Below are 54727 nucleotides of genomic sequence, written 5' to 3' on the forward strand. Positions count from 1 at the left end.
AAGCCGCCGTAAGCAGGCTTGCCCATTTGAAGATGCTACCCTTAGCCGCTTGCTTGCCCCGCATCGAAGATCCCCTCCTGCCTAAGCCTATGAGGGGTTGTCCGGCATTAGAACCGCTTGTCTTGAGACAAGCGGTTCAGCTTGTTCAACGGCAGGTTGAATCTCACCGCCGCGGCGACGAGGACGCTGAACGCCGTTAGCAGGAAAGTACACCATGCGACGACGGTCACGTCATCCTTCAATTCGAAAGGAAGATAAGGGTAGACGTCGAAGCCGTAGTCGATCGAATCGTTCAGGAAGGTCCACGCAGCCGCGATCGTCAGGGTGACCCCTCCATAGTGGAAAAATCGGCCGTAGAGCACCGCGCATACCGCCATCGCTCCATGAGAAGCGACCAGCATCCAGCTGGAAGGCTCGATCGTGTCCCCTTGAGCCGCTCCCGCGAAGATAATGGCGCAAGCCCAGATGCCGTACTTCACGCTCGTCACGACGGCCAGCGCTTCCAGCGTTCCCCGTATTCCGCGAACCCAGCCGCGTTCGGAACGTCCGGGCTGAATCCATAGCCATAGCAGCGCCAGCGCAAATAACAGCGATGCGGTCGGACTGTCCGGAACGAACGGAAGCTGCCAATGCGGATTGTTGCTCCACGTCTCCCTCAGCTGGTTCTCGTACCAGTAGTAGCCGTAGATCGTGCCCGGTATGTAGAAAATCATGAGAAGCGACATCAGCGCCCGATGCGTCAGCGTCTCTCGAGAGAGCAGCTCTCTCCAAGTCATTCCCGTATCCCCCAATGCTCCGTATCTGTAACTCGCTAGAAAGAGCCTGACCGCATTCGGCCAGGCTCTCTCATTATAACCTATTTATTCGGCTGCCGCCGCTTTCTGTTCGGACAGCCACGTTGCGATCTGATCGATCTCGGCTTCGGTCAGCTGGCCTTTGAAGGCAGGCATTCCCTCGTTCTTGCCGTTCGTGATCGTATCGACAAGCTGTTCCTTGCTCAGCGCGTCTCCGATTCCGCGAAGCGAAGGTCCGTTCGCGCCCTCGAGCTCCGCGCCGTGACAAGCGATACACTGGGCTTGTTGCATGATGGAGAACGCGGGATCGTCCGCCTTCACCAGCGCGACGACGTCTTCCTTGCCCGCGATGTACCGACCCTTGCCCGCCTTGATCGATTCCTCGGACTTGATCTCGCGCTCGATATGCTCCGGAATGACTCCGTTCTTCTCGAGCTCTTCGGTGTAGTGATGCCAAGACACCCAAGTCAGGTAGATCGAAGCCACGAGCGAGACGATCATCATCGACGAAGCGATCGGACGGCGGTAGAAGCGGCGCTCCTTGCCCGTATCCAGGAACGGCGCCAGCAGCAGCGCTCCGAAAGCCAAGCCCGGAATCCCGATCGTACCGAGGATGATGTAATCCTCGGAAGCGTACGGATACTTCAGCAATTGGTAGATAAACAAGAAGTACCAGTCCGGCATCGGGATGAACGAACCGTTGAGCGGATCCGCCGGATACCCCAGCGGCGCCGGTTCCGCGATCGTGAGAACGAGGAAGCCGACCAGGATGACGACGCCCGCCATCCATTCCTTCAGCAGGAAGTTCGGGATAAACGCTTCCGACTTGCCCGGGAAGGAAGTATAGTCCGGAGGCGTAGGCTTGTCTGCGCTTCTTTGGCGAATTCGAGAATCTCCGACATAGACGATCTTCTCGTCCGATTTATGACCGTGTGCCATTACTTGCCACTCCCCTCTCTGTTACAGCGGCCCGGATATGCCCTGTTTACGAATCATGAAGAAGTGTGCGGCAAGGAGCGTAAGCAGCACGCCCGGCAGGAAGAATACGTGAATCGCGAAGAATCGCGTCAGCGTCTGTGCTCCTACGATGGTGCCTCCCGCCAGTAACTCCTTAATGTAGCCTCCGATCCAAGGAACGGAGCCGGCGATTTCCATGCCGACCTTGGTTGCGAAGTACGCTTTGTTATCCCATGGAAGAAGATAACCGGTGAAGCCCAGACCGAGCATGACGAAGAAAATCAGCATGCCTACGACCCAGTTCATCTCGCGCGGCGCTTTGTAAGAGCCCGTAAAGAAGACGCGCAGGGTATGTAAGAACATCATTACGATTACCAAGCTCGCGCCCCAGTGGTGCATGCCGCGAACGATGACTCCGAAAGCAACTTGGTGCTGGAGGTAATCGACGCTGTAATAAGCATTGGTAATGTCGGGAACGTAGTACATCGTCAGGAACATCCCCGAGAGGATCTGAATGACGGTGATGAAGAACGTCAGGCCGCCGAAGCAATAGACGAACGCGGAGAAGTGATGAGCCGGATTGACGTGCTCGGGAACTTCGTGATCCGCGATGTCTCTCCACATCGGTGTGACATCCAGACGTTCGTCGATCCAGTTGTACATTGATTTGAACATTTGACGAAACGCCCTCCTTCTAAACCCGTGTGTTCGCTTGCAACGGTCCGAGGTAAACCCAGCCGTTCTCGATCTTCACTTCGTATTCGTCCAACGGCTTCGGAGCTACCTTCAGGTTCTTGCCGTCTTTGGTGTACCGTGCCCCGTGACAAGGACAATGGTATTCGTTAGGCGACTCCCCGCCCCAGCCGATCGTGCAGCCAAGGTGCTTACAAACCGGAGACAGGGCGAATACTTTGCCATCCTCGCCTTTAGCGATATATGCTTCCATCTTCGGATCGCTCTCGTACCATCCGTCTACCTGATGAACCTTGAAGCCGACCTGCTGCGGTTCAGCGGTAACCTTGGACTCCTCGATTACTTTAACGAAACCGCCTTCTTCCTTCTTAACCAGAATGGGATCGACGGCGAATCGAAGCATCGGCAAAACGACTCCACCTGCCATGAAAGCCGTTGCACCGCCAAGCGTGTATGACAAAAATTGTCTTCTAGACATCTCTTTGCGCTTGACAGGCTTGTGCGCGGATTCTTGCTGTTCGTTGTGGCTCATTTTCTCAACCCCCTCTGCCCACCATGTCGCGTCCGTTACGGACTTCATTCACTTTTTGTTCACAAAGACATTAATAATAATAGCCCAGGCACTAAGGACAGTCAACAATTGCCATCGTCTATTCACTTGTTGACACGAATCGCAGGTCTAAATTGTTCTCAAATTGTCACAATTACCCTTCGTTGCCTCCCGCTTATTGTTTGCAGGAATACGTATCGATTATGCGCGATATGGAAACTTCTCCAAGGAACGCTACCGGGAGCGCCCCTCTTGCTTCCATAGCTCCGTTATCGCCTGGCGAAGCTTGTTCGTATCCGGCTGCATGCCGCTCTCCTCGGGTTTAAGGATCAGATCCGCCCCAGCCGGAGCTTCCGCCCAATCGGCTCTCCCCGACACGACGACGATATATTTGAAGCCCAATTGCTTCACTCGGCCGCAGATCGCGCCGATTCGCTCGATTTCCGCTTTCTCGGCTACATTAATGTAATGATAGGCAGGCATCGTGACGGTCCTCCCCCGGAAGGCCGTCTCGAGCGGCTGCAGCCAATCTCCCGTCTCCGCGATCCGTTCCGCGGCCTCGTGCGGCGGCTCGTCGCCGACCAGTCCCGATACGGGGATCAGGCAGGTGTCGAGATAAGGCAATAGATCGTACCACTGGTCTGAGGTCAATTCGCTGAATTTCATTCGAACAACTTCCTTTGCTGCCGGAATTCTCGCTTGCGCTTGCAACCGGTATGATTCTTATAATTTCTCCTGGAAAAAGCTGATCGTCTTGTCGTCGTTCCCCGGCAAATGCTCGTGTCCGAAATCCGGGTACACGACCAACCGCTTCTTGGCGACGATTTTATTGTACGCCGCGAATTGGGTCGACGGCGGCGTGACCGTATCCATCAGCCCGACGGCCATCATGACTTCGCCTTGAATTCTCGGAGCCAAATACTGGACGTCGATGTAACCCAGCTTGCGGAAAATCTCGTCTTCGCGCTCATGAGTCGGATCGAACGAACGGAAGTAGAGTCTCAATTCCTCATAGGCATCCTTAGCCAGGTCCATCTCCCAAACTCTCCGATAATCGGACAAGAAGGGAAAGACGGGCGCGAGCAGCTTGATTCTCGGCTCCAGCGCCGCGCAGGCTAACGTCAGGCCGCCGCCTTGCGAGCCTCCCATCGCCGCGACCCGAGCCGGATCGACCTCGGGCAGGCTCATGACGATTCCCGCCAGCTGCGCCGTGTCCAGGAAGACGTGCCGGAAGAGAAGGTTGTCCGGATGGTCGCTAAGCCCGCGAATGATTTGACCGCGAAGGGTATTACCCTTCACTCCGCCGGTGTCTTCGGATCGCCCTCCTTGGCCCCGCACGTCCATCGCGATGACGGAATACCCGAGCGCCGCCCAGCCGAGCTTGGAGGTCCAATCCCCGGAATGGCCGGAGTATCCGTGGAATTGAAGCACGGCCGGATGGGGCCCGGGAACGTTCTTCGGCTTGACGTATTTCGCATAGATGCGGGCGCCGCGCACTCCCGTGAAGGTTAGGTCGTAGCATTCCGCGAACGGAACTTGGAAGGAAGAAGGCGTGATCTCCAGCTCGGGGTCCACCGCCTTCATCTCTTTGAGCGCGCGCTCCCAATAGTCGTCGAAATCGTCCGGTCTCGGATTGATTCCTCGGTATTCCTTAAGCTTCTCCATAGGCATATCCACTAATGGCATAGCTAGGTTTCCCTCCCAAAGAAATGATAATCAGGATTGGAGATGATTGCCGATCATTCTTCCATGTCCCATCCTACTCCAAAAATCCGTTCCGGAAAAGCGTTTTCTTTTGCTAACAAAAAATACCGCATGGCGCCGGAAAGCTCGGGCTCTCCGTTCCGCCATACGGTCAGTCGGTACGAGACGATCGAACGGCATGCCGTTCTCTCGATCATTGAATCGTCTTCAATTCGTCGGTCAGACGACGGAAGCTTTCCGCGTCCCCTTTCGCCAGCGCAACGTCGATAGCTTCGTAAATCTTTTCCGTCCGGTGTTTGCGCAGCGCGTCGTCGAGAACCATTTCGGCCGCCAAACCCAGCATGGTCTCATAGGCGACTTTCATGTCCATCCGTTGCACCTCCAAATATCCGGCGTAAAGGGTTCCTTGGGGTTGGCGTCCGTTCGATTACGAGCGCGCCTGCTCCCACTAAAGCATATTCACCGATGTCGGCCCCGTTCGGGACACTGGCCCCCATGCCGATCAATGTATTCTTGCCTATCGTTCCAACGCAGGCCGGTATCAACCGAAGTCGAACGAGCCCCCTATCCAACTCAAATGATCCTCCGACCCGACCTCGACCCCGGCGATCAGCTGCCTTCCTTGCGGAGTCATCCGGATGACGGCTTCCCTCGATTCGGTTTCCCCTATTCGAAGCAGGCCTAAATGCATCATGTTGCCGATGACCCGTTTGCGAAGCACGTCCGAGGCGCTGTCATAGTAGTACTCCTTCACGAAGGGCAGCAGGATTCGCTCGACGGAGTCCACGGTCGTCCATTCCGCGGACAGCAAGGAGATCCATTGAACCAGGATGTTGAGATTGGGAATCGGGCTCTTGTACAGCCTAAGCCAGAACCGGTACAGGTCCGCCGGATCGATCGTTTTCTCTCCCGAGGCATATGCGAAGCCTTCCTCGCTCAGCTCCAACCGATCCAGCTGCTCCTGAAGCCAACCTTTGAAGCAGCCGTAGTCGTAAAGGAGCGAGAAGCGGTCCGGATAATCCCGGAATCTCCGGCCGTAACCGAACCTCCATCCGCTTTTGCCCGGTATCTCCTCGGACACGGACAAGACATCCAGCAGCTGCTGCAGCTGCCTCTTATAGAGAACGCTGTCCGTCGTGAGCGGCGTGTCGTTATCTCTAATAAAACGCAGCACCTGGCTCATGTCGGCAACGGCCAATCCTCTCTCGTCCCGGTATACGGACGGTTCTCCCCGGAGCTCCAGCTTGCCTCGGAACTGTCTGGCCAGCGCGTCCTTAAGCCTGCTTCTTACGTCCTCGGGAACATGATAGAGGAATCGGGTCTGGTGGGAAAAACCGTTAAATAACCACCCGAATCGCTTGAACCTAGCGATCGCGCTTCTCGCGGCCGAATCGGGATCGGGCGGCGCTTCGATAGAAGCGGACGCCTTCGATTTCTTGCGATTCTTGACCGGCGGAGGCGGCGCTTCCTCCCGTTCCCGCTGGCCCGGATCCGCCGGTTCGGCGGTTCTTGCCCTGGCCGTCAGCTCTTCCAAACTGTAGGAGGCTCGCTGATCGAAAAGAAGAGAGTTGAGGAAACGAATATCGCCCACGCTCATGTCTTCTACCCGAGACTCCAGGACATCGCGCCGCTGAACGGCGATCAGGATCGATTGAATCAAGTCGTTCTTCGAATGGCTGCTGCACTCGCATCGATACGTATCGGCGATTCGGGTCAACTGTTCGATATCGGCGTAGCAGAGCATTTCCGCCAAGTTCATCGGCATTCCCCGTTTCCGGACGATTTACATGTCATTATCGGTGCATGTTCGTCCGTTTAAACGTTGCCCCTGCCTCCAAAACGCAAAAAAAAACGCCGGCAAAAGCTGCGGGCGTTCCGTTGGATGCTAGAATTCGATTCTAATATTACGTTTAGGGTTAAGGAAGATTAAGATGCTCGGTGCAGTTATGAAGGATAGGAACCCACCTATCGCCTTCCCGATCCAGAATCGTCAGCGACAGATTGGAGATATGATGGTCGTCCACTCCGGTCTCAAGTGCCTGAAGCATCTGACCGATGAAGCTTCCGTGGGTTACGACCAGCCAGCTCTCTCCGGCATGCTTGTCCGAGAATTCTTCGACGAAGGCGAGGCCGCGCGAACGCACCTGTTCATCCGACTCCTGGCCGGGAACCTTGCCTCGCCACCCGCTTCCCCACCTGGCGACGCGTTCCGCTTCCGTCGTTCCTTCCGCTTCGCCGAAGCCCCGCTCCCGAAGGCGGACATCCGTCAGCAGCGGAATATTCAGCCTCTCCGCAACGATTCTGGCGGTCGTCTCCGCTCGCTGGAGATCGCTGCATACGACGCCATGCCAGACTCTGCTCTCGATAGACAGCCGATGAGCGAGGCGATGGGCTTGCATCTTCCCTTCCGCGCTAAGGGGAATATCGGTCGTCCCTTGAATCTTGCCGGCCTTGTTCCATGAGGTAAGTCCGTGCCTGACCCAGCCCATTCTCATGTATCCGCTCATGCCCGCACCCTCGCGAACCAATTCATCGTCAGCAAGGACATCAGTACCCCAAGAAGCGCGAAGGCAATCCAATATTCCGGCACGGCGGGATCCACGCGAAGCACGATAGGATCGCTTAGACTGGCCACGGGGACATCGACGATCATCCCGCTGGGCACCGAATCTCCCGGGTTGAACGCGCTGGCCGTATCCATCACGCCCGTGTAAGGGGTATCCGGGCTATGCGTTTTCTCATAAATGGCATATACCAACCTGCAGAAAAAAATCGCCAATAGCGCCGCGATCAAGCTTCCCATCCTTCTCCGGAAGCCGCTGCCGAAAGCGTACAACCGTCTCGACGCGGGCAGGAACCAATCCTGTTCGGCATAGATTCGGTTCATGACGTTCCGGTTGATCTCCTCTACCGTCGCCGTATCGATATCGAGAGCGTCGCTCTGCCCGATTTCCCGAATCAGCGCGGAGCTTTCTTCCCAGAATCGATACTCTTCCTTGCAGGCGGGACAGGAAGCGAGATGCAATTCGAATTTGATTCTCTCGTGAGAGGGCAACGCTTCGTCCCAATAATCGCTGAATTTCTCCTGCTGCAGGTCGCAGTCGCTTCTCATCGATACTTCAACTCCTCGTACTCCTGAATGATGGCTGGTTCGTTGTAGTAAGCTTCCATCTGCGTCTTCACGCTGGCCCTGGCCCGGAACAGCAGCGACTTCACGGCGCTGACGGTCTGTCCTAGAATATTAGCAATTTCCTGGTAGTCCATTCCGTCGTATTCCCGCAGGATCAAGGCGGAGCGCTGCTTCTCCGGAAGGTTGTTGATCGCCGCCCTCACCAAGGATACCTTCTCGCTGCGAAGCAAGGTCTGTTCGGGAGCCGCTTCGGCCGGAGCGGCAGGTATGTAGGTTGAATCATCCAAGGATAGATGAGTCGCCTTGTTCTTGCGAAGCTCGCTCAGCACCGTATTGCGAGCGATCGTGTACAGCCAGGTCGAGAAGGAAGCGTCGACCTCTCGGAAGGAGTGCAGGCTTCGGTACGCTTTGTAGAAGGTCTCGGAGCAAAGATCCTCCGCCATGAGCTCCAGCTTGGCGCTTCTTAGCATTTGATATATAAAGGACAGAATTTTCTTCTGATATCTCGACATTAAGGTAGAATATAAATCCACATTGCCGTCTTTGATTTCCCGAATCAATTGGGAATCGGTCATCGGTTCCGCGATCCTCCCCCCTGGACAGGGTGATCGTTTGAGGCCGGATAATGGTTATACCGACCATAAACGCAAAAGTTGCGCACGAAGGCGCATTCGAATAAGATGTCCCCAGTATTTTACATAACTAATCGTATTGTAACATAGGACAGGTTGCCCATATCTTAAAAAATTTTAAAATTATGCAGGCAATGATATCCATTACGCCGCTGCATGGGGCAAAAAGAACAATTCATAATGAAAAAAATAAATCGTAAACGCTCTCATTTTTTTGTAAGCGCTTATTGACAAAGTGGAAGCGGATACATATAATAAAAGTACAGTATGGTTTCTCTCCACTCCTATCCAATACTTGCACTTTGTGCGACCGCCCTTCGGGCGGTTTTTTTTGCTCATTTAAGAAAATAACGTTACTCTCTGCCCCCTCCTCCGTTTTCGGGTTCGTGCGCGTAGTTTGGTTGCCCTCTTTGACGCGCTGCCGCGTAATCGCCTGCAAAGTACAAAGGGCTTCTTCTTTCCCGATCGCAACGCGATGAGGAAGGAAGAAGCCCCGGCTAAACGACCCTTCAAAAATAGACCTCGTACTTCATTCCGCGGATAAGCTCGACGGCTTTCTCCAGATCGTCCGCTTCCTTGAACGACAGGCGCAGCGTTCCCGGCACGTCCTCTCGGCTCTCCACGATGTGAAGGTTGCTGAGATTGATGCGAGCCTGCCCGAGCTCCGTCGCGATCCGGCCGATAATGCCCGGATGGTCGGGAACGTCGACATAGCATTCGTGAAGCGATTGGATCATGCCTTTGCGGCGTTCCGGCAGCTGGTTGCGGAACCCGTTCGCCAGGCGGAACTGCTCGGAGATGCCCTCTCCGTCTTCTTGCTTCAACAGCTCGGCGAACCGGTCCATCTCCGCCTTCCAATCGTCCAGAAGCGTCAGCAGCACGTCCTTGTTGTTCACAAGAATATCCCGCCAGACGATAGGGTCGCTCGAAGCGATCCGCGTAATGTCGCGGAAGCCGCCGGCCGCCAGGCTGCGGTACAGATCGTTCGTCTCGTTGTACCGGGCGATCTGGTTGACGAGACCGACCGCGATCAGATGCGGCAGATGGCTGATCGCCCCGACGATGCTGTCGTGAAGGACCGAATCGGTCAGCACGACCTTGGCTCTCGTCCAACGCAGAAGCTCCTGCATCCTCTCGACCGCATCTAGCGGCGTGTCGTCCGTCGGGGTCAGCACGTAGTAGGCGTTCTCGAACAGATCGATGGTCGCCGCTTCGACTCCGGAGCGCTCCGAGCCGGCCATCGGATGGCCGCCGAGGAAGACGGCTCCGTTCAGATCGAGGCCTCTCGCGTGAGCGACGACCGACGCCTTCGTGCTTCCGACGTCGGTGATGATGCAGCCCGGCTTCAGAGGAAGCTTGGCGAGCTCATCCAGATAGTCGTTCAGTCGGCCTACCGGCACGCACAGGAAAATAAAGTCGGCATCCCTTGCCGCTTCCTCGAGGGAAGTCGTGCCTTCGTCCACCACGCCGAGCGAGACGTACTTGCCGACGGAGGACGGATTGACCGAGTGCCCGACGATTCGATAGCCCGGCTTGCCCTTCCAGCAGAGCGCGAGCGAGCCCCCGATAAGGCCGACTCCGAAGATCGCGATCTTCACGGAGGGCGCCGGAACGGGGGAGGTTGGCTTAAAGTCGCTGTTGTCTACGGTCATCCCTCACACCTGTACCGGAATTTCTTGAAGTACGGCTTCCAGAGCGGAGATAACCTTCGCGTTCTGCTCGGCGCTGCCGACGGTGATGCGAATATGCGTCGGGTAGTACTTATGCCCGCCGCGCACGATAATCCCTTTGCGCAGAAGCGCGTCGAACACTTCTCCGGCCGGTCTCTTCACGTCGACCATGATGAAGTTGCCGTAAGCGGGGAAGGCCGGGAGACCGAGACGGTCGAAGGCGGCGCGGAGCGTCTTCAGCCCTTCCGCGTTCGCCTTGCGGCAGTAATCGATGAAGTCCTGGTCCTTAATAGCGGCAAGAGCGGCCGCTTGCCCCATTCGCGACGTGTTGAACGGCTCGCGGACTTGATTGATGGAACGGATCAGCTCCGGACGGCCGATGCCGTAGCCGATTCGCATGGAGGCTAAGCCGTAAATCTTCGAGAACGTGCGCAGCAGCACCAGGTTCGGGTACTTCTTCAGCAGGGCCAGACCATCCGGGAATGCCGGATCGTCGATGTATTCGCAATAAGCTTCGTCCAGCACGACCATAACGCTCGAAGGCACCTTGGCCAGGAAGCTCTCGACCTGTTCGTGCGTGACGATCGTTCCGGTCGGATTGTTCGGATTGCAGATCCATACGATCTTCGTCTTCGGGCCGACCTTCGCCAGCATTCCGTCCAAGTCGTGGGTGCCGTCCTTCAGAGGCACCTCGATGACGACTCCGTTCTCGATCTCGATGTTATGGCGATACTGCGGGAACGTCTGGTCGGCGGTAATGTTCTCGTCGCCCGGCAGCAAGAACGCGCGGGCGATCATCAGAATGACCTCGTCCGACCCCGCTCCGAAAATGATCTGGTCCGGTTCGACGCCGAGATGCTCGGCGAGCGCGTTCGTCAGATCGACCGCGGCTCCGTCCGGATAGATGCTGATATTCTCGAGCTCCTGCTTGGCCGCTTCGATCGCCTTCGGCGAGCTGCCGAACGGATTCTCGTTGGAAGCAAGCTTGATGACTTCGGTAAGTCCCAGCTCGCGCTTGACGTCGGAGACGGGCTTGCCCGGTTGGTAAACCGGAAGATGAACAATATTCGGTTTCGGTTGCATGGAATAACCTCCTGAATAGACGCGAAGCGGTTGCTTTCGGCGAATGCAAACGGAGCGCAGGACACACGCTCCGTTTGAACTGTTATGTTCTATTGTGACATAAGGACAGGAACCTGTACAGATAAAATGTCGGCAAACCGAAAGCTTCGACAGCGGCAAATTCGGCTCAAGACCGAACCGCGCGGGGTTTCAGCTCCGTTATGAACGTCTTAACTTCCTCGACGCCTTGGCGGCGCTTGTCGGCATCCCCGTCCTGAAGCAGCGGGAGCGATTCTTCGACCTTGCGGACGATCGCGCTTCCCACGATAACGCCGTCGCACTTGTCCGCAAGCGACTCGGCCTGCTCCCTCGAGGAGACGCCGAAGCCGACGCAGATCGGCACGCTCGCCGCCTTGCGAACCGTCGCCAGGAACTGGTCCAGCCCGGAATGGAAGCTGCTGCGCACGCCCGTGACTCCGAGCGAAGAGACGCAGTAGACGAAGCCGCGAGCCCGGGCGGCGATTCTCTCCACGCGGGCTTCCGAAGTCGGCGCGACGAGAGGAATGAGATGAACGCCCGTCTTCTCGGCAAGCCCGCGCACCTCTTCGTCTTCCTCGAGAGGCAGATCGGGAATGATCGCTCCGCTGAAATCATGCTCCCGCATGAGATCGAAGAATTTTTCCAATCCCATCTGAAGTACCGGATTAAAGTAAGTAAACAGGATAAACGGCATCTTCACTCCTTGCCTGCGAGCTTCGGAGGCGACCTTCATGCAGTCCAGCAAGGAGATCCGATTCTTCAGAGCCCGCTCGGAAGCCCGTTGAATGACTGGCCCGTCCGCCAGCGGATCGGAATAAGGAACGCCAAGCTCGATCATGCTCGCTCCCGCGGCTTCCGCCGCTTTAATGAGCTCCACGGAAGTGCCTAAATCCGGGTCGCCCATCGTCATGAAAGGAATAAGGGCGGTTTCGCCCTTCTCCTTCAACTCCGCGAATGCCGCATCGATAAGATTCGTCTGGTTCAGGCTCATTTCGTTTCTCCTTCGAAGTACGGCATGATGGCCTCCACGTCCTTGTCCCCGCGTCCCGACAGGCAGACGACGAGCAGCGAATCCTTAGGCAGCGTCGGCGCGAGCTTGATCGCATGCGCGATCGCGTGGGAGGATTCCAGCGCCGGGATGATTCCCTCCTGCACGGACAGGAGCTTAAGCGCGTCCAGAGCTTCGCGGTCCGTAGCCGGAACGTATTCGGCCCGCGCGGAATCCTTCAGATAAGAGTGTTCCGGCCCGATTCCGGGATAGTCCAAACCGGCCGAGATCGAATGGGCTTCCTGCACTTGTCCGCCTTCGTCCTGCAGCACGTAGCTCATCGAGCCTTGGAACACGCCCGGACGTCCCTTAGTCATCGTCGCGGCATGCTGCTCCGTATCGACTCCGCGGCCGGCGGCTTCGACGCCGATAAGGCGCACCGAGGCGTCAGGAATGAAATCGTGGAAAATGCCCATCGCATTGCTTCCCCCGCCGACGGCGGCGACGATGACGTCCGGCAAGCGGCCTTCCGCCTCCAGGATCTGCTCCTTCGTCTCCACGCCGATAATGCGCTGGAAGTCGCGAACCATCATCGGATAAGGATGCGGTCCCGTAACCGATCCGAGAATGTAATACGTATCGTCCACGTGGCTGACCCAGTACCGAAGCGTCTCGTTGCACGCGTCCTTGAGCGTTCTCGAGCCGGAGGTGACCGGAATGACTTCCGAGCCCAATAGCTTCATGCGGAACACGTTCAGCTGCTGGCGCTTCGTATCCTCTTCTCCCATAAATACCTTGCATTCCAGTCCGAGCAATGCCGCGACCGTCGCGCTGGCGACTCCGTGCTGCCCCGCGCCGGTCTCCGCGATCACCTTCGTCTTGCCCATTCTTTTGGCCAGCACGGCCTGCCCGATCGCGTTGTTGATCTTGTGCGAGCCGGTATGGTTCAGGTCTTCGCGCTTCAGATAGATCTTGGCGCCGCCCAGATGCTGCGTAAGCCGCTCCGCATAATAGAGCGGGGATGGTCTTCCCGCATACTGCTTCAGCAGATAGCGGATCTCCGCCAGGAATTCCGGATCGTTCTTGTAACGGTTATATGCTTCTTCGAGCTCAAGAAGAGCGTTCATCAGCGTCTCGGGAACGTAGCGTCCCCCGAACGCGCCGAACCGGCCGTACGAATCGGGAACCTGTGTCTGTGTCATGATTTGCTCCTCACCTTCTGCGCGAACGCGGCGATCTTGGCGTTGTCCTTCACGCCGTCGGTCTCCACTCCGCTTGAAATATCGACGCCTTCCGGCGAATACTGCTCTACGAGGCCGTCCACGTTGTCGGGGCTGAGTCCGCCGGCGACGAACAGCTTGAGGCCGTTCGCGGCGGCAGCCTCCTGATAGCCGGGAATGAGATCCCAGCGGAACGTCTTCCCGGTGCCGCCGCCCGCCGTATCGATCAGAATCGCTTCGGCTATTCCCCGGTATGCCTCCAGCCTGGCCGGTCCGGCGCCTTCCGGCTCGACGGCTCCTACCGGGTCTCCCGCGCTCTCGACAATGGGCAGCGCTCTCCAGACCTTGACTCCGAACCGGTCCGCTACCTGGCGAGCGAACGCGGGAGTCTCCTCCCCGTGAAGCTGGACGACATCCAGCTTCGCGACGGACAGCGCCCGCTCCAATTCCTCCAGAGTCGGATTGACGAACACGCCAACCGTTTGAGGCGGCGCTTCTCCCGCCATCTGAGTCCTGGACGCCGCCGAGATCAACTCGGCCGCCCGCTCCGGAGTCACTTGCCGCTTGCTCTTAGCGAAGACGAATCCGATATAGTCTACCGGGAGCCCCTTCATTCCGTCAATCGTCGTTTCTTCCTTGATTCCGCAAATTTTGACTAGCGTCGCCGCTTTCTTCGCCGCTTCGGCCGTCGTCCCGTTCATCGGCCAACGCCTTCTCTCCCGGGGATGACGGGGCCGAGCAGCGTATGAACCGCGTCGCCGACGTCCTTCTGGCGCATGAATTGCTCTCCGACGAGCACGGCCTGCGCTCCCGCGCGGCGAACGAAGTCGATGTCCGCCGGAGTCGAGATCGCGCTCTCGCTGACCGTCGTCACTCCCGCCGGCAGCAGGGAGATCAGCTCCTCCGTTACCTTCAGGTCGGTCTCGAACGTATGCAGGTTCCGGTTGTTGACTCCGATCAGCGTCGCCTTGCCGATATCGAGCACCGTATCCAGCTCTTCGCGATTGTGCACTTCGACCAATACGTCCAAGCCAAGGCTGCGCGCAAGATCGTGGTAGCCAGACAGCTGCTGCTTGCTAAGAATAGCCGCGATAAGGAGAATCGCGTCCGCGCCGATAAGGCGCGCCTCGTAAATCTGGGATTCGTCGACGGTAAAGTCTTTGCGCAGCAAAGGCACGTCTACCGCGGCTCTGATCGCCGTTAAGTATTCATTGCTTCCTTGGAAATAATCCTTATCCGTCAGAACGGAGATGCAATCGGTGCCCGCCGCTTCATAAGCTTGCGCTAGCGCCACCGGGTCGAAGTCCGGGCGAATCAGCCCTTTGGACGGACTCGCCTTCTTCACCTCCGCGATCAGGCCGACCGGGCGACGGCGATTCCCGTCCTTCAGCGCTTGCTCGAAGCCGCGGCACTCCGGCATCGCCGAGATCGTTCTCTCCGCGTCCGCGATGACCAGAGTCTCTTTTAACCGTTCTACTTCTATCTTCTTGGTGGCAACTATCCGATCAAGAAACATGGCTCATTTCTCCTGTCGTCGCAATCCATTGCTTTAGTTTGTCCAATGCCTTGCCCGAGTCTATCGTTCCGGCGGCAAGCTCGACCCCTTCGCGAAGCGATCCGGCGCGGTCGGCAACGTAGAGGCAGGCTCCCGCGTTCGCGAGAACGATATCCCGGTACGCGCTGCGTTCCCCCCCGAGCACCCGGTGAATGATCGCCGCGTTCTCGGCGGCGTTTCCTCCCTTGACCTCGCCGAGCGGAAGCGTCGTTAGGCCCAAGTCCTCCGGCGCGATGTCGTAGGTCGAGACAACGCCGTCCTTAAGCTCCGATATCCGCGTCGGAGCGGAGATGCTGATCTCGTCGAGTCCGTCGTGGCTGCCGACAACGAGCGCGCGCTTCAGCCCCAGATTCCCCAGAACCTTGGCTACCGTCTCGGTTCTCGAGCGGTCGTAGAGACCCATCATCTGCCGATCGGCATTGGCGGGATTCGCGAGAGGGCCCAGCAGGTTAAAAATCGTACGGACCCCGAGCTCCTTCCGGGGAACGGCCGCGTGCTTCAGAGCCGGGTGATAGAGCTGAGCGAACATGAAGCAGATGCCGGTGCGCGTCAAGCATTCCGCCGCTTGCTCCGCCGTCAGCCCGATTCCTACCCCGAGCGCCTCCAGCACGTCCGCGCTGCCGGACTTGCCGGACATCGCCCGGTTGCCGTGCTTCGCCACGCGGGCTCCGGCCGCCGCCGCGATGATGGCCGACGTCGTGGAGATGTTGAACTTGTGGATTCCGGAGCCGCCCGTTCCGCACGTATCGAGCAAATCGCGGTTTTCCGTCTTCACCTGGCCCGCGAAGGAGCGCATGGCTTCCGCGAATCCGGTAATCTCCTCTACCGTCTCCCCCTTCATCCGCAGGCCGATCAGCAGTCCCGAGATTTGAGAAGGAGTCGCCTCGCCCGACATGATCAGCCTCATGACGGAACGGGCTTGCTCGACCGTCAGATTCTGCCCGCCCGATACGGTCGAGATCGCCTGGGGCATCGTCAATTCCGCGTTCATAATCGTCATCTCTATCACCTCTCTAAGCTTAATAATCCAGATTCGTGCGTCGGTCTCCCGCCAGCGAATGCGCGGGCTTGTGAGCCGGGAATACCGCTTCGGCGGCGCGAATCGATTTGAGCAGGGCCTTCGCCTTGTTGACGGTCTCTTCGTATTCCATCTCCGGAACGGAATCGGCCACGATTCCCGCTCCGGCCTGAACGAACGCGCGGCCGTTCTTGAAGATGATCGTGCGGATCGTGATGCACGTATCCAGGTTGCCCGAGAAGCCCAGGTATCCGATCGCTCCCGCGTACGCTCCCCGCGCTTCCTTTTCCAACTCGGCGATGATCTCCATGGCCCGCAGCTTCGGCGCTCCGGACACCGTGCCGGCCGGCAGGCAAGAGAGGAAGGCATCGTAGAAATCCTTATCCTCGCGAAGCTTGCCCGAAACGTTGGAGACGATATGCATGACATGGGAATATCTTTCGATCTCCATGTAGGAATCGCACTTGACCGAACCGAATTCCGAGACGCGACCCAGGTCGTTGCGGCCGAGGTCGACGAGCATGACGTGCTCCGCCCTCTCCTTCTTGTCGGCCAGCAGCTCTTGCTCCAGCTTAAGGTCGTCTTCCGGAGTCTTCCCGCGCGGGCGAGTGCCGGCGATCGGCCTCGTCTCCACTCGGTCTCCGTCCACCTTGACAAGCAGCTCGGGCGAGGTGCCGACGATCACTTCTTCATCGAACTTAAGCACGTACATATACGGCGAAGGATTCATCGTACGGAGCACCCGATACACGAGCAGAGGATCGACCTCCGTCTCGATGTGGAAGCGTTGGGACAGCACCACCTGGAAAATATCGCCGGCGCGAATGTATTCCTTCGCTTGCTCCACATTGGCGATAAACTGCTCCTTCGTCACGTTGGACTCGATGCGTCCGAGATCCGGGTCCTGGGGAGGAGCTCCCTTGGCGACGGCCGCCGGCTGGCTTGCAGGCTGCTGGAGGCGGCGGATCAGCTTCTCGATCCGGCTGCAAGCCTCGAAGTAGGCTTGCTCGATGTCCTGCTCTTCCGCGCCTTCCTTCACGTGAACGTTCCCGATGACCAATACTTGCTGCTTCAAATGGTCGAAGACGATTACTTGGTCGCAGAACATGAATTGCATGTCGTCCATCACCAGATCGTCTACCGGGTGAGCCGGCAGCTTGCGCTCGTAATATTGGAGCAGATCGTAGCCGAAGAAACCGATGGCTCCGCCCGTAAAAGGCGGCAGCTCCGCCAGCTGCGGGCTTCGGTAGCCGCTCAGCTTCTCGCGCAGCAGCTTCAAGGGATCGTTGGTCGAATACGAACGGGTAACTCCGCCTTCTTCGAGCGTCACTTTGTTCTTCTTAAGCTTCAGCAGCAAGAAAGGATCGGTGCCGATGAACGAATATCTCGCCCATTTGATGCCGCCCTCTACGCTCTCCAGCAAAAATGCCCGGCCGTCCAGGCTTAATTGCTGAAACACTCGAATCGGGGTCTCCGTGTCCGCCATCAGCTTGCGGACGACCGGGATGACGTTGTAGCTCCCCGCCAGACGAATAACCTCTTGAAGTTCCTGCTTACGATTCTGCTCCATGTTCTCCTTCTCGCTCCCCTCCGAGCCGCCTCTCGTGCGGCTCGCCGATCCGCTCTCCGTTCCTTGACGGAGATGCGGCATTGCCCTTGCCGTATTGCCTCTTGCCCCGAGCCGATCTCTTAAGAGACAACAAAAAAAGCATCCCTGAGAAAATCAGAGATGCTTGCGCGATCAAAAGGTAAGGTTCGGCCATGGCGCGAGGAACTAGTTCCCGCGAATAAGCCTTCCCGCCGCCGACTGCCGCCCCGGTTCTTCGTAAAGCCTAAGGGTGGTTCGACGCCTCTTCTCGACTCGACTCATCTCTTCTCCGCTCGTCGACTCTCGCGTAAGTTGCCGTCCCTCCGGACGACCGTTCCGCTCCAAGTCATGACATCACTATATCATTCTATCGCGCCGCGCGTCAACGGGCCGCCGACAAATCCGGACGAAGCTTGACCGCTTCGCCAAGGTACACATGCCTCATATCCGACTGCTTCAGGTCCGTATTCGCGAGAACCATGAAGCGGATGCAGCGCTCCAGGCTTCCCTCGACCGCAATCTCCAAGGAACACATGAGCGGCACGAATTCCCAGCCCTCGAGCTGGCGAATGGACTTCGCCGGGAAAGCCGCGTCGAGGTCTTGCGTTACCGTAATCATGATTCCGGCGATATCCTCCGGCAAGATGCCGTTCACTTCCACGATCGCGTTCAGAAGCGTAACCGACGCGTCCAGAATTTGTTTGCTGTCATTGGCCTCCACCGTAATGGCGCCGCGGATCCCTCTTACGCTCATTTCCCGCTCTCCTCCTTAAGCCCTTCGACGATGCCTCGCACCCATTCGACGGGAACGTCGCCGCGAATCTCCACTTCCCCGATCGCCTTCGGAACGACGAACACCATCTTGCCTTCCGCGAATTTCTTGTCGTGCATCATCGCTTCCATGATCGAATCGGTCGCATAATGAGCCGGAATGCGAACCGGCAAGCCGAACTTGCGGAACAGCCTCTCCGTTTCTTCGGCGATTCCCGGATCGTAGCCGAACTTCTCCGCCAGTCTCGCGGAACCGACCATGCCGATCGAGATCGCTTCCCCGTGAAGGAGCTCGTTATACCCGGCAACGGCTTCCAGAGCGTGTCCGATCGTATGGCCGAGATTCAAGATCGCTCTCAGATCGTTCTCTCTCTCGTCCCGGGATACGACGATAGACTTCACCTTGCAGCCTTCGTACAAAGCATGTCCAAGGGAATCCGAATCGAGGGCGAGCAGCTGCTCGGCCCGTTCGTCGCACCAATTCACGAACTCTTCGTTCCAGATCAGGCCGTGCTTGATCACTTCCGCGTAACCGGCTCTCACTTCGCGCATCGGCAGGCTCTTCAGCGTATCGAGGTCGTAGAGCACGAACTCCGGCTGGTGGAACGCGCCGATAATGTTCTTGGCGAGGCGGTGGTTCACCGCCACCTTGCCGCCGACGCTGCTGTCGTGCGCCAGAATCGTGGTCGGGATCTGCACGAAGCGGATGCCTCTCATGTAGGCAGCCGCGACGAAGCCGGCGAGATCGCCCACGACGCCGCCGCCGAGCGCGATAACCGTCGACTTCCGATCCAGCCCCGCCTCGAGGGCGGCCGTGATCAGATCGTCGAAGACGCCGAGCGACTTCGACTTCTCTCCGGACGAGACGACGGCTCTCGTCACGTTGTAGCCCGCTTGCCGCAGCGACTCCTCGACCGTCGAGGCGTACAGATGCTCGACGGCGGAGTCGGTCACGAGCAGAACCGGTGCCTTGACCGGGAACCCCCGCTTCAAGAACAGGTCCCCGGTCCGCTTCAGCAAGTCCGTCCCGATGAGAATCGGATAGGATCTCTCCCCGAGCTCCACCGTCAGTTCGCGCAGTTCGGTAGAAGCAGCCATCAGTATTCCGCCACCTGTCTCAGGTAGTTGTCGTAATTCCGCTTGATCTCTTCCATCGAATCCCCGCCGAACTTCTCGAGGAACGCCTTGGCGACTTCCCATGCCACGACGCTCTCCATGACGACGCTTGCCGCCGGAACGGCGCAGGCGTCCGAACGCTCGACTTGAGCCGTGAACGCTTCCTTCGTATCGATATCCACGCTGCGCAGAGGCTTATACAGCGTCGGAATCGGCTTCATGACGCCGCGGACGATAATCGGTTCCCCGTTCGTCATGCCGCCTTCGAAGCCGCCGAGGCGATTGCTCGCGCGATGGTAGCCCTTCTCCGGCGTGTACAGAATCTCGTCATGGACCTGCGATCCCGGCAGATCGGCCGCTTCGAAGCCGATTCCGAATTCGACGCCCTTGAACGCGTTGATCGAGACGACCGCTTGGGCGATGCGTCCGTCCAGCTTGCGGTCCCATTGGACGTGGCTTCCGAGACCGATCGGCAGTCCGGTCACGATGCATTCCACCACGCCGCCGATCGAATCGCCGTCGGCCTTCGTCTGATCGATGAGAGCCGTCATCGCGGCTTCCGTCTCGGGATCCGTCACGCGAACCGGCGATTCCTCCGTTCTGGCGATAAGCTCGTCGATCGGCAGGTTCGGAGCCGGCGCCTTGATGCCGCCGATCTTGACGACATGACCCGCGACGCGAATGCCGAAGGCGGCAAGCAGCTGCCGCGCGACCGCGCCGACCGCGACGCGGGCCGCCGTCTCGCGGGCGCTTGAACGCTCAAGCACGTTGCGCAGGTCCGTGTGGTTGTATTTAATCCCGCCGTTCAGGTCCGCATGGCCCGGACGCGGGCGATGGATGCGGCGCTTCGACTCGTCGCTGCCTTCGATCGGCTCGATGTTCATGACCGAAGTCCAATGCTTCCAGTCGTTATTCGCGACGATGAGCGCAACGGGCGCTCCCGTCGTGCGGCCATGGCGGACTCCGCCGGCGATCTGAGCCGTATCCTTCTCGATCTGCATGCGGCGGCCGCGGCCATGCCCCTTCTGGCGGCGCAGAAGCTGGAAGTTCAATGCCTCGAAATCAAGCTCGAGGTTGCTTGGCAATCCTTCGATAATAGCGGTAAGCTGTGGCCCGTGAGTCTCCCCGGCGGTCAAATAACGTAAACTCAAGTGATGGTCCTCCCTTATCTCATTCCGAACGCTTTAAACGCTTTATTGCTTCAACCCGATAACGTATTTCTCATTATAGCTCAGGCCTCGAGATTTTGACAAGAAAACAGCCCGTCAGCTTCTGACGGACTGTTTCGAGAGGGCTAGCTTGGAATCGATGGCCGTATCGCGTACGAAGCCTAGCAGATCGACGTTGTCGAGTCCAAGGATCTGTGCGCATTCTCGCGATGAGATCAGGCCGCGCTTGTAGGCGGCAATCACTTTGCGCTTGTCCATGGAGATCCTCCGTAATATGGATGGGTATCTCTAGTATCGCGCGGCATCGCTCAACTCATACGGTGCGGCGATAGAAAAAAGTATCCGCCGTCTCAAGCCCGTACTGTCCGGGCGAGAAAATTTGCTCCGTGCTCCCAACGAATAGCAATCCGCCCGGCTTCAGCGCCCGCGCGAACTTGGCGTACAGCAGCTGCTTCGCTTCCTCGGTAAAATAGATCATCACGTTGCGGCACACGATCAGATCGTACTTCTCGCCGAACGGATCGGTCAGAAGATTTTGCTTTTGGAAACGAATCGCCCTCTTCAGCTTGTCCGACACGAGATAAGCCCCGTCCGACTGCGCGAAATAGTCCGCCTGGAAGCCGCGCGGCACATCGCGAAGGGATCTCTCGAGATAAGAGCCGACCTTCGCCTTCGCGAGCACCCCTTCGTCGATGTCGGTGGCTAGAATCTTGGAGGAATTCAAAACCCCCAGCTTGTCCAAAATCATCGCGATCGTATAAGGCTCTTCGCCCGTCGAACAAGCCGCGCTCCAGACGTTCAGGGAGGTGGATTGCTTGATCATCGCGGGGAAAAACTTGTCCATCAGCAGCTGCCAACGGTTCGGGTTGCGCCAGAATTCGGATACGTTGATCGTCATCCGGTCCAGAAATTCATTCTTCAGCCTCGGATCCGACGTCATGGCTTCGAAATACTTCGCGAACGTCGGAAATCCGTGTTTCATGCGAAGCGTCGTCAGCCGACGCCGCATCTGCGTCTCCTTGTATTGGGACAGGTCGATAGCCGTAGCCCGGCGGATGTCCGCGACGAACTTGGCGAAATCCTCGTCCTCCGATCGTCCCGCCGTACGGCTTGCACCAAGATCCGTCATTCCGATTCCCTCTCCCCCATGCTGCCTTGCGTTTCGTTATGTTTTTAAATCCACGCTTGAATCGTTTTATCGTAGCCGACCAATTCCGACTCTTGGAAAAAGATCCCGAGCTCCCGCTCGGCGCTCTCCGCGGAATCGGAGCCGTGAATCAGATTGTAGTTCGTATGTAGCGCGTAATCGCCGCGAATCGTTCCGGGCGCGGCTTCCAGCCCGTTCGTCTTGCCGATGATCTGCCTGGCGGCCGCGACGGCCTGGTCTCCTTGCCATGCCATGGCGAATACGGGCCCGGAGGTGATGAAGGTCATCAAACGGTCATAGAAGTCCTTGCCCTCATGTTCCGCGTAATGCCGCTTGGCTTGCTCTTCGGTCACCAGCATCAGCTTCGCGCCGATGAGCGTAAGTCCTTTGCGTTCCAGCCTGCCGACGATTTCTCCGATCAGCCCCCGCTGAACCCCGTCCGGCTTGACCATTAAGTATGTCCGTTCCATAATTAGACCTCCTTCTATTCCCGTAATGCTCTTATCTTAACATAATTAATAGCTTCTCTGCGCCACAAACTTGGCGATTTCCGCCAGATTCTTCTTGGCCGGGATGTCCGGCAGATTATCCAGCTCCCGCAGAGCCTTGGCGATGTAGCGGTCCGCCAGCTTCTCCGCTTCCGCGATGCCCGCGCTGGAGCGAACGAGCTTGACCGCCGGCGCCGATACCGCCGTGCCGTCCGCTTCGCGAATGGCGGCGATCTCCGCCAGAAGCGGCTCCCGCAGCTTCTCCTCGCGAAGCGCGAACAGGACCGGCAGCGTGATATTGCCTTGGCGAAGATCGCTTCCCGGCGGCTTGCCGATCGCCTTCTCGGTGCCGCACAGATCAAGCAGGTCGTCGGTGATCTGGAAAGCCATCCCGACCTGGTAGCCGAACCGGTACAGGGCGCTGCTCACCCGGTCCGGCGCTCCGGCGGCGATCGCGCCGAGCTGGCAGCTGATCGCGATCAGCAAGGCCGTCTTCCGGCGAATCCGGAGCAAGTAGTTGCGGGTGGTCTGCTCGGTATTGAAGAAATCTCGGATCTGTTCCATCTCGCCGATGCACATCTGTACGATCGCGCCGGATAGGATCCGATGGATGCGAGGGTCCTCCAGCTGTCCGGCCACGACGAGCGCCTTGCCGTGGATATAATCCCCGGTGAACATGGCGATCCGGTTGTCCCACTTCGCCTTGACCGTCGGCTGGCCCCGTCTCGTATTCGCGTCGTCGATGACGTCGTCGTGAACGAGCGATGCCATATGGATCAGCTCGAGCGGAACCGCCACCTTCTTCAGGCGCTCCAGGTCGTAATGGCCGAACTTGCCCGCCAGCAGCACGAATACGGGACGAAGCCGCTTGCCCCCGGCTTTAAGCAGATGCTTGGCCGAATCGTCGAGCAGCTCGAGCTCCGAGGAGACGCTGTCGGCAAGGGAGTCTTCAATGGATTGGAGCTCCGGCTTCAAGGATGCGTACAGCTTCAATAATTTCATAGGTTCACCTTCGGTAACAAGGATAACGTGCTAGGCGTGAACGGATTCGGGCCAACGCTCCAGACCGACCGGCCCGTCCAGCAGGCCCAGCTCTCGCGCATATTGGAAGTAGAGGTTCAAGCCCGCTTGCTCCGAGGGGCCGAAATCGTGGCTCAAGCCATCGAAATACCCGTTCCAATAATCCGGGGTGCCGCCGATCCGGCGAACGGCTTCGCGGACGATAGGTTCCCTGTCCGCCAGGTTGCGCCGCTTGCAGGAGGCAAGCTCCCGGTAGATCGAAGCGATCGCATCCGGATGCCGCTTGGCGGCGTCGCGGCGGACGGCCCATACGGCGAAGGTCATGCCAAGGCCCGTCCACAATCTCCAAATCTCCCCCAGATCGAGAACGCGGTAACCATGGTTCTCCCAGGAAGCGCGGATCGCATGGTCCCCGATCAGAAGTGCGGCGTCCGCCGACTCCAGCATCGCGTGAAGGTTCGGCTCGGCCGCCTCGTATTCGGGCTTGCCTCCGTAGAACCTCTCCATCACGATCTTAAGCAGATTCACCGTCGTTGCCGAAGTGGACGACATCATGATTTTGCCGAATCTGACTTTCTCGAGCGGCGACTTCAAGAACAGCAGCAGCGATTGGACCGCGCCCGCCGCGCTGACCGACAGGTCCGGCAGAAGCAGGTAGTCGTCGCTATTCATTCCGTAAGCGAAAGAAGAGATGGCCGCGACGTCGATCTCTCCCTCTCTCAGCTTGCGGTTAAGCTCCGCCGGCATGCCATAGACGACCTCCGCATCGCAGTCGAGCTTCTTCTCGTCGAAGCCGTGGAAGACGGGCCACACGTTCGCGTAATCGATTCTCCCGATACGGATAAGACGGGAATTCTCTTCAAGTGTTGTCATCGGTCTCTCCCCATCTTCTGAATAATCGGTGAGGAACGTTCATTCCGTCCAGGACCTTGCCGACGACGAAATTCACCGCATCCTCGAGCGTCTGAGGCCCGTGATAGAACGCGGGCATCGCCGGAATCATCCTGACGCCGAGACGCGCAAGCTTAAGCATGTTCTCCAGATGTATCGCGTTAAGCGGCGTCTCGCGGGGCACGAGCAGCAGCGGACGCCCTTCCTTCAGCGTCACGTCGGCCGCCCGCGTCAGCAGATTGTCGGCCGTTCCGTGAGCGATAGCCGCCAGCGTTCCCATCGAACACGGAACGACGGCCATTCCTTCGCAGCGGAACGAACCGCTGGCGATGGCGGCGCCGATATCCCCGTTCGGATAATATCGAAGACGGGATTCCTCGGCCAGTCCCAAACCCGCGGCCAGGGAATCCTGCCGCCTCGCGGCGTCCCACCCCAGCTCTTCCTTCAGCACGCGCCATCCGGCATCGCTGACGACCAGATGGACCTCGATGCCGGCGGCGAGCAATTCCTTGCACAGTTTGACCCCGTATACGGCACCGCTGGCTCCCGTCCAGCCCACGACCCAGCGCCTGATCCCGGTTCCGCCCCCGTTCACCACGATCTCACCAGAACCAAATCAATGAACGTAAAGACGAAGACGACCGAGCTTAACACCCCGTTCATCGTGAAGAAGGCGGCTTGCAGCTTGCTCAGATCCTCCGGCGTCACCAAGCGGTGCTCGTAGAAGAGCAGACCGGCCGCGATTACGGTGCCGACCAGATACCACCAGCTTAGATCGGTTAGGGCAAGCAGCACGACGAATCCGACGATCGTAAGGAAATGGAAAGCGCGGGCGATTCTAAGCGCTCCTTTGATTCCGAAACGCGCGGGAATGGAGTTCAGCCCTTCCTTGCGGTCGATCTCGATATCCTGGCAGGCATAGATCACGTCGAAGCCGGCGGTCCACAAAGCGACGGTAGCGAACAGGACAAGCGCCGGAAGGGAGATCGTTCCCGTTACCGCAACCCAGCCTCCGAGCGGAGCGAGCCCCAGCGTGATTCCGAGGAAGATATGGCACAGCCAAGTAAATCGTTTGGTATAAGAATAGAAGACCGTAAAAAACACCGCGATGGGAAGAAGCTTGACAGCCAGGCCGTTCAATTGAGAGGCGGCCCAGAACAAGATGGCGAAGGAGATAACAATGAAGAGAACGACTTCTCCCGCCTTCAACAAGCCGGCGGGAATCGCTCTCTTCTCCGTGCGAGGGTTTCGGGCGTCGATCGCCCGGTCGATGACGCGGTTAAGTCCCATGGCGGCGCTTCTGGCGCCGACCATCGCCAGCAGGATCCATCCGCATTGGGCCCAGGAAGGCAAAGCGTGATTCTCGGTGACGGCCCCAAGGATCGTCCCGACGTAGGCGAACGGCAAAGCGAAGATCGTATGTTCGAACTTGATCATTTCCAGGAAAATTTTAATTTTGCGAATCATGAGTCCATTGTCCCTTTCGTCCCGACGTGCAGCGCCGCTACTCCGCCCGTAAGCGGATAAGCTCTAACGTTGCGCATGCCCGCTTCCCGGAACATCTCCGCGAGCTGCTGAAGATCGGGGAAGCTCGCTAGCGATTCCGGAAGCCACCGGTACTGTTCATAGCTTTTGACGAACCATTTGCCCATCAGGGGCATGATTCTCTGGAAGTAGAGATTAAAGAAAAACTTGAAGGGCTGCCAGCTCGGCTTGGAGCATTCCAGGCAGACCACCTTCCCGCCCGGCTTCACGACCCGCCTCATCTCGCTCAGCACCTGATGGATGTCCGGCACGTTGCGCAATCCGAATCCGATCGTGACGTAATCGAACGAGTTATCCGCGAACGGGAGCGCCATCGCGTTGCCCTGAACGAGCTCGATCCGATTCTCGAGGCCGAGCTTCTTCACCTTGCTTCTGCCGATCTCGAGCATGTTGTGGCTGAAATCGAGTCCGACGGTACGGCCGTCCCCGTTCGCCCGGGCGATATCGATCGTCCAGTCGCAGGTGCCGCAGCACAGATCCAGCGCGCTGTCTCCCGGCTTCATGTCCATCTTCTTCATGGTGAACTTGCGCCACGCTTTGTGCCTTCGAAAGCTGATAATGTCGTTCATCATGTCGTACTTGGGCGCGATGCTCTCGAATACGGAATGAACGTGGCTCTTATCGGAATTGGTTGTCATCTGTTCGGCTTCACCCCGGTTCTTTGATCCCGGCGGCGGGAATGGGTCCCAACCGGCTCAGGAACGGCTCGAGAAGCTGTTGCAGCTCCTTGATCAACTTGTCCGAGGGCAGACGCTGGATCAGTTGCTGCAGCTGGCTTATCGCTTGCAGCAGCAGGTCTCCCAGCTTCTCCACCACGGAGTACTTGCTCATCAGCTGCGCTTTCGAACTCGGATCCGCGCGGTCGTCCATGATCGCGCGCCTGTCCTCTTCGTTGCCCTCCTGAAGGATGTGCCAGACGCCCCATCCTCTCGGGGACGGGCTCGGCTTCTCCGCCCGGGCGATCTCCTGGACGAGCAGCTCGCATCTTGTGAAACGCTCGATCATCTCCGGCCATACGCGTTCGTAGAGTCCGGTCATGAGATGGGTGAAGGAGAGGAAGAGGCCGGATTTGATCTCCGAGCCGTGGTGCAGATACTCCTCCGCGTTCAGCTTCATCTGCTTCATCTTCGAGTAGAACAGAACCTTCACGCGGTTCAAGTCGCAGATCGCTTCCCCCATGCGCCGGATCATATCGATCTGCCCCGCTTGAGCCAGAAGATGATAGAAGCGCCCGCTGAAATAATCTCCGGCCAGCACCTTGAGCTGGCGGGAGCGCATGCCTTTCATACCGCCGCCGGATGCGCCGGTTTCATTGTCTACCTGGTCGTGAATATCAAGACCCATTTGGACGAGGGAGGTGACGACGGCGAGAAGATCCTTATGGGTAACTGCCGAAGGCTGATGCGAGAGCATGGCGTGCAGCAGGCGAATCCGTCCTTCCGGCATCTCCGGAACGTCCGTGTGAAGGGTAATCATATCGTAGTCCATGTACTTCTGGGCCATTTGAGCTAAATGGTTACGTGTCATTATTCAGCCTCCGAGCAATAAACGAGAGCGGCAGGGTCCGTTTGCATGGCAACAATTATACCATATCCATACGTCGTCCGCATAAATGTCTGCTTGATTTCATGAATTCGCAAAATTTCTTCTCCAGGCGGCTCCGGCCCTCGTCCAATCGGGTCTTATTTTGGGCGCCCAGACGGGCTCGGAGCCCGCGATCGGATCCTGCAGGGCGGCGAGACCCGAGGATCTCCAGTCGGCCGCCCGAGAGTCCGCGGAGAATAGCAAGAGCCTTTTGCCCTGCTCCTCGGAGAACACCCGGATCAAGAGCTGCCGAACGTTGTGCACCTTGCCGAAAGAGAGCTCGACCAGGGCCGCCGCGTCCTTCCATACGCCGGCGGCGCCGCCCCGTTCCCGGGAAGCCGCCAAGTCGACCGTCAGAATGCCCTGCTCCCAGGTGAGCCTTCGGATGGACGACTCCAGCCTCATTCCGGCGAACGCGTCCACCATGTTCTCCTCGGACAGCGTCTGCACGGACATCGGCGCGAACACGGAAGGAGCCGCGCGCGTCCCGTTCATTCGTTCGTTCAGATTCGGCAGCTGGCCGAACGCGACGACCGCCACCGCGCCGGCGACCGCCAGCGCCAACCCCGCCTTAGCGAAGGACATCGTTATCCCGCCTTTATCCCCTTTGTACCTTCCTTATCATTGTACAAAGAAAAAAGGCAGGCTATGCCATCGCCTGTCCTTCCTCGTCCGCTTCTTCGACGCGCAACCGCGTCACCGGTCAATCGTCCGTTTCGATCGTGCCGTACTTCGTTAAAATAGTAGCCTTGCCTCTGATTTTGATAGCCGAGGTGTGATCGGTGAACTGGGCGATCATCACTTCGCCGCGATCCAGCTTCTCCGTATGATGAAAGCGAGTATCGTGGCCGCGGGTGAGTCCGATCACGTTCACTCCGTTGTCCTTCGCTTTGATGACGATATATTCCCCGCCAGACGGCATGGTATCCATTGCTCGTCCACCTCCTCTGTAATCTCCACTATGAAGGAAGATGCCGCGTCATGTCAATCGAAAGGGCTGCCCCAAAGGTTCTATAACCTTAATGGAACAGCCCCTTCTCTCGGGAACGGCCTGCGAACAGGTCCGCTATGCTTATGTAATGGTCGGAGTAGCGGGATTCGAACCCACGGCCTCATCCACCCCAAGGATGCGCGCTACCAGGCTGCGCTATACCCCGAAACAGGTTCGAGAGCCATTATAGCACAGGGCCGGAGAGCAGCGCAATCCTTGAATCCTCACAATACTAAGCAAATATCCGATTTTATTTAATGCCTTCCTTAAGAGCCTTGCCCGGCTTGAACGCCGGAATCTTGCCTGCCGGAATCTCGATCTCTACGCCGGTTTGAGGATTGCGGCCTTTGCGCGCGGAGCGCTCTCTAACTTCAAAGTTGCCGAAGCCTACGAGTTGGACCTTGTCTCCGTTCTGAAGAGCTTCGGAAATAACGTCAAAGACGGCATCAACCGCTTGGGTCGCATCCTTCTTGGACAGATCCGTCAATTCGGATACTTTGGTGATCAGTTCAGTCTTGTTCATGACATTCACCTCCTAGGCGGAAACTAGCTTGTTAACTGTTTATCCGTTTCACCAGAAATTATACACAGAGACGGCTCGCGGTTTCAAGCGGAGATGGGCATTCCCGCTCCGCAAGGCGGATTCAGGCCGTTTTTTTGCGGTGGCTGTTCATGAAGGTAACGGCTAGCGCCAGAACGAGAACGCCGCCCTTGACGATATCGTTCACGTAGTATTGCACGTGCAGCATCGTCAATCCGTTAATGAGAACGCCGGTCAGAACGGCGCCGACGAACGTTCCGACGATATTCGGACGTCCCGCTCCGAGCACGGAATAGCCGACGAATACGGCCGCCACCGCCTCCATCAGGAGCGGAGAGCCCGCGTCGATCTGCCCGGAGCCTACGCGCGCCGCGAACAGGATGCCGCCGATCGCCGCCATGACGCCGGAAGCGATATAGGCGTACATGCGGACCCGTTTCACGCGGAGACCCGACAGGCGAGCCGCCTCCTCGTTGCCGCCGGTCATGATCATCTGACGGCCCCAACGGGTGTACTTGAAGAACAGATGAGCTCCGATTACCGCGATAAGCATCAGGATAACGGGGAACGGAACGCCGAGGAGCTTGCCTTGCCCGATCCACAGGAAATCCTTCTCCATGACGCCGGGAGCTTTCGTCCCGTCGGACATCTGCATGTTGCTGTAGATCGCGTACCCCTTCGTATACGTCTTGTGAATCCCGTTGATGATGTACATCATCGCCAGCGTCGCGATCATGTCCGGAATGCGGACCTTGACGATGAGGAACGAATTCAAGAGGCCGACCAGGGCGCCTACGAGCAACGGAACGATAATCGTGACGACGAGCGGCATCTCGAACCAAACCATCATCGTGGCGGTCACGACGGTCGTCAGCGACACGGTCGCTCCCACGGACAAGTCGAAGCCGTCGACCGTAAGCGAGATCGTCACGCCGATCGCCACGAAGGTCACGATGGAGATGGAACGCAGAATATCCGTCAGGTTGCCGTAAGTGAAAAAGTATTCATTGTATAACGAAAAGAACAAGAGCACGACCCCGATAAAAATCAGAGCCCCGTACTTGTAGGTGAATTGCATCAATTTGTTCAAGCTAATTCCTCCTGACCTGCGCTCGCGTAGTATAACAGATTCTCCTGCGTGGCTTCGCCGCGAAGGAATTGTTTGACGATCCGTCCGTCGCACATGACGAGAATGCGGTCGGCCAGCCCCAGAGCCTCGGCGAACTCGCAAGTCAAGTACAGAATGCCCTTCCCCTGTGCCGCCAGCTCTCCGATAATGGTGAAAATATCCCGTTTCGCCCCGATATCGACTCCCTTGGTCGGCTCGTCGAGCACGAACACTTCGGCGCCCGTGTTCAGCCATTTGCCGATCGCGACCTTCTGCTGATTGCCGCCGCTCAAGAATCCGGTCAGCTGGCCCGCGGAGGACGTCTTGATCCCTAGCCGGCCGATGACGCCGATGGCGTTCGATTTCTCCTTGGATCCCGACAGGACTCCCCACTTGCTCAATTGGCCGAGGATCGGAAGACTCAGATTATGCAGCACCGATTCCTTCACGAGGATGCCTTCCTTCCGGCGTTCCTCGGGAACGAGCACGATACCCGACTCGACGGCTCCGGCAGGCGCTCTGAGATCGGCTTGCTTGCCCGCGATCCGCACCGTTCCCCGTTCCGCCTCGTCGGCTCCGAACAGGAGACGGGAGAGCTCCGTCTTGCCCGCGCCGACAAGACCGACGACGGCCACGATCTCTCCGCGCCGCACCTCCAAGTCGACTCCCCTTACCCGGTTGCCCAGCGTAAGATCGCGGGCGGATAGAACGACCTCTCCGATCGGAACCTCTTGCTTCGGGTACTCGTCGTCGAGGCTGCGGCCTAGCATCGCATGGATGATATCGGACGTGTCGATCTTCGAAGTCGGCTCCGTCAGGATCATCCGTCCGTCCCGCATGACCGTCGCGCGGTCGCAGATCTGGAACACTTCGTGCAGACGGTGCGAGATAAATACGAGCCCGATGCCGGCCTTCTTCAGCTTGTCCATGATGCGGAACAGCTGATCGGTTTCTTCCAAGCTAAGCGGAGCGGTAGGCTCGTCGAAAATGACGATCTTCGCTTCTTCGACCATCACGCGCGCGATGAGCACCAGCTGCTTCTCGGCAAGCGTCAAGTCCGCCACCTTCTTGCGGACCGGCACGTTCAAGCCTAGATCCGCGAGGAGCTTCTCCGCTTCCGCGTAGAGATCGCGCCATTTCAGCCAAGCGCGCTGCTTGGCCGTCATCATCCGATCGAGGAAGATATTCTCCGCGACCGACAGATGCGCCACCAGCGAGGTATCGACCTCCTGATAGACGCAGTGGATTCCTGCCGCCTTGGCATCTGCGGGGGAACGCAGGATCAGCTCTCGGCCTTCGATCCGTATCGTTCCTTCGTCCGCTTCATAGGCCCCGGACAGAATCTTCATCAAGGTGCTTTTGCCGGCGCCGTTCGCCCCGAGCAGTGCATGAATTTCCCCCGCTTCGACCGTAAATCTGGCATCGTGCAAAGCCTTGACCCCGGAGAACGATTTGCCGATCCCCGACATCTCGAGCAAGATCCCTTTATCCATACGCTAGATCACTTCCCTTATTGGCAGATTGCTATAGACAGCAGGAAACGGCGCGGCTATATTGCCCGCGCCGTGCCCCAGCCGTCGGTTTCGGTGTTGCTTCTTACTTCGCTCCGACAGCTGCCTCAAGCTCTTTCAGGTAATCGGTGTTGCCTTGGTCGCTCTCGCCCCAGCCTTCCACGTACTGGGACAGGTCGGCCGTCGTGACTTGCTTGTCCGTCGGAAGCGCGTCGCGGCTAACGTAGACGGAGTCGATCTGTACGGTCGGTTCGATCGTATCGCCGTGCAGAGCCTGGTACAGGTAACGAACGTGAACCGTTCCGATCGTCGTCGGGTCGACCGCCGCGGAGGCGATCCATGGGCTCGTCGGATCTTGGATCATCGCCAGGTCCTCGTCGCTCATGTCGATGCCGTAAACCTTGATTTCGTCGCGGCCCGCTTGCTTGATCGCGTTGGCCGCTCCCTTCGCGAACTCATCCCATGCCGCCCATACGGCCGTGATGCTGCCCTTCTCGGGATATTGCTTCAGGATAGCTTCCATCTTCGTTTGCGCATCCAGCTGCGGGTTGCTCGCATCGCCGAAGGAAGTGATCTCCTTGATGTCCGGATACTTCGCTTGGAATGCGGCGTAGGATTCTTGGCGTCGTTCCATCGGAGCGAAGCCGGCTACCCATACCTTAACGATGTTGCCCTTGCCGCCGGCATCCTTAGCCAGCTGCTCGAGCGTTTGTTCCGCCATCTTCTGGTCGTTCTGCGACAGGTCCGTCACGCCTTCGATTCCGAGCGCGGCGTCGAATGCCACTACCGGAATGCCGGCAGCCTTAGCCTTCTCTACGCCTGCGGCCAGGGCGCCGTTGTTGCCGTGGTCGATCAGGATGCCGTCGAACTTCTGGTTGACGGCCGCGTCCAGGTTGGACGCCATCTTGCTCAGGTCGTTCTCGGAAGCGAACACCGTCACTTCGCCGCCGAACTTCTCGACTTGCTTCTTGACGCCGTCGATGTATTGCGCGGAGAACGTACCCGTGTTGAACTGCATGACGAGCGCGATCTTCTTGCCCTTCAGCGCTTCGATCGAAGAATCGCCGGAAGCTTCGGGAGAAGCGGATTCGGAAGCCGGCGCGGAGGCCGACGGCGATGCCGATTCGCTGGCCGTTCCGTTATTGTTGCCGCCGTTGTTGTTGCCGCATGCGGTCAGCGCGAGCACCAATACCATCGCAAGCGCGAACCAGACGCCCCATTTTCTCTGTTTAACCATTTCTCTTGCCTCCTATATAATAGTGCTTGTCAAAATGAATATAGAGTAAATATAACCTCCATTACCCACTATGTCAATTGGATTTGTAGATTTTAGATGAATTGGTTTGCCAGAGTACATTGTAGGATATTCTTGTCGAATTCACAATTGTTTTGTCGTTTTTCTCGCAAAAAAAAACCTACCGGACAATAGAGCCGCACGGGCGAGTCATAGACTCAATAAATAAAAAACGGCTTCGGAAACGATCCGAAACCGCTCTTTATACAGACTGTTAGAGGATAATGGCGATAAGTCCGCCCGAGCCTTCGTTGATGATGCGGCCGAGCGTTTCTTGAAGCTTGTATCGGGCGTTGTCCGGCATCATCGCGATCTTGCCTTGGATGCCTTCCCTTACGATCGAATGGAGAGAGCGTCCGAAAATATCGGATTCCCAGATCTTGATCGGGTCCTTCTCGAAATCCTGCATCAGGTAGCGGACGAGCTCCTCGCTCTGCTTCTCCGTGCCGATGATCGGGGCGAATTCGGATTCGACGTCCACCCGGATCATATGAATGGACGGAGCGGTCGCTTTGAGGCGAACCCCGAATCGGGAGCCTTGGCGGATAAGCTCGGGCTCGTCGAGCACCATCTCGGTAAGAGAAGGCGCGGCGACTCCGTACCCGGTCGTCTTGACCATCTCGAGCGCCTCGGCGAACCGGTCGTACTCGCGCTTGGCATGGGCGAATTCCTGCATCAGCTGCAGCAGATGATCCTTCCCGCGGATCTCCGTCCCGACGACTTCCTGCAGGATCCGGTCGTACAGCTCATCCGGGGCGTACAAGTCGATCTCGGCGACTCCTTGCCCCATGTTCATGCCGCTTAGCCCGGCCTTCGCGATGAATTCGTACTCCAGGAAGTTGGACACGATGCGATCGACGTCTCTCAGCCTGCGAATATCCTTTACCGTGTCCCGAACGGAATTTTCATAGCTGGAACGCAGCCAATGGCGTTCGTTCAGCACCATGACCCAGCTCGGAAGATTGACATTGACTTCGTGCACGGGGAACTCGTAGAGCACCTCGCGCAGCACGCTCATGACTTCTTCTTCCCCCATCGTCGCTACGCTCAGCGTGATGACGGGAATGTCGTACTTGGCGGCAAGTTCGCTGCGGAGCGCCAACGTCTCGTCGCTGCGGGGGCGCGTCGAGTTGACGATAAGAACGAACGGCTTGCCGACCTCCTTCAGCTCCTGAACGACTCTCTCTTCGGCTTCTACATAGGCGCTTCGCGGAATTTCCGCGATCGTGCCGTCCGTCGTCACCACGACGCCCAGCGTGGAATGCTCCTGTATAACCTTCCGCGTTCCGATCTCCGCCGCTTCCTGGAACGGAATGGCGTCCTCGAACCACGGCGTAGTGATCATGCGGGGACCGTTCTCGTCCTCGTAGCCTTTGGCGCCTTCGACGGCATAACCGACGCAGTCGACGAGACGGACGTTGACTTCGAGCCCTTCCGCCACCTTGATTTGAACCGCGTTATTCGGTACGAACTTCGGTTCCGTCGTCATGATCGTCTTGCCGGCCGCGCTTTGCGGAAGCTCGTCGATCGCGCGTATCCGGTCGGATTCATGAGCGATGTTCGGCAGCACGACGGTTTCGACGAACCGCTTGATAAAGGTCGATTTGCCCGTCCGGACGGCGCCGACGACCCCGAGGTAGATATCGCCGCCCGTGCGTTCGGCGATATCCTTGAAAATGTCCACTTTTTCCAATGAGATTCCCTCCCCTTCGTAATCGCGAAGCCTGCGTGGTCCGTCAGCGCGACGGAACTCGTACACGAACTTGGACTGCTATCATTCTATGACCGAATGGACGGATTATGACGCAGCCTGATAATTATGTTAGAGATTGTTCCTACCCTTCCGCGCGCCTCCATACCCCAAGAGCATATGAGCCTTTTCTCCGTCCTATGTCGGCCGCGACAATAAAATAACCGCCCTTCCCCTAGGAGAAGAGCGGTTCTATTCATGAAGCTATTGATGAGGAAACGGCAAGCGGCTGCTCGTCCTTCCAGCGGTATTCCGGCGACTTAACCGGCACGTAATAGGATTCGGATACGAGATACTCCCGAAGATCCTCATCCGCCGCGGGAGACTTGCCCGCCTTGTCGATGGCTGTCGCGATATCGAGAGCGTAATCCAGGTAGACCTCGCCTTGCTCGTCCACCATATATTCCAGGCTTTGCCCGGAATACATGCTTTGCGATTCGTCCAGCTTAGCGCCGAGCTCGCCCGAATCGAGCGCCCAGAATCCGGGATAGCGCTCTTCGCCGGCCGGGATGTCCCCGCCATGGGAGTCCATATAGGCGTCGACCTTCTTCTGGATGTCGGCCGCCTGTTGATAGATTACGATATCCAGAAGCTTCACCTCCGGATTCGTCTCCTCGTTGATCAGCAGGAATTGATCCTTCCCGCCGTTCTCGAACGCGACCTTGGGAATGCTGCCCAAGTAATTCATTCTCTTCAGCTTGGCCAGATCGATCTTGAACTTCTCGTACTTCGGAACCGTCTCGTCCGCGCTCACGATCGGCAACAGTCCGGTTCCCTCCTGGTATTGCTTCACGGCGTCCTGCACGATCAGAACGGCTTGTCTGGCGGACGAGCTGTCGCCGGGCGTCTGCTCCTCCGGATACAAGCAGCCGGATAGCGTCAGGGCCGCCGCCGTCAGAATGGCTGCGGATGCCGCCCTTCTGCCGGTTCTAGCCTTGAAGATCCTCTTCCATTCCATTTCGGTTTTCCCTCCGAATTTATTTCACCATAATTCTTCTTCCGCCTGCTCCGCAAGCTTCCGCCGGATCGCCGCCTTCAGCGGATCCTCGGGCACGGTCACGACGACGTCGCCGCGAACCCTGGCCTGGCAGCCCAGCCTTATCCCTTCGTCCAGTTGCGGTCCGAGCTTGCGCCGCTCCGGCTCGGTCGGATCATTCAGACGTAAAAGCGCTTCCGCATCCGCGCTTACCTTGCACATGAGACAGCCGGCGACTCCTCCGCAGCGGGTTCGCAACGCCGCGTTCGCCCGGCGCGAGGCCTCCAGCAGAGTGACGCCCGAACGAACCGTTACCGTGCGGTTGTCCGGCAGGAAAGTGACCTTGCACGTTCTCGCATGCCCCCCTGCGTGAGACATCCGCTCCGCCTCCTCTGTCTTGACGGTATTAGAAATACGTTTTATTTCTCGCCGTCAGCTTCCCCGCGCGCTCCACGACCGCTTGACAGCCAAGACGGTAGCCTTGCTCCAGCTCGTCGTCGCCTAACCGATCCCACTCGGCATCGGTTACCTCCGCCAGCAATTCCGCTCCTTCCGTCACGATGCAGCGGCACCTGGCGCACGTTCCTCTCGAACAATTGAACTGCCAGTCGATCTTCGCGTCCTTGGCCAGCTGCAGCAGGCTGACGCCGGTGCGCGGTTCCACGGAGGCGGTCAGGGTTCTTCCGGTTAACGTAAACATATGTGTCTCCCCCGAATCGTTCGCAACCTATACGATGGCTATAAATCCGCAGAGCATGCCGGATAGCAGGAACATAAATGCGATAAACGACAGGATAAATCGAAGGATGCCCTTTGTCTTCGCCCTGGCGAACATGACGACTACCGCTGCCAATACCATCAAGCCGATCCCGACAAACGAGACCCACATTTTCATCATCGGATCCATACTCGCGACTCTACCCCTTCTGCGCCACCCTTATAAAAATCCTGAATATTATACCATTTTCGCTAACCGAATAAAAGAAAACCCCGTCGACGATTCCCGTCGACGAGGTGGATAATGCGGCTCGGCGCAGCGCATCACTTCTTCATCATCATCTTCATCAAGCTTTCTAGGCTGTCGATGTTCATTCCGCTTTTTTTGACGGCTCCGACAATCTCTTTTACCGTATCCTCGGTAACGGGCACCCCCGCCATCGTCGATACCTGCTTGATCAATTGGCGAAGCTGCGTTTCGCTTTGCAGCGTGGTCGGCGTCACGTTCCCCGCGATTTTTTTGATCGAGTTTTCGGATATCGTTTTGCCCGTTTTCTTATTGACCGCGCCAAGAATATCCTTGGAAAATTTCTTGTCCATGTTCGCCCTCCTCCGGAATCCTGCCATGTATCCTATGAAGCGGAGGGGCAAACGGTGTAGGCTGTCAACTTGCGGGACAACTGTGCTTCTATAAGTTTAGATTCTCGTTCTCGTGCGTGCGGACCCGGCCCATGAGCGCGCCGACCGCTTCGGAAGGAGATTTGCCTTCGAAAAGCACCTTGTACAGCTGCTGCGTAATCGGCATCTCGACGGAATGGATCTCGGATAGGCGCTGCGCCGCCTTCGTCGTGCGAACGCCCTCGACGACCATCCCCATCTTCTCGAGAACCTCTTCGAGCGCAAGGCCTTGAGCCAGCATGGAACCGGCTCTCCAGTTCCGGCTGTGCCGGCTCGTGCAGGTCACGATAAGGTCGCCGACGCCGGCCAATCCGGCGAACGTCAGCGGACTCGCTCCCATCGCATTGCCGAGCCGAGCGATCTCGGCAAGACCGCGCGTGATCAGCGCGGCTTTGGCATTATCGCCGAAGCCTAGCCCGTCGGACAATCCCGCGCCGAGAGCGATGATGTTCTTGATGGCTCCCGCCGTTTCTACGCCGATAATATCGGAGTTCGTATAGACGCGGAAATAAGAGTCGTTCATGAACAGATCCTGAGCCGCTTCCGCGCGATCGAGGCGGCTCGACGCGACGACGACCGTCGTCGGATGGCGATCGATGACCTCCTCCGCGTGGCTTGGGCCGGACAGATCGACGATCTCTTCGGTCGGGCGGTTCAGCTCTTCCGAGAGCACGACGGACATTCGTTTCAGCGTGTCGGTCTCGAAGCCTTTGGTCGCATGGACGATAAGCGCGTCGCGGCGAAGATAAGGACGTGCCGCTCGCGCCACCTCCCTCGTTGCGGAGGATGGAGACACGAAGACGACGGCGTCCGCGCCCGATACGGCCGCTTCCATATCCGTTACGGCCGTGATCCCCTCCGGAAGCTCGGCTTCCTTGAGGAACCGGGAATTGCGCCGCTGCTCGTTAATCTCCTTCGCTTGGGCTTCGTTGCGGGTCCAGAGAGTAACGGCGTGGCCGTTATCGGCGAGGACTCTCGCCAGAGCGGTGCCCCAGCTCCCCGCCACGAGCACGGTTACGGATTTACGCGCCATGAGGTTCACCTTTCTTGCCGCTGCCAAGCTTGTTCTCGGTACCGTTCAGGAGCTTGACGATATTCTTGCGATGTCTCGCGATGGCAAGCACGGCGATAATGACCGCGCCCCAGATGTAAGGAGCGCTCCATCCGCCGATCGCGAGAATGATCGGCACCAGGACGACGAGCAGCATCGAACCGAGGGACACGTATCTCGTAATGGCGATGATAAGGATGGCGATAAGGCCGGCGATGAGAACGGGAACGAAGGAGAGAGTCGCCATGACTCCTACCGTCGTGGCGATTCCCTTGCCTCCTTTGAAACGGAAGTAGATCGGCCAGTTATGTCCCGCGATCGCGGCTAGCCCGCATAAGACGGGCACCCAATCGGAATCGCCGCCGAGCCAAACGCCGAGAAGCACGGCGACGACGCCTTTGGCGATGTCGAGCAGGAAGACGGCGATGCCCGGTCCCTTGCCGAGAACGCGCAGCGTATTGGTCGCGCCCGCATTGCCGCTTCCGTGATGCCGAATGTCGATCTTCATAAGCCAACGGGCAATAAGGATGCTGAAGGATACGGATCCAAGCAAATAGCTGATCGCGATCGCGATGATTGAAGCGGTCACGGATGGGTCTCTCCTATTCTTGGTCGGACTTGCGCCGAGTAAAGAGCCTCAGCGGCGTCCCCTCGAAGTCGAACGCAGCCCTGATCTTATTTTCAAGAAAACGCTCGTACGAGAAGTGCATCAATTCCGGATCGTTCACGAATACGAGCAGGGTCGGCGGCTTCACCGCGACCTGGGTAACGTAATTGATGCGCAGCCTTCTGCCCTTATCCGTAGGCGGAGGCGTAACGGCTACCGCATCCGACACGATATCGTTCAGCACGTGCGTCGGAATTCGCATCGCATGCTGCTCCGCGACGCGGTTGATGACCGGGAACAGCTTTTGCAGCCGCTGCTTCGTCTTCGCGGACAGGAACACGATCGGCGCGTAGGACATGAACAGGAAGTGATCGCGGATCGAGTTCGTGAAGTTCTGCATCGTCTTCTCGTCCTTCTCGACGGCGTCCCACTTGTTCACGACGAAGATAGACGCCTTCCCGAGCTCGTGAGCGTAGCCGGCGATATGCTTATCCTGCTCGATGATTCCCTCTTCCCCGTTGATCACGACGAGGGCGACGTCCGCACGTTCGATCGCCTTCATCGAACGCATGACGCTGTACTTCTCGGTCGTCTCGTACACCTTGCCGCGCTTGCGCATCCCCGCCGTATCGATCAGCACGTACTTCTGGCCGTCCTTCTCGAACGGAGTATCGATCGCGTCCCGGGTCGTGCCGGCCACTTCGCTCACGATGACGCGGTCTTCCCCCAGGATGGCGTTCACCAGAGACGACTTCCCTACGTTCGGCCTGCCGATAAGCGCAACCTTGATCACGTCGTCGTCGTATACCTGATCTTCCTTGACGGGAAGCAGCTTCACGGCCGCGTCCAGCAAATCTCCGATCCCGATCCCGTGCGAGCCCGAGAGGGCGACGGGGTCGCCGAAGCCTAAGCTGTAAAACTCATAAATATCGTCCATCCGTTGAAGGTTATCCACTTTGTTGACCGCAACGACGACGGGTTTCCCCGAACGGAAAAGAATTTGAGCCACTTCTTCGTCCGAATTCGTCACTCCGGCTTTGGCATCTACCATGAAAACGATGACATCCGCTTCTTCGATCGCAAGCTCTGCTTGCATGCGGATAAGACGAAGCATTCCGTCTTCCCCGTCAATCTCGATACCGCCGGTATCGATGACGCTGAATGCGACGCCGTTCCATTCTCCGGTTCCATAGATACGGTCCCGGGTCACCCCGGGCTTGTCCTCCACGATGGCTAGCCGGTCGCCGATGATCCGGTTAAAAATCGTGGATTTGCCGACGTTCGGCCTCCCCACGATGGCGATTACGGGTCTTGCCATGGTTTCACTCCTCAATTAACAGCATCATAGTAACAACCTTCATCATAACAAAAAATGCTTGGAATGGCTAACGGTTCTTCAATGACGATCCACGATGATAAACAAGTCGTCGCCGAGGCGATGAGCCGCCGCATCCAATATCTTCTCCAGAAGCTTGGCGATATGCGTCATTTCCCCTTCATCCGCCGTCAGAAATGCGGGAAGCCCTCCCTTCACCTTGTCCGGTTTGACGGTCACGACCGCGATTATCTTAGCCATCCGGAAGCATCCCTTCCTTGCGATAATTCGCTTCGGTCGGCATTCGCACGGCCGCCTCGAGCAGAGGGACATTGCTGACCGCTCGAAGCGCGACCTCTCGGTCATGCTCCCTCGGGAGCAGTAAAATCCCCAGCTTGCCGGATTCAAGATCCAGCTTCGCGAGCGGCAGCAAAGCCGGTTCTCCGTCATCCCGATACACGCCCAACCGAACGGAGACATCGTGAAGAATCGCTTGTCTCTGCCCGAGATTCGTGAGGGTCACCTTCGCGTCGTCGCTTCGCGGCGACAGCACGAAGCCCATCCCGATTCTCCGGATAATCTCCTGGTTCTCCGGAAGCCCTACGTTCATCATGTAAATGTCTCCGACATAGGCATCGGGACCTTCTACCCGAACAGGCGCGAATTCGATCAACGCCACGTCCTTGATCGTCTTCCCCTTCCGAAACCGAAGCACGACTCCCAGGCAGACGATCCCGATCGCGAGTCCGACTATCCATCCGAATAAAGAGACGCCCATGCTCGTCAAGAAGGCCGCCAGGATGGACAAGTAATTTCGGCCTTCGAACACGACGGCCGTCCCTTCTATGTAGGTCGTTCCCCGCGGCACGAGCTCTTGCTTATCGATGGCGCTTAGCGTGTTCCGCTCCATATTCCGCACGTCCCGGAATTGCTGGGCCGCCATTCCGAGAAAAGTGATTGCCGTGAAATCCTTCTTCAGAAGCGCCGGAACGGCGACGGAGCCGAGCGCCGCGGCTATCGTGCCTAACGCCAAATGGATGATCTTGCCGTGCGGGTAGGCGGGATATTGACGGTAATCGCTTTTCAGCATAAGAAACCGGGAAGCCGCGCCGACTACCGTACCCATGACTACACCCGTCAGATCCGAATGATTGAACACCCAAAACGCGTTCATGTGCGCTCTCCTCCTTTGCGTAAGTTTAATCGGCTCCAGACCGCCCCGACTCGCTGCATCAAGTAGGACAGGCTTCTCGAGCATCCGACCGCAAGCCACCAGCCCGCCATCCATTCGGAATCGCCGAGCAAGGAAATGCCTCGAGGTTCGGTCCGAAGCCATGCGTCCGCGAACGATGAGAGAGCAAGTCCGGCGGTAATGGCGAGCCATTGCTCCAGCGGGCAGCGAAGAAGCATAACGGCGATGATTCCGATCAACCCGGCCAAGTACCAGCGCGGGTTAGCCGCCAGCAAAGAAGGGATCACCAGCGTCAGCTTGCTCATGAACAAGGAGATCGATCCGATCAGCAGTCCTGCCGCAAGCGAAGTCCAGCGGCGAATCTTGGGCAACGTCAAGGAAGCGAGCAGGGCGGCCAGTACGATAAGAACCAATCCGAGATTCAGTTCCCCAAGAGCTCCCAGGGAATACGTTCGGGCATACGAGAAAGGCCATAAGACAAGGAACAGCGTCACTCCCCACTCCGGCAGGCCGGCGGACAGCTCCTTGCGCCATCCGCTCCACCATAGAATGACGACCGCCAACCATATGACGATACTGATTAAGCCGGGCTGCACGTAAAGTTCCTCTCCCCGTTCGAAACGTCTTCGGCGCGGGCGCCGGTTGCGACATTAGTATTCGCCTTTAACGGGAGATTCCATGCCCTTCCTTCGCTCCGCAAACGAAACAAATCCCCTCATCCACAGGGAATCGCTTCGAATAATTTCCGATGCATGAAAAAAGCCTCCGGAAGCAACGGCTTCCGGAGGCTTTTTCCCAAGCGATATCTTATTTGAACTTGCTCAGCTTGTCACCGAACTTCTCGCCAAGCGTGAAGCTCATCGATTCCGTAGGAGGCAGGTCCACGTTCTCGCGAGGTGCGCGCGGGCCGCGCGGTGCGCGATCGCCGCGAGGCTCTCTCTCTTCGCGAGGAGGAGCTTCTTCCGTCTCCTTGATGGAGAGGGACACGCGCTTCTCCGCCGGGTTGAAATCCAAAATCTTGGCCTTCACTTCTTGGCCTTCCTTGAGGACTTCGAACGGAGTCGCGATGTGGCGATGAGCGATTTGGGAGATATGAACAAGGCCTTCGACGCCCGGAGCGATCTCGACGAACGCACCGAAGCTTACGAGACGCTTAACGACGCCCGTTACGATCTCGCCCGTCTGGAATTGGCCGGCAGCCGTCTCCCAAGGGCCCGGCTGAGCCGCCTTGATGCTAAGGCTGATCTTGCCGATCGAAGGATCGACCTTAAGGACTTTAACCTTTACGCTTTGACCTTCGGAGACGACGTCTGCCGGATGGGCGACGTGCGACCAAGCGATCTCGGACACGTGAACGAGGCCGTCGATTCCGCCGATATCGACGAAAGCGCCGAACGGAGTCAGACGTTGAACCGTTCCTTCGATGATTTGGCCCGGCTCGAGGCTCGCCATGATTTGTTGCTTCTGGGCTTCGTATTCCGCCTCCAGAACTTCCTTCTGGGACAGGATGACCTTGTTGTTCTCGCGATCGATCTCCTTAACCTTGACGCGAAGCGTGCGTCCCTTGTAGCCGGAGAAGTCTTCCACGAAATGACGCTCTACCATGGATGCCGGGATAAAGCCGCGAACGCCAACGTCGGCGACGAGGCCGCCCTTCACGACGTCGGCAACCGTTACTTCGAACGCTTCGCCGTTGTCGAATTTGGCTTGCAGATCGTCCCAAGCGCGGGTGCTGTCGATTTGACGCTTGGAGAGGACGAGGCTCTCCTTCTCGTCGTTGATGCTGACAACCTTCGCTTCTACTTCTTGGCCGACTTGAACGGCATCCGAAGCGCTTTCCAGGTTTACGGAAGACAGTTCGCGAAGCGGAATGACGCCGTCGTATTTATATCCAAGGCTTACGAACGCCTTGTCATCATCGATCTTGACGATCGTACCCTTCACGGTGTCGCCCTTCTTGATGGATACGACATTCTCAAGCGCATCCTGGCTTACCGCTTCGGAAGCCGATTCCTGAACATTGATTTCTTCAGACATGAAAATACCTCCTCAGTTCTACCCCAACTTTATTTAAACCCGCTTCGAAAGGCGGCGTTTAAATCGCTCAAATACGACTTGCGACTTACGATCGATCCAAATAATACCTGTAGTATGATGGAAATCCGGATAAATCATTCATGGCATGCGTACGTCTGGATCAACCCGTAGGCTGACCGGTACGTATCATCTCTCGAATCCTCGACATCAGCTCGTCGGTGGCGGCATCCAGGTCTTCCTCGCCCTTCACCAGGTAAGGAGAGAGGTCCAGCGGCGCTCCGTAAACGGTCACCATCTTGCGAAACCAACGATAATCCCCGACGATAGCTACCGGAACGACGGTCGCTCCCGCTCTGACCGCCATGCTGACGGCTCCGCGCTTGCCCATCGCCACTCCTTCGATTCGCTCTCCCTTGCGGGTGCCTTCGGGGAAGATCCCCATGACCTTGCCTTCGCGAAGAAGAGTTATCGCCGTCTTGATGGCTTCCTTGCTGACTCCGCCTCGCTTCACCGGAAACGCGCCTACCGCTCGGATAAGAGATCCGAAGCCGGGAATTCGGAACAATTCTTCCTTCGCCATGTAATGCACCTTGCGAGGGACCGCAATGCCTATCGTGATCGGATCGAGTACGCTTAAATGATTGCTGCACAGCACCGCCGCACCCTCTGCAGGGATGTTGGAGACGCCTCTCGCTTCGAATCGAAACGCCGCCTTGAAAAAGGCGTGAAGCAATACCCTAGCAAACCCATATAGCATAATTTACTTCTCCCTCGCCGAAATGGTTCTTACCGCCGATCGTCCCCATTCCACGATCTGGTCCGCGATCTCATCGATAGACCTTCCCGTCGAATCGAGATATCTGGCATCCGGAGCTTGCAAGAGCGGCGCAAACTCCCGTTCTTGATCCTTCCGGTCCCGCTCGGCGATATCGAGCTTCAGCTGGTCTAGCGTTATGCCCGGGTTGTCCCCCAGCTCCTTGTATCTCCGCTCCGCCCGTTCGCGGGGGGAAGCCGTGAGAAACACTTTAAGCTCGGCATTCGGAAGCACATGAGTTCCGATATCCCTTCCATCCATGACGACGCCTTTGGCATCGGCCATGCGTCTCTGAAGATCCGCCATCTTCCGGCGAACCGATTCAATCGCCGCTACCGCCGAGACGTTGCGATTGACCTCGAGCGACCGGAGCCGTCCGGTGACGTCTTCGCCGTCCGCCAGGACTCTCTGTCCGTCTTCTCCGGGGAGAAGCTCGATCTCGAGCTCGTTCGCCAATCTTCCGATCTCCGGTGCATTGTCCGAAGACAATCCGCGTTCCAAGGCTATCGCGGTGACAGCCCGGTACATCGCTCCCGTATCGACATAAACATACTGAAGCGCGTTAGCGACTAGACGGGCTACGGTGCTCTTGCCCGCTCCGGCAGGCCCGTCGATCGCAATATTGATTCGGTGACTCGACTGAACATCCATCTGTAAGAAAAGAGCCTCCTAATCAACTACCGTTAAGAAAAAAGCAGGCAGGCGCTGCCTGCCGCGGATGAGAAAATTATACCACAGCCCGCCCTGCGAATGCAAAATCAAGCAGAATCAGCGGACGCCCGCGCTAGAAACATACGGGATCCCTTCCCATTCATCCATATTCGTCAGATGATGCCTGAAGAAAGGGAAGTGCAAGGCGATCTGCGCGACAATAAGGAGAATCGCCAGCGCGGCCGCCGCTTTGATCAGCCATCTTTCCGCTTTATCCATCCAGCTTCCGTTCCATCCGCTAGCCTTTGGGCCGGTTCTCATTATTCATCAATCCCTGCGCATGTCGATTTGTCTCTCGAAGCAGTAGCGAATGACCTTCTGCTGCTCGGAGTCTTGAATCTCGTCGAATTTCATCATGACCACGTAATGGTTGGGTTCAACCTCGTTGACCCGTACGACCTCTCCGACGAATTGGGCGTGGGTCACGGTATTCGCCCGGAACGGAATGAGCAGCCAGCAATTCAGCTTCATTCCTTTGACGATCGGCCACTTGCGCTCGCACCGGAACGATACGCCGCCGCCGCCGACATCCTCCGTCAAGGCGACGAACCGGGTTTTCTCCCCGATCCGCACGGCGATCTCCAGCTCCGTCTCCACCCGGAGAAAGCTGCGCCGCTGCTCCTTCGTAATTTCGTCCGGCTGGGGCATTTGGATTTCCACGAGGTTAACGATGTCTTTTCTTATGCCCTTGACGACGGTATGGAATTGATGTTTGACGCCGTCGGCGGTAAAATAATTCGCTATCAATCTCTCTCCCGCATGGGTTCGGTAATATCGCTTGGTCTGCTCGTCCATCGGAATTTCGATGAAGACCGACTCCGCGTTTAAATCCGCTATTCTGGATCGATAGGTGGGCGCCTGATCCTGGCCGGATTCGCTTGCTAATTGCAAGAACATGGTTTGATTCACTTTCGGAAGCACCCGGAACCCTCCAACTCGCACGGCATAATCAGTGCGAAACCGCACTGTTTTCGACCAATTATACCATGCGAATCCGAAGATAGGCATATCGGCTGAAGAAAAAGCCGCCTCGCGCTTGGCAAGCGGCGGAGGCAGCCGTTCTTATCCTTTATCCGGTCACTGAAGAAGCGCTTTGGCCGACTCCGGAATCTTCTCGATCGTCTCCTCGACGCCCGTATCGGCATTGATGTACATGCGATATCGGGAACCGTCGATCTTGCCGACGAATTCATGGCACAGCACCTGTTTTTTCATTTCGTTCTCTATGAGCGACAGGCTGTGGCCTTGAACCTTGAAATTCGGATTCAGAACCTTCTCGGCTTCCTGCTTGCTGATCTTCGGAGCCGGAAGCTTAACCGTCTTCTCTGCGAACACGTGATCCTTCGCCTGCAGGCCGACCGCTTCCCCGTTGTCCATGGCGATCCGGACGGTGACTTTGTCCGGGTAGATGCGAACGTTATCCTGCTGCCGGACGAAAGTAAACACCGACACATGGTCGTATTGATCGTAAGTCACCGGCGTCATGTCCTTATAACCGTGACGCAGAAGAAATTGCGAAGCTTTGTCTCTCGTCGCGGCCAAGTCCAGCTTGCGCGTAGTCACGGTCCGAGGATTCATATACCAGAGCAGCTCTCCGCCCTTGCGGGTATAATCCATCTCGATCCGATCCCCGTTATGGCCGTTGATCGATACGGAGTAGATCGGCATCTGGGTCGCCGCGCCGTTCTCGGTGACCTTGACCTCCGCCTCGTTGCCGGAGAACGTCCGGGTTCCGAGGAAAGAGAGCGCTTTTTGCTTGACTTCCTCCGCCGATACATCGGGCCCGGTCAGCATCTGAACCGACTTCCGGCTCTTCGTCGACATGGAGGAAGGTCCCCAGTCGTTCTCCGGGTAGGAGCCGATCTTCTTATCGACCGCCTTGAAGCCGTCGATGATCGTATTGCCTCCCGGCTCGTCCTTGCTCGCCATCGCCACCTCGACATCCATCCAGCGGAGGTGATCGCTCATCACGGCGTCTTCCACCTTGCCCAGATCCTTGTTGATGTCCGTCGCTTTGGCGTAGAGAGACTTCATCGTCTTCAACTCGTCGTCCGACAACGGCTGTTTGGTCAAGTCCCGCACCGAAGCGGAATAAGCGAAGTCCGAGATTCGGGACAGAAAGTCGCTGGCCTGGTTGAACGGAAGCAGCGCCAGCGGCAGCTGATTGACCTCGTTCTGGGCTTGGCTAGTCAATCTCCACACCTTGACCAATCCCTTGCGCTGAGCGGCTTGGGAAACGGAATTGACGGCGAGAGTCTGGCCCAGCTCATCCTGCAGGCGGTTCATGTGGTTCGTTAAATCGTGGAACGCACGCTGATACTGATTCTCCGCCTTGATCAGAACCGAGTTTTTCTCCTGATGCTCCTGGTAACCCCAAATCAGGGAACCGACCAACAAAATCGTTGCGATTGGAAACAAAACCGAGCTTAGTCGCGCATACATGAAAAGCCGACCCCTTTCATTCCCATACTGCCGTTCGGCGTTAGTGTGGGATGAGGAGGCCGACTTTATGCAAGCAAATACGACTTCGCCGTAAGCTTGCGCAAGGCTATGCTTTCTCTTCGATCGCGAAATCGTCCATGTTGCTGCATACGCACATCTTAAACCCCGTATCGATGCGGCCGCGATCCCTTCGCCCTCTAAGGACGAACTTCTCTCCGCACCAATTGCAGCGTATCGTCACTTTGACCCTCAACGACGACATCCTTTTCCCTCCAACCGTAATCCGCTTCGCCGCCAAGGCGAGCCTGCTTACTTGGAAGTATAGGCACGTCGGTCAAAATTTAATCTCTTCTTCCCGTTTGACCCAGCGGAAGGGCGATCTCGCATTCGCGTGATTGACGCTCCGGATGCCTCGCAGCCAGAGCAGGAACATAAACGGAACCATCACCCAAAGCCATTCCGATGGGATGGTTTGCATGAGGTAATCGTACAATCCGTGCGCGAAAAGCGGCGTCAGCAAGGCAAGCGCGAGATGAAGCTTCACCGCTCGTCCGGCGGAAAATTTCGCCTTGCCAAGGGAATATCCCATGAAGACGCCGAACAAAGCATGCCCGGATACGGGGAGCAGCGCCCTCGCCAGCAGCATTCCGAAGGTTACCGGCTCCGTAAAGGCGTACAGGACGTTCTCGACGGTCGCGAAGCCCAGCGACACCGCCGTCGCGTACACGATGCCGTCATAAGGCTCGTCGAATTCCGTATGGTTGTATATGATGTGGTACAGCACGAACCACTTGACGAATTCTTCTACCCCCGCCGAAGTGATAAACGAGAAAGCTACCGGCGATTCGTCTCCGATCCACAGCAGCAGCCCTCGTTGTATGATCATGACGGGCAATACGATCAGCACGCCGGCCAGGAACAGCTTGATGACGACGTGCAAGGGCTCGGCGTCGTAGCGGTCCTTCCAATAAAAGTAAGCAAGCAAGGCGATCCCAGGAGCGATGGCCGCCGCGAGCACTGAAAAGAGTAGCACCCTGCGCCCTCCCCCCTTTCTCATAATCCATTATACAACGGCTTGGCGTTCCCGACACCCCCATGGAACCAAGTTCCTGCAATCGATAGTGAACAAAAAACGAACAAATCGCGGCAGCGGCTTGCGCGCGCTGGGCGATCTGTTCGCGTCGTACGATCCTATGTTGCTCAACTAAAGCTCTCCGCGAGCACTTTAACCGCGTTGGATGCGATGATCAGCTTGCCGTACTCCTCAAGAACGGCAGGAGTGACCGAAGTGGCTTCCCCGTATTCCGCCAGCACGGCGATCAGCGCATGATAGCCGCTGCTCTCGAGGCTGGCCGGATCGAAGCATAGAATCCACTGGTTCTGGTACCGGTACATTCGGCCCTCATCCGTCAAGCGATTGTTCAGCATCTTAGCCGCGCCGATGGCGTCTTCAATGTCGCGAAAACGATATATGATGGCTTCGCTCTGTTCGAGCGTTACTTCCATTTCGTACACTTCTTCGTCCAGCTCGTCATCCGAGGACGAATCCGCGTCTTTATCGATCTTGCCTCTAGTGACGATGACAACCATGCCTTGAGCGGGCATGGCGAAGACTTCGACCGCAAGCGGTCCCGAAGCGTCGAACCCCAATTCGCTGTATGCTTGATCCATCATCTCGCTAAACAGCTCGTGAACCTTCGGAATTTCCCGCCACATATCTTCTTTTTGAATTCCGCGCTCTGTCAAATCGTCAAAGGTAAGGAAAATCCTAATCTTGTCTTGGCTAAGCCGCTCCATCCTCATGACAGGATCCTCCCTTCTGCACACGATGGGTGATATCAGCGTATGACGTGGCATATAATGTGTGAGTGTTTTTTGCTTTTAAAGCATTTTATCACTTCTCCATATGAAATGCACTAGGGAAAACCAACGAAATGAAAAAATCGGCACCCGTCTTCCTATTTGGGAAGGAATGGATGCCGATTTTTGTGGTTACCCGGGGGCTCCCCCATAAGTGGGGGAGTTAGATCCGGTGCTCGCCGCTCTGTTCGAGAATTTCGTTGATGCTCTCTTTAACGCCCGAATCTTGAGCGGCCAGATGGGCGACTTGGGACAAGCCCGCGCCGTTATCGGACGAATGCTTCCGATCCGGGGATCGGCTCGAGTAACCGGACGATTCGCGATGGCCGATCTTGTCGCTGCTTCCGAATCTTCCTCCGACGATGCGGCCGATCGTATCTTCCTTCATTCCGTTCCATCTGCTCTTCATCCGCTCTCCGACCATGCCCGCCGCGGCGCTAACCATCCGATTGCGCCTGGCAATCATTACGACGGCCGCTCCCGCCAGCGCGCCCATCAAGAATGTCGTCGTCTTCATCCTTACGCCTCCTGCTCGTGGCAAAGATTCAAAATCCATATTGCCTTCAAGCAGTAGTTTGGCCCTTAACGCTCCGGTCATCCCCCAACAAATTAAGGAAGACGTACCAGTGTGACGGCGATGCGGTTATGCTATGATCAGCATAGATTAGCCCAATACCTATACATAAGGAGCAAGATGCTACATGCGCCGCCTAACCGCCGCTGCCACGATCCCGATTCTGCTTATGTCCTTGACCGCTTGCGGCCAGTCCGATTCTCCCGAACCTGCCGTTCCGCCGGCGAACGCCTCTCCGACGATCGCGGCTTCCGGCTCCCCGAGCCCGTCCCCTTCCGTCTCGCCGGCACCTTCGCAAGAAGCTCCGTCGGAGGCGGCCGAAGCGTCCGAAACCCCGGAGAAGCTCGCTCCCTTATACCGGATGAACAAGAACTACGACATCGTCCCTATCGACAAGGAGAAAACGGACCGCAAGGTCGTCCTTCTCACCTTCGACGACGGTCCCAAAAAATCGGAAACGCTGGATCCTATACTGGATACGCTAGATAAGCATCGGGCGAAAGCCATCTTCTTCGTGAACGGCTATCGGGTCAAAGAGCATCCCGAGTTGCTGGAAGAGATCGCGAATCGCGGCCAGACCATCGGCAATCATTCCTGGGATCACATTCAATTGGGCAAGGAATCGGCCGATACGATCCGGAAGCAGATCGGAGACGTTCAAGATTTGGTGAAGGAGATTACCGGATCCTCTCCCGTCTTTTTCCGTCCGCCCCACGGTTCCGGCAACGAGGATGCCCATCGGATCGCGGCGGAATACGGCCTCCTCTACATGACCTGGTCGAACGGCTCGCTGGATTGGGAGATGACGGGAGACAAAATCAAGGATAAAACGGCGGCGATCCTTACGAACATAACCGACCAGCTGCATTCCGGAAGCAATATCCTGATGCACGAGCTTCCTTGGACGGCAGAAGCTCTGGACAGCATACTGTCGGCTTTGGAGGACAAGGGATACTCCTTCGTCGACCCGGCTTTGATCGACGTTGCGGCGCAGCCCTGATCTCCGCCGGATCAGGAATTGCCCGGGGTTCCGCCATGGTTCTGATTGCCCCACCAGATGAGGCCGGCCACCAGGCAGAAGAATATCGCCACCAGCGCGCGGTAGAACCACCGGCTCCAGGAGCCGCTGCTCGACGGGTGAACCGTCGAACGAGGCGGCATTCCCGTCTCCGGAATGCCGGAGAACTCCGCCGCTTTGGCGATGGCTTCTTCCAGCTCCTCGAGAGTCCGAGGCTCCTCGGCCGCGGCGGATTCTTCTTCCGCGAATGCTCGCTGCTTCGCCGCGACGTAACGCTCCCAAGCGTTCGTACGATCGTTCGGGCTCATCGTTCGGCCTCCTTCCGGAAGCGGATGATCAGTCCCATGATGAGATCGAACGCGAAGTGGGCCGCGATCGGAGCCCATATCGTACCCGTATGCTCTTGAATCCATCCGAGCGAGTAGCTGATGCCGAACACCATTCCCGTGGGGATCCAGTGCTTCAAGTAGCGGACGTGGATGGCGGCGAAGAGAATGCTTGTCCAATAAGCGCCGACAGCGTATTGGATCGCTCCGCGGAACAGAAGCTCCTCGCAGATGCTGACGATCAGGCAGATGACGACGATGTGCCAGATCGGCCGCTTTTTGAACATTTTCTCGTTCACGCCGCCGTCATCCATCGCTTGCTCGGGCACCCATCTGGAGACGGCGATTTCAAACAAGACGATCAGCGCCGCCAAACCGGCGCCCCAATAAAGAAAATCGAGGGAATCGTTAAAGCGAAACAAATTTATGACGCTTCTGCCCTGAAAAATCACCCATAAGAAGCCGATAATGAAAGTAATCAGTTGCGTCAAATACAAATTGATCAGCAAGAGACGATCGTCAAGCTGTCCGATATCGACCTTGCGAACCTTGACGTTGCGGATGTTGAATTTTTTCATGTTCCCTCAGTTCGTTCCGTGATTTGTTGTTTGCACTGCCTGTTCAATCCCAGCCTAAACCTACTAAATGACAGTTAAGAGGAGTTACCGATGGACAAACGCCTAGCTCGCACCGATATTTTATTCGTATTAGGATTTCTTTTTATGCTCGTCGTAGCGGTAGGAGCTTTCTTCTACGGCGTTAAAGTCGGCACCGAACGGGCGGAATCGGCTCAAGCGCAGGAGGAGAAACCGGCAACGGCCGGCGCGGAAACTTCCCCGAACGCTTATTCGCTTCAAGATTTGGTTTCCTTCTATCATACCGTATTTTTGCCTTATCGGGAATTCATGAGCGAATGGCAAAGCGCCGAGCAGAAGTGGCTGTCGGTCGAATCCGCGGACAGATCCTCCTCTATTAAAGAGCTGGTAAAGCTCGCCAACGCTCAATACGAATCGGCGAAGATCGCATACATACCTCCCGTTTCCCCTCTGCTTCAGGAGGCCCAGGACAGTTACCTGAAGAGCCTGAAGCTTTATACGAACAGCCTCTCGTCTTTCGCCGCCAGCGCGAACGAAGGAACGGGCTCCATCCTCCTCGGCCAGATTAGGAAGGACGCCTTCTATAAGGAGGCGGTCAACATGGCTCTCGAGGGACAAACCGAATATTATAACGCCATGGCCAAATGGGCCGCGATCGTGGATATGACGGTTCCGTACGATGCGGAGTACGAGACGCTGGTAGAGCTGTCCAAGTGGAAGACTCTCCCTCTTATCTCCAAGAATCTCCTGTCCGCGAAGTATTTGCAGGAGCAGGCGTTGTCGGAGAGCTTCCTCCCTCAGGATCTGACCGCCCGGATCGACAGCTTCCTCGCCTCCGGGCAAGCCGAGACGATGAAGCTCAAGACGATGGGCTCCGTCGCCGATATCCTTACCCGGACGGACGCCGTCCGCGACGGGGATTTCCTGCAGCTCAAGAGCCGGTTCTACGGGAGCCAGATGCTGCCTCAGCTCCCCTTCTTCTCTCCCGACAAGTAAATGGACATAGACGACAAAAGCAATGTGCTATTTTAGCCATTGCTTTTGTCTGTCTTATTGCTATAAAATGAGTAACGTTATGGAAAGAGAAACAGGCTTCTTTCGGGCACATTTGCTAAATGCAGAATATTTCAAACGTTCACGGCATCACTCTCGGCGTATCGTTCTATCGCTTGGATGCGACGACTACGCCCGGAGTGATTTCTACATTTATTAGCTTAGGGGGCTTACAAATGTTTAAAGTGTTGGTATCGGACCCGATCAGCGATCTGGGCATTTCGCTTCTCGTCGAGGCGTCCGACATCTCCATCGACAAGAAGACCGGACTTACCGAAGACGAGCTCGTTCAAATCATCGGGGAGTACGACGCGCTTCTTGTTCGCAGCCAGACACGAGTGACCGAACGTATTATGACTGCAGGCAAGCAATTGAAAGTAATCGGACGCGCGGGCGTCGGCGTCGACAACATCGACCTGGAAGCCGCCACGAAGCGCGGGATCGTCGTCATCAACGCGCCGGACGGCAACACGATCACGACATGCGAGCATACTTTCGCCATGATGATGGCGCTTGCCCGCCACATCCCTCAAGCCTATCTGAAGACGGTCGGCGGCGAATGGGACCGCAAATCGTTCGTCGGCGTCGAGCTTCGCAACAAGGTTCTGGGCGTGCTCGGCATGGGCCGCATCGGCAGCGAAGTGGCCGCTAGGGCGAAAGCGTTCGGCATGAGCGTGCTCGGCTACGATCCGTTCCTTACCGAAGAGAGAGCCGAGAAGCTGGGCGTGAAGCTCGCTTCCGTAGAAGACGTCATTCGCGAAGCCGACTTTATTACGGTTCATACCCCGCTGACTCCGGAAACCCGCCACATGATCGGCAAAGAGCAATTCTCGCGAATCAAGAAGGGCGTTCGCATCGTCAACTGCGCCCGCGGCGGCATCATCGACGAACAAGCTCTCGTGGAAGCGATCGACGCCGGCATCGTAGCCGGAGCCGCGTTCGACGTCTTCGAGGAAGAACCTCCGACGAAGGAGCACCCGTTCCTTTCGCATCCGAAGATCATCGTAACGCCTCACCTTGGCGCTTCCACCGTCGAAGCCCAAGAGAACGTCGCGATCGACGTCTCGGAGCAATTGCTGCACATTCTGCGCGGCGAACCGTATAAGAACGCGGTCAACATGCCTCCGGTACCGGGCGACGTGCTGGCCAAGCTCGAGCCTTACTTCTCGATCGGCGCTAAGCTCGGAAGCTTCGCCGCCCAAGCTGCGGACGGCCCGGTCAAGGAGATCGTCGTTTCGTACTCCGGCGAGCTCGCGGACGTGGATACGCAGCCGCTTACGCGTTACGTGGTGCAAGGCGTGCTGGCTCACCACCTCGGCTCCGACCAAGTCAACGCCGTTAACGCGATGCATCTGGCGAAGACCCGCGGCGTCAACATCGTCACCAACAAGTCCCAAGCCAGCAAGGGCTTTACGAACCTTCTATCCGTGACGCTGCGCACGGGCAAGGAAGAGCGTACCGTCGCGGGAGCCCTGCTGAACGGCTTCGGGCCACGCATCACCCAGATCGACCAATATCCGGTCGACGTGGCTCCGGAAGGCCACTTGCTCCTTATCTCGCACAACGACAAGCCGGGCATCATCGGACGCGTCGGCACGCTGCTCGGCAGCAACGACGTCAACATCGCGACGATGCAAGTGGGCCGTAAGCTCGTAGGCGGCGCCGCGATCATGGTCCTGGGCGTCGACAAGGCCGTTCCGAAGGACGTCATCTCTCAAGTCGCCGGCTTGGCGGACCTGGTAAGCGCGAAGGAAATTCAATTGTTCTAACATAAAATCGAAAGCGGAGCTAGGGGTACTTCCCAGCTCCGCTTTATTAGTACCAATCGCTATTTACGCGTTAAAAATGCCCCTGCTCGATGCGAAGCACGAGGGGCATGCAAAATCGGTAACGAGAATGGCGGCTTCCGGGAACGTATCCCGAAAGCCGCCTTTTCTCTTGCCCTCCCGCCGTACCTTGGCTAGCAGTTAGTCGTGTCAAGCCGCGAGAGGCGAATCCAGTCCGTCCGTCTCGACAGCCTTGATGCCTTCGAGCCGGCCGACCTCCCCCACCGCCTCCAACAGCTTCTCGAAGCGGATTCTTTTGACTTTGAACTCCAGCTTCATAGCCCCTTCCTCGGACTCGTCCGGATGGATTCGAAGCTGCGAGATGTCCATCTGCCTGCGAATAAACACCTCGGCGATCCGCCCAACGATTTCGGGGTCGTTCGAGAACGTAACTTCCAATTTATGCGT

Annotated in this window: 66 protein-coding genes, 1 tRNA gene and 1 pseudogene (2 of these 68 cut by a window edge); 3 read left to right on the forward strand and 65 right to left on the reverse strand. The window is 57.5% G+C overall.

What is annotated here, in order from left to right:
• The 62 genes and pseudogenes from H7B67_RS14675 to H7B67_RS14980 form a co-directional block, all read right to left on the reverse strand.
• Positions 1–64 carry the start of a sporulation protein YpjB gene (locus tag H7B67_RS14675; RefSeq protein ID WP_185120597.1) on the reverse strand. Its footprint begins 872 nt before the window's first position, so 64 of the gene's 936 nt are visible here — the first part of the coding sequence; it begins with the start codon at positions 62–64; its stop codon lies beyond the left edge, outside the window.
• 43 nt (positions 65–107) lie between these two features.
• Positions 108–776 carry a DUF1405 domain-containing protein gene (locus H7B67_RS14680; protein ID WP_185120598.1) on the reverse strand — a complete coding sequence of 223 codons (669 nt, stop codon included), beginning with the start codon at positions 774–776 and terminating at the stop codon, positions 108–110.
• An 84-nt stretch (positions 777–860) separates the two neighbouring features.
• A complete protein-coding gene (locus H7B67_RS14685; RefSeq protein ID WP_185120599.1) occupies positions 861–1733 on the reverse strand; it encodes a menaquinol-cytochrome c reductase cytochrome b/c subunit in 873 nt (290 codons plus the stop codon).
• A gap of 21 nt (positions 1734–1754) precedes the next feature.
• Positions 1755–2426 carry a menaquinol-cytochrome c reductase cytochrome b subunit gene (qcrB, locus tag H7B67_RS14690; RefSeq protein ID WP_185120600.1) on the reverse strand — a complete coding sequence of 224 codons (672 nt, stop codon included), beginning with the start codon at positions 2424–2426 and terminating at the stop codon, positions 1755–1757.
• 19 nt (positions 2427–2445) lie between these two features.
• Complete coding sequence (locus H7B67_RS14695) at positions 2446–2976, reverse strand: Rieske (2Fe-2S) protein (RefSeq protein WP_185120601.1); 531 nt, start codon at positions 2974–2976, stop codon at positions 2446–2448.
• Positions 2977–3228: 252 nt separating this feature from the next.
• Positions 3229–3660, reverse strand: coding sequence for a DUF2487 family protein (locus H7B67_RS14700; protein WP_185120602.1), 432 nt, complete (start codon positions 3658–3660; stop codon positions 3229–3231).
• A gap of 57 nt (positions 3661–3717) precedes the next feature.
• A complete protein-coding gene (locus tag H7B67_RS14705; RefSeq protein WP_185120603.1) occupies positions 3718–4680 on the reverse strand; it encodes an alpha/beta fold hydrolase in 963 nt (320 codons plus the stop codon).
• Between the two features lie 211 nt (positions 4681–4891).
• Positions 4892–5068, reverse strand: coding sequence for an IDEAL domain-containing protein (locus H7B67_RS14710; RefSeq protein WP_126958224.1), 177 nt, complete (start codon positions 5066–5068; stop codon positions 4892–4894).
• Positions 5046–5222, reverse strand: a pseudogene (locus H7B67_RS14715) (hypothetical protein); the annotation flags it as partial. The gene H7B67_RS14710 and the pseudogene H7B67_RS14715, both read right to left, overlap by 23 nt.
• 17 nt (positions 5223–5239) lie before the next feature.
• On the reverse strand, positions 5240–6457 hold the full coding sequence (locus H7B67_RS14720; protein ID WP_185120604.1) for a hypothetical protein: 1218 nt from the start codon (positions 6455–6457) through the stop codon (positions 5240–5242).
• Between the two features lie 157 nt (positions 6458–6614).
• Positions 6615–7205, reverse strand: coding sequence for a histidine phosphatase family protein (locus H7B67_RS14725; protein ID WP_185120605.1), 591 nt, complete (start codon positions 7203–7205; stop codon positions 6615–6617).
• Entirely contained in the window at positions 7202–7810 is a 609-nt protein-coding gene (locus H7B67_RS14730) for an anti-sigma factor family protein (RefSeq protein WP_185120606.1), read from the reverse strand. The genes H7B67_RS14725 and H7B67_RS14730 overlap by 4 nt, the downstream gene beginning before the upstream one ends.
• Positions 7807–8403: an RNA polymerase sigma factor gene (locus tag H7B67_RS14735; protein ID WP_185120607.1), complete on the reverse strand. Its 597-nt coding sequence runs from the start codon at positions 8401–8403 to the stop codon at positions 7807–7809. The genes H7B67_RS14730 and H7B67_RS14735 overlap by 4 nt, the downstream gene beginning before the upstream one ends.
• A 566-nt stretch (positions 8404–8969) precedes the next feature.
• Entirely contained in the window at positions 8970–10112 is a 1143-nt protein-coding gene (locus H7B67_RS14740) for a prephenate dehydrogenase (RefSeq protein WP_185120608.1), read from the reverse strand.
• Between the two features lie 3 nt (positions 10113–10115).
• A complete protein-coding gene (hisC, locus tag H7B67_RS14745) occupies positions 10116–11213 on the reverse strand; it encodes a histidinol-phosphate transaminase (RefSeq protein ID WP_185120609.1) in 1098 nt (365 codons plus the stop codon).
• A gap of 166 nt (positions 11214–11379) precedes the next feature.
• Entirely contained in the window at positions 11380–12222 is an 843-nt protein-coding gene (gene trpA, locus H7B67_RS14750) for a tryptophan synthase subunit alpha (RefSeq protein ID WP_185120610.1), read from the reverse strand.
• Entirely contained in the window at positions 12219–13421 is a 1203-nt protein-coding gene (trpB, locus tag H7B67_RS14755) for a tryptophan synthase subunit beta (protein ID WP_185120611.1), read from the reverse strand. Before trpB ends, trpA begins: the two co-directional genes overlap by 4 nt.
• Positions 13418–14140, reverse strand: a complete 723-nt coding sequence (locus tag H7B67_RS14760) for a phosphoribosylanthranilate isomerase (RefSeq protein WP_185120612.1) — start codon at positions 14138–14140, stop codon at positions 13418–13420. The genes trpB and H7B67_RS14760 overlap by 4 nt, the downstream gene beginning before the upstream one ends.
• Positions 14137–14955 (reverse strand): indole-3-glycerol phosphate synthase TrpC, encoded by an 819-nt coding sequence (trpC, locus tag H7B67_RS14765; RefSeq protein WP_185120613.1) that lies wholly within the window; start codon positions 14953–14955, stop codon positions 14137–14139. Before trpC ends, H7B67_RS14760 begins: the two co-directional genes overlap by 4 nt.
• Positions 14945–15985, reverse strand: a complete 1041-nt coding sequence (trpD, locus tag H7B67_RS14770; RefSeq protein WP_425353902.1) for an anthranilate phosphoribosyltransferase — start codon at positions 15983–15985, stop codon at positions 14945–14947. The genes trpC and trpD overlap by 11 nt, the downstream gene beginning before the upstream one ends.
• A gap of 28 nt (positions 15986–16013) precedes the next feature.
• Positions 16014–17582, reverse strand: coding sequence for an anthranilate synthase component I (trpE, locus tag H7B67_RS14775; protein WP_185120615.1), 1569 nt, complete (start codon positions 17580–17582; stop codon positions 16014–16016).
• A gap of 400 nt (positions 17583–17982) precedes the next feature.
• Positions 17983–18354 (reverse strand): chorismate mutase, encoded by a 372-nt coding sequence (gene aroH, locus H7B67_RS14780; protein WP_185120616.1) that lies wholly within the window; start codon positions 18352–18354, stop codon positions 17983–17985.
• Positions 18351–19469, reverse strand: a complete 1119-nt coding sequence (gene aroB / locus H7B67_RS14785; protein ID WP_185120617.1) for a 3-dehydroquinate synthase — start codon at positions 19467–19469, stop codon at positions 18351–18353. Before aroB ends, aroH begins: the two co-directional genes overlap by 4 nt.
• A complete protein-coding gene (gene aroC / locus H7B67_RS14790) occupies positions 19469–20638 on the reverse strand; it encodes a chorismate synthase (protein ID WP_185120618.1) in 1170 nt (389 codons plus the stop codon). Before aroC ends, aroB begins: the two co-directional genes overlap by 1 nt.
• 114 nt (positions 20639–20752) lie before the next feature.
• On the reverse strand, positions 20753–20914 hold the full coding sequence (locus tag H7B67_RS14795; RefSeq protein WP_185120619.1) for a hypothetical protein: 162 nt from the start codon (positions 20912–20914) through the stop codon (positions 20753–20755).
• A 55-nt stretch (positions 20915–20969) separates the two neighbouring features.
• Positions 20970–21785 carry a CheR family methyltransferase gene (locus tag H7B67_RS14800; RefSeq protein WP_185120620.1) on the reverse strand — a complete coding sequence of 272 codons (816 nt, stop codon included), beginning with the start codon at positions 21783–21785 and terminating at the stop codon, positions 20970–20972.
• Positions 21786–21829: 44 nt separating this feature from the next.
• Positions 21830–22273: a nucleoside-diphosphate kinase gene (ndk, locus tag H7B67_RS14805; protein ID WP_185120621.1), complete on the reverse strand. Its 444-nt coding sequence runs from the start codon at positions 22271–22273 to the stop codon at positions 21830–21832.
• Positions 22274–22318: 45 nt separating this feature from the next.
• The gene (locus tag H7B67_RS14810; RefSeq protein ID WP_185120622.1) at positions 22319–23293 is read right to left on the reverse strand and encodes a polyprenyl synthetase family protein; all 975 of its coding nucleotides are present in this window, start codon (positions 23291–23293) and stop codon (positions 22319–22321) included.
• 30 nt (positions 23294–23323) lie between these two features.
• Positions 23324–24184, reverse strand: coding sequence for a menaquinone biosynthetic enzyme MqnA/MqnD family protein (locus tag H7B67_RS14815; RefSeq protein ID WP_185120623.1), 861 nt, complete (start codon positions 24182–24184; stop codon positions 23324–23326).
• On the reverse strand, positions 24171–24800 hold the full coding sequence (locus H7B67_RS14820) for a UbiX family flavin prenyltransferase (RefSeq protein WP_425353897.1): 630 nt from the start codon (positions 24798–24800) through the stop codon (positions 24171–24173). Before H7B67_RS14820 ends, H7B67_RS14815 begins: the two co-directional genes overlap by 14 nt.
• Complete coding sequence (locus tag H7B67_RS14825) at positions 24794–25669, reverse strand: UbiA-like polyprenyltransferase (RefSeq protein WP_185120624.1); 876 nt, start codon at positions 25667–25669, stop codon at positions 24794–24796. The genes H7B67_RS14820 and H7B67_RS14825 overlap by 7 nt, the downstream gene beginning before the upstream one ends.
• Positions 25666–26385 (reverse strand): demethylmenaquinone methyltransferase, encoded by a 720-nt coding sequence (locus H7B67_RS14830; RefSeq protein WP_185120625.1) that lies wholly within the window; start codon positions 26383–26385, stop codon positions 25666–25668. The genes H7B67_RS14825 and H7B67_RS14830 overlap by 4 nt, the downstream gene beginning before the upstream one ends.
• A gap of 10 nt (positions 26386–26395) precedes the next feature.
• A complete protein-coding gene (locus H7B67_RS14835) occupies positions 26396–27274 on the reverse strand; it encodes a heptaprenyl diphosphate synthase component 1 (RefSeq protein ID WP_185120626.1) in 879 nt (292 codons plus the stop codon).
• A 99-nt stretch (positions 27275–27373) separates the two neighbouring features.
• Positions 27374–27916: a hypothetical protein gene (locus tag H7B67_RS14840; protein WP_185120627.1), complete on the reverse strand. Its 543-nt coding sequence runs from the start codon at positions 27914–27916 to the stop codon at positions 27374–27376.
• A gap of 118 nt (positions 27917–28034) precedes the next feature.
• Positions 28035–28262 (reverse strand): trp RNA-binding attenuation protein MtrB, encoded by a 228-nt coding sequence (mtrB, locus tag H7B67_RS14845; RefSeq protein ID WP_185120628.1) that lies wholly within the window; start codon positions 28260–28262, stop codon positions 28035–28037.
• 149 nt (positions 28263–28411) lie between these two features.
• Positions 28412–28488, reverse strand: a tRNA-Pro gene (locus tag H7B67_RS14850).
• A gap of 84 nt (positions 28489–28572) precedes the next feature.
• Positions 28573–28845 carry an HU family DNA-binding protein gene (locus tag H7B67_RS14855; protein ID WP_185120629.1) on the reverse strand — a complete coding sequence of 91 codons (273 nt, stop codon included), beginning with the start codon at positions 28843–28845 and terminating at the stop codon, positions 28573–28575.
• Positions 28846–28966: 121 nt separating this feature from the next.
• Positions 28967–29941, reverse strand: coding sequence for an ABC transporter permease (locus H7B67_RS14860; protein WP_185120857.1), 975 nt, complete (start codon positions 29939–29941; stop codon positions 28967–28969).
• Between the two features lie 8 nt (positions 29942–29949).
• Positions 29950–31464 (reverse strand): sugar ABC transporter ATP-binding protein, encoded by a 1515-nt coding sequence (locus tag H7B67_RS14865; protein ID WP_245363628.1) that lies wholly within the window; start codon positions 31462–31464, stop codon positions 29950–29952.
• 103 nt (positions 31465–31567) lie between these two features.
• On the reverse strand, positions 31568–32719 hold the full coding sequence (locus tag H7B67_RS14870) for a sugar ABC transporter substrate-binding protein (protein WP_185120630.1): 1152 nt from the start codon (positions 32717–32719) through the stop codon (positions 31568–31570).
• A gap of 271 nt (positions 32720–32990) precedes the next feature.
• Complete coding sequence (spoIVA, locus tag H7B67_RS14875; RefSeq protein ID WP_185120631.1) at positions 32991–34469, reverse strand: stage IV sporulation protein A; 1479 nt, start codon at positions 34467–34469, stop codon at positions 32991–32993.
• 253 nt (positions 34470–34722) lie between these two features.
• The gene (locus tag H7B67_RS14880) at positions 34723–35484 is read right to left on the reverse strand and encodes a hypothetical protein (protein WP_185120632.1); all 762 of its coding nucleotides are present in this window, start codon (positions 35482–35484) and stop codon (positions 34723–34725) included.
• Positions 35485–35508: 24 nt separating this feature from the next.
• Positions 35509–35880, reverse strand: a complete 372-nt coding sequence (locus H7B67_RS14885) for a 2Fe-2S iron-sulfur cluster-binding protein (protein ID WP_185120633.1) — start codon at positions 35878–35880, stop codon at positions 35509–35511.
• A 28-nt stretch (positions 35881–35908) separates the two neighbouring features.
• Entirely contained in the window at positions 35909–36202 is a 294-nt protein-coding gene (locus H7B67_RS14890) for a 2Fe-2S iron-sulfur cluster-binding protein (protein ID WP_185120634.1), read from the reverse strand.
• 27 nt (positions 36203–36229) lie between these two features.
• A complete protein-coding gene (locus H7B67_RS14895; RefSeq protein ID WP_425353898.1) occupies positions 36230–36400 on the reverse strand; it encodes a DUF2768 family protein in 171 nt (56 codons plus the stop codon).
• Positions 36401–36543: 143 nt separating this feature from the next.
• On the reverse strand, positions 36544–36819 hold the full coding sequence (locus H7B67_RS14900) for a stage VI sporulation protein F (protein ID WP_185120636.1): 276 nt from the start codon (positions 36817–36819) through the stop codon (positions 36544–36546).
• Between the two features lie 88 nt (positions 36820–36907).
• On the reverse strand, positions 36908–37930 hold the full coding sequence (locus tag H7B67_RS14905; protein WP_185120637.1) for an NAD(P)H-dependent glycerol-3-phosphate dehydrogenase: 1023 nt from the start codon (positions 37928–37930) through the stop codon (positions 36908–36910).
• Positions 37920–38537: a glycerol-3-phosphate 1-O-acyltransferase PlsY gene (plsY, locus tag H7B67_RS14910; RefSeq protein WP_185120638.1), complete on the reverse strand. Its 618-nt coding sequence runs from the start codon at positions 38535–38537 to the stop codon at positions 37920–37922. The genes H7B67_RS14905 and plsY overlap by 11 nt, the downstream gene beginning before the upstream one ends.
• A 13-nt stretch (positions 38538–38550) precedes the next feature.
• Positions 38551–39873, reverse strand: coding sequence for a ribosome biogenesis GTPase Der (der, locus tag H7B67_RS14915; protein ID WP_185120639.1), 1323 nt, complete (start codon positions 39871–39873; stop codon positions 38551–38553).
• Between the two features lie 78 nt (positions 39874–39951).
• A complete protein-coding gene (locus H7B67_RS14920) occupies positions 39952–40131 on the reverse strand; it encodes a capping complex subunit for YIEGIA (RefSeq protein ID WP_185120640.1) in 180 nt (59 codons plus the stop codon).
• Positions 40124–41044, reverse strand: coding sequence for a YIEGIA family protein (locus H7B67_RS14925; RefSeq protein WP_185120641.1), 921 nt, complete (start codon positions 41042–41044; stop codon positions 40124–40126). Before H7B67_RS14925 ends, H7B67_RS14920 begins: the two co-directional genes overlap by 8 nt.
• The gene (locus tag H7B67_RS14930) at positions 41041–41658 is read right to left on the reverse strand and encodes a hypothetical protein (RefSeq protein WP_185120642.1); all 618 of its coding nucleotides are present in this window, start codon (positions 41656–41658) and stop codon (positions 41041–41043) included. Before H7B67_RS14930 ends, H7B67_RS14925 begins: the two co-directional genes overlap by 4 nt.
• 211 nt (positions 41659–41869) lie before the next feature.
• The gene (gene rpsA, locus H7B67_RS14935; protein ID WP_185120643.1) at positions 41870–43099 is read right to left on the reverse strand and encodes a 30S ribosomal protein S1; all 1230 of its coding nucleotides are present in this window, start codon (positions 43097–43099) and stop codon (positions 41870–41872) included.
• A gap of 160 nt (positions 43100–43259) precedes the next feature.
• Positions 43260–43856, reverse strand: a complete 597-nt coding sequence (locus H7B67_RS14940) for a lysophospholipid acyltransferase family protein (protein WP_185120644.1) — start codon at positions 43854–43856, stop codon at positions 43260–43262.
• A gap of 3 nt (positions 43857–43859) precedes the next feature.
• Positions 43860–44564 (reverse strand): (d)CMP kinase, encoded by a 705-nt coding sequence (gene cmk / locus H7B67_RS14945; RefSeq protein ID WP_185120645.1) that lies wholly within the window; start codon positions 44562–44564, stop codon positions 43860–43862.
• 117 nt (positions 44565–44681) lie between these two features.
• Positions 44682–44885 carry a hypothetical protein gene (locus H7B67_RS14950; protein ID WP_185120646.1) on the reverse strand — a complete coding sequence of 68 codons (204 nt, stop codon included), beginning with the start codon at positions 44883–44885 and terminating at the stop codon, positions 44682–44684.
• Positions 44886–44891: 6 nt separating this feature from the next.
• Positions 44892–45545 carry a flagellar brake domain-containing protein gene (locus H7B67_RS14955; RefSeq protein WP_185120647.1) on the reverse strand — a complete coding sequence of 218 codons (654 nt, stop codon included), beginning with the start codon at positions 45543–45545 and terminating at the stop codon, positions 44892–44894.
• A gap of 156 nt (positions 45546–45701) precedes the next feature.
• On the reverse strand, positions 45702–47066 hold the full coding sequence (gene ypeB, locus H7B67_RS14960; RefSeq protein ID WP_185120648.1) for a germination protein YpeB: 1365 nt from the start codon (positions 47064–47066) through the stop codon (positions 45702–45704).
• A gap of 106 nt (positions 47067–47172) precedes the next feature.
• Positions 47173–47328, reverse strand: coding sequence for a hypothetical protein (locus H7B67_RS14965; RefSeq protein WP_185120649.1), 156 nt, complete (start codon positions 47326–47328; stop codon positions 47173–47175).
• A 72-nt stretch (positions 47329–47400) separates the two neighbouring features.
• On the reverse strand, positions 47401–48099 hold the full coding sequence (prsW, locus tag H7B67_RS14970; RefSeq protein ID WP_185120650.1) for a glutamic-type intramembrane protease PrsW: 699 nt from the start codon (positions 48097–48099) through the stop codon (positions 47401–47403).
• A gap of 167 nt (positions 48100–48266) precedes the next feature.
• A complete protein-coding gene (locus H7B67_RS14975) occupies positions 48267–48869 on the reverse strand; it encodes a genetic competence negative regulator (protein ID WP_185120651.1) in 603 nt (200 codons plus the stop codon).
• A gap of 220 nt (positions 48870–49089) precedes the next feature.
• Positions 49090–49443, reverse strand: coding sequence for a hypothetical protein (locus H7B67_RS14980; RefSeq protein WP_185120652.1), 354 nt, complete (start codon positions 49441–49443; stop codon positions 49090–49092).
• Positions 49444–49627: 184 nt separating this feature from the next.
• On the opposite strand from H7B67_RS14980, the gene H7B67_RS14985 reads away from it, so the two are divergent.
• Positions 49628–50500: a polysaccharide deacetylase family protein gene (locus H7B67_RS14985; RefSeq protein WP_185120653.1), complete on the forward strand. Its 873-nt coding sequence runs from the start codon at positions 49628–49630 to the stop codon at positions 50498–50500.
• Between the two features lie 11 nt (positions 50501–50511).
• Here H7B67_RS14985 and H7B67_RS14990 read toward each other — a convergent pair whose 3' ends face one another.
• Together H7B67_RS14990 and H7B67_RS14995 are read right to left on the reverse strand one after the other, a co-directional pair.
• Positions 50512–50826 (reverse strand): hypothetical protein, encoded by a 315-nt coding sequence (locus H7B67_RS14990; protein ID WP_185120654.1) that lies wholly within the window; start codon positions 50824–50826, stop codon positions 50512–50514.
• Entirely contained in the window at positions 50823–51422 is a 600-nt protein-coding gene (locus H7B67_RS14995) for a CPBP family intramembrane glutamic endopeptidase (RefSeq protein WP_185120655.1), read from the reverse strand. The genes H7B67_RS14990 and H7B67_RS14995 overlap by 4 nt, the downstream gene beginning before the upstream one ends.
• A gap of 90 nt (positions 51423–51512) precedes the next feature.
• On the opposite strand from H7B67_RS14995, the gene H7B67_RS15000 reads away from it, so the two are divergent.
• Both H7B67_RS15000 and serA read left to right on the forward strand, forming a co-directional pair.
• Positions 51513–52436: a hypothetical protein gene (locus H7B67_RS15000; protein WP_185120656.1), complete on the forward strand. Its 924-nt coding sequence runs from the start codon at positions 51513–51515 to the stop codon at positions 52434–52436.
• A 233-nt stretch (positions 52437–52669) separates the two neighbouring features.
• The gene (gene serA / locus H7B67_RS15005; protein ID WP_185120657.1) at positions 52670–54262 is read left to right on the forward strand and encodes a phosphoglycerate dehydrogenase; all 1593 of its coding nucleotides are present in this window, start codon (positions 52670–52672) and stop codon (positions 54260–54262) included.
• Between the two features lie 207 nt (positions 54263–54469).
• On the opposite strand, the gene H7B67_RS15010 is transcribed toward serA, so the two are convergent.
• Positions 54470–54727, reverse strand: the 3' portion of a protein-coding gene (locus H7B67_RS15010; RefSeq protein WP_185120658.1) for an MgtC/SapB family protein. 468 nt of this gene lie beyond the right edge of the window; only the last 258 of its 726 coding nucleotides appear in the window; the start codon falls outside the window, past its right edge — the gene reads right to left on this strand; the stop codon is at positions 54470–54472.

It is taken from the genome of Cohnella thailandensis (genome assembly GCF_014212135.1).
In the GTDB taxonomy this organism is placed as follows: Bacteria; Bacillota; Bacilli; order Paenibacillales; family Paenibacillaceae; genus Cohnella; species Cohnella thailandensis.

What these genes read in the sequence shown, in the direction of transcription:
- H7B67_RS14680 (WP_185120598.1), bottom strand. Translation starts at nt 776, where the DNA reads ATGACTTGGAGAGAGCTGCTCTCTCGAGAGACGCTGACGCATCGGGCG.
- H7B67_RS14685 (WP_185120599.1), bottom strand. Translation starts at nt 1,733, where the DNA reads ATGGCACACGGTCATAAATCGGACGAGAAGATCGTCTATGTCGGAGAT.
- qcrB (WP_185120600.1), bottom strand. Translation starts at nt 2,426, where the DNA reads ATGTTCAAATCAATGTACAACTGGATCGACGAACGTCTGGATGTCACA.
- H7B67_RS14695 (WP_185120601.1), bottom strand. Translation starts at nt 2,976, where the DNA reads ATGAGCCACAACGAACAGCAAGAATCCGCGCACAAGCCTGTCAAGCGC.
- H7B67_RS14700 (WP_185120602.1), bottom strand. Translation starts at nt 3,660, where the DNA reads ATGAAATTCAGCGAATTGACCTCAGACCAGTGGTACGATCTATTGCCT.
- H7B67_RS14705 (WP_185120603.1), bottom strand. Translation starts at nt 4,680, where the DNA reads ATGCCATTAGTGGATATGCCTATGGAGAAGCTTAAGGAATACCGAGGA.
- H7B67_RS14710 (WP_126958224.1), bottom strand. Translation starts at nt 5,068, where the DNA reads ATGGACATGAAAGTCGCCTATGAGACCATGCTGGGTTTGGCGGCCGAA.
- H7B67_RS14720 (WP_185120604.1), bottom strand. Translation starts at nt 6,457, where the DNA reads ATGAACTTGGCGGAAATGCTCTGCTACGCCGATATCGAACAGTTGACC.
- H7B67_RS14725 (WP_185120605.1), bottom strand. Translation starts at nt 7,205, where the DNA reads ATGAGCGGATACATGAGAATGGGCTGGGTCAGGCACGGACTTACCTCA.
- H7B67_RS14730 (WP_185120606.1), bottom strand. Translation starts at nt 7,810, where the DNA reads ATGAGAAGCGACTGCGACCTGCAGCAGGAGAAATTCAGCGATTATTGG.
- H7B67_RS14735 (WP_185120607.1), bottom strand. Translation starts at nt 8,403, where the DNA reads ATGACCGATTCCCAATTGATTCGGGAAATCAAAGACGGCAATGTGGAT.
- H7B67_RS14740 (WP_185120608.1), bottom strand. Translation starts at nt 10,112, where the DNA reads ATGACCGTAGACAACAGCGACTTTAAGCCAACCTCCCCCGTTCCGGCG.
- hisC (WP_185120609.1), bottom strand. Translation starts at nt 11,213, where the DNA reads ATGCAACCGAAACCGAATATTGTTCATCTTCCGGTTTACCAACCGGGC.
- trpA (WP_185120610.1), bottom strand. Translation starts at nt 12,222, where the DNA reads ATGAGCCTGAACCAGACGAATCTTATCGATGCGGCATTCGCGGAGTTG.
- trpB (WP_185120611.1), bottom strand. Translation starts at nt 13,421, where the DNA reads ATGACACAGACACAGGTTCCCGATTCGTACGGCCGGTTCGGCGCGTTC.
- H7B67_RS14760 (WP_185120612.1), bottom strand. Translation starts at nt 14,140, where the DNA reads ATGAACGGGACGACGGCCGAAGCGGCGAAGAAAGCGGCGACGCTAGTC.
- trpC (WP_185120613.1), bottom strand. Translation starts at nt 14,955, where the DNA reads ATGTTTCTTGATCGGATAGTTGCCACCAAGAAGATAGAAGTAGAACGG.
- trpD (WP_425353902.1), bottom strand. Translation starts at nt 15,985, where the DNA reads ATGAACGCGGAATTGACGATGCCCCAGGCGATCTCGACCGTATCGGGC.
- trpE (WP_185120615.1), bottom strand. Translation starts at nt 17,582, where the DNA reads ATGGAGCAGAATCGTAAGCAGGAACTTCAAGAGGTTATTCGTCTGGCG.
- aroH (WP_185120616.1), bottom strand. Translation starts at nt 18,354, where the DNA reads ATGAGCGTAAGAGGGATCCGCGGCGCCATTACGGTGGAGGCCAATGAC.
- aroB (WP_185120617.1), bottom strand. Translation starts at nt 19,469, where the DNA reads ATGGCTGCTTCTACCGAACTGCGCGAACTGACGGTGGAGCTCGGGGAG.
- H7B67_RS14795 (WP_185120619.1), bottom strand. Translation starts at nt 20,914, where the DNA reads ATGGACAAGCGCAAAGTGATTGCCGCCTACAAGCGCGGCCTGATCTCA.
- H7B67_RS14800 (WP_185120620.1), bottom strand. Translation starts at nt 21,785, where the DNA reads ATGACGGATCTTGGTGCAAGCCGTACGGCGGGACGATCGGAGGACGAG.
- ndk (WP_185120621.1), bottom strand. Translation starts at nt 22,273, where the DNA reads ATGGAACGGACATACTTAATGGTCAAGCCGGACGGGGTTCAGCGGGGG.
- H7B67_RS14810 (WP_185120622.1), bottom strand. Translation starts at nt 23,293, where the DNA reads ATGAAATTATTGAAGCTGTACGCATCCTTGAAGCCGGAGCTCCAATCC.
- H7B67_RS14815 (WP_185120623.1), bottom strand. Translation starts at nt 24,184, where the DNA reads ATGACAACACTTGAAGAGAATTCCCGTCTTATCCGTATCGGGAGAATC.
- H7B67_RS14825 (WP_185120624.1), bottom strand. Translation starts at nt 25,669, where the DNA reads ATGATTCGCAAAATTAAAATTTTCCTGGAAATGATCAAGTTCGAACAT.
- H7B67_RS14830 (WP_185120625.1), bottom strand. Translation starts at nt 26,385, where the DNA reads ATGACAACCAATTCCGATAAGAGCCACGTTCATTCCGTATTCGAGAGC.
- H7B67_RS14835 (WP_185120626.1), bottom strand. Translation starts at nt 27,274, where the DNA reads ATGACACGTAACCATTTAGCTCAAATGGCCCAGAAGTACATGGACTAC.
- H7B67_RS14840 (WP_185120627.1), bottom strand. Translation starts at nt 27,916, where the DNA reads ATGTCCTTCGCTAAGGCGGGGTTGGCGCTGGCGGTCGCCGGCGCGGTG.
- mtrB (WP_185120628.1), bottom strand. Translation starts at nt 28,262, where the DNA reads ATGGATACCATGCCGTCTGGCGGGGAATATATCGTCATCAAAGCGAAG.
- H7B67_RS14855 (WP_185120629.1), bottom strand. Translation starts at nt 28,845, where the DNA reads ATGAACAAGACTGAACTGATCACCAAAGTATCCGAATTGACGGATCTG.
- H7B67_RS14860 (WP_185120857.1), bottom strand. Translation starts at nt 29,941, where the DNA reads ATGCAATTCACCTACAAGTACGGGGCTCTGATTTTTATCGGGGTCGTG.
- H7B67_RS14865 (WP_245363628.1), bottom strand. Translation starts at nt 31,464, where the DNA reads ATGGATAAAGGGATCTTGCTCGAGATGTCGGGGATCGGCAAATCGTTC.
- H7B67_RS14870 (WP_185120630.1), bottom strand. Translation starts at nt 32,719, where the DNA reads ATGGTTAAACAGAGAAAATGGGGCGTCTGGTTCGCGCTTGCGATGGTA.
- H7B67_RS14880 (WP_185120632.1), bottom strand. Translation starts at nt 35,484, where the DNA reads ATGGAATGGAAGAGGATCTTCAAGGCTAGAACCGGCAGAAGGGCGGCA.
- H7B67_RS14885 (WP_185120633.1), bottom strand. Translation starts at nt 35,880, where the DNA reads ATGTCTCACGCAGGGGGGCATGCGAGAACGTGCAAGGTCACTTTCCTG.
- H7B67_RS14890 (WP_185120634.1), bottom strand. Translation starts at nt 36,202, where the DNA reads ATGTTTACGTTAACCGGAAGAACCCTGACCGCCTCCGTGGAACCGCGC.
- H7B67_RS14895 (WP_425353898.1), bottom strand. Translation starts at nt 36,400, where the DNA reads ATGATGAAAATGTGGGTCTCGTTTGTCGGGATCGGCTTGATGGTATTG.
- H7B67_RS14900 (WP_185120636.1), bottom strand. Translation starts at nt 36,819, where the DNA reads ATGGACAAGAAATTTTCCAAGGATATTCTTGGCGCGGTCAATAAGAAA.
- H7B67_RS14905 (WP_185120637.1), bottom strand. Translation starts at nt 37,930, where the DNA reads ATGGCGCGTAAATCCGTAACCGTGCTCGTGGCGGGGAGCTGGGGCACC.
- der (WP_185120639.1), bottom strand. Translation starts at nt 39,873, where the DNA reads ATGGCAAGACCCGTAATCGCCATCGTGGGGAGGCCGAACGTCGGCAAA.
- H7B67_RS14920 (WP_185120640.1), bottom strand. Translation starts at nt 40,131, where the DNA reads ATGGCTAAGATAATCGCGGTCGTGACCGTCAAACCGGACAAGGTGAAG.
- H7B67_RS14925 (WP_185120641.1), bottom strand. Translation starts at nt 41,044, where the DNA reads ATGAACGCGTTTTGGGTGTTCAATCATTCGGATCTGACGGGTGTAGTC.
- rpsA (WP_185120643.1), bottom strand. Translation starts at nt 43,099, where the DNA reads ATGTCTGAAGAAATCAATGTTCAGGAATCGGCTTCCGAAGCGGTAAGC.
- H7B67_RS14940 (WP_185120644.1), bottom strand. Translation starts at nt 43,856, where the DNA reads ATGCTATATGGGTTTGCTAGGGTATTGCTTCACGCCTTTTTCAAGGCG.
- cmk (WP_185120645.1), bottom strand. Translation starts at nt 44,564, where the DNA reads ATGGATGTTCAGTCGAGTCACCGAATCAATATTGCGATCGACGGGCCT.
- H7B67_RS14950 (WP_185120646.1), bottom strand. Translation starts at nt 44,885, where the DNA reads ATGAGAACCGGCCCAAAGGCTAGCGGATGGAACGGAAGCTGGATGGAT.
- ypeB (WP_185120648.1), bottom strand. Translation starts at nt 47,066, where the DNA reads ATGTATGCGCGACTAAGCTCGGTTTTGTTTCCAATCGCAACGATTTTG.
- H7B67_RS14965 (WP_185120649.1), bottom strand. Translation starts at nt 47,328, where the DNA reads ATGTCGTCGTTGAGGGTCAAAGTGACGATACGCTGCAATTGGTGCGGA.
- H7B67_RS14975 (WP_185120651.1), bottom strand. Translation starts at nt 48,869, where the DNA reads ATGAGGATGGAGCGGCTTAGCCAAGACAAGATTAGGATTTTCCTTACC.
- H7B67_RS14980 (WP_185120652.1), bottom strand. Translation starts at nt 49,443, where the DNA reads ATGAAGACGACGACATTCTTGATGGGCGCGCTGGCGGGAGCGGCCGTC.
- H7B67_RS14985 (WP_185120653.1), top strand. Translation starts at nt 49,628, where the DNA reads ATGCGCCGCCTAACCGCCGCTGCCACGATCCCGATTCTGCTTATGTCC.
- H7B67_RS14990 (WP_185120654.1), bottom strand. Translation starts at nt 50,826, where the DNA reads ATGAGCCCGAACGATCGTACGAACGCTTGGGAGCGTTACGTCGCGGCG.
- H7B67_RS14995 (WP_185120655.1), bottom strand. Translation starts at nt 51,422, where the DNA reads ATGAAAAAATTCAACATCCGCAACGTCAAGGTTCGCAAGGTCGATATC.
- H7B67_RS15000 (WP_185120656.1), top strand. Translation starts at nt 51,513, where the DNA reads ATGGACAAACGCCTAGCTCGCACCGATATTTTATTCGTATTAGGATTT.
- serA (WP_185120657.1), top strand. Translation starts at nt 52,670, where the DNA reads ATGTTTAAAGTGTTGGTATCGGACCCGATCAGCGATCTGGGCATTTCG.